At 68.9% G+C, this 57,671-nt stretch carries 48 protein-coding genes and 1 pseudogene (2 of these 49 only partly in view); 27 read left to right on the top strand and 22 right to left on the bottom strand.

Going from position 1 to position 57,671, the window contains the following annotated elements; genetic code table 11:
- Both ACWD1U_RS15975 and ACWD1U_RS15980 read left to right on the top strand, forming a co-directional pair.
- A protein-coding gene (locus tag ACWD1U_RS15975) for a trypsin-like peptidase domain-containing protein (protein ID WP_451107889.1) crosses the window boundary here: on the top strand, positions 1-832 show its 3' end. 2,588 nt of this gene lie to the left of the window's left edge; only the last 832 of its 3,420 coding nucleotides appear in the window; its start codon lies off the left edge, out of view; the stop codon is at positions 830-832.
- A 170-nt stretch (positions 833-1,002) separates the two neighbouring features.
- Complete coding sequence (locus ACWD1U_RS15980) at positions 1,003-1,956, top strand: bifunctional riboflavin kinase/FAD synthetase (protein ID WP_451107890.1); 954 nt, start codon at positions 1,003-1,005, stop codon at positions 1,954-1,956.
- Here the strand turns inward: ACWD1U_RS15980 and ACWD1U_RS15985 are convergent.
- The 8 genes from ACWD1U_RS15985 to eccE all read right to left on the bottom strand — a co-directional run bounded on the left by ACWD1U_RS15985 (position 1,953) and on the right by eccE (position 13,780).
- Positions 1,953-3,017: an oligopeptide/dipeptide ABC transporter ATP-binding protein gene (locus ACWD1U_RS15985; RefSeq protein WP_451107891.1), complete on the bottom strand. Its 1,065-nt coding sequence runs from the start codon at positions 3,015-3,017 to the stop codon at positions 1,953-1,955. The two genes, ACWD1U_RS15980 and ACWD1U_RS15985, sit on opposite strands and share 4 nt — an antisense overlap.
- Positions 3,014-4,258, bottom strand: coding sequence for an oligopeptide/dipeptide ABC transporter ATP-binding protein (locus tag ACWD1U_RS15990; RefSeq protein ID WP_451107893.1), 1,245 nt, complete (start codon positions 4,256-4,258; stop codon positions 3,014-3,016). The genes ACWD1U_RS15985 and ACWD1U_RS15990 overlap by 4 nt, the downstream gene beginning before the upstream one ends.
- Positions 4,255-5,166 carry an ABC transporter permease gene (locus ACWD1U_RS15995; protein WP_451107894.1) on the bottom strand — a complete coding sequence of 304 codons (912 nt, stop codon included), beginning with the start codon at positions 5,164-5,166 and terminating at the stop codon, positions 4,255-4,257. The genes ACWD1U_RS15990 and ACWD1U_RS15995 overlap by 4 nt, the downstream gene beginning before the upstream one ends.
- A complete protein-coding gene (locus ACWD1U_RS16000) occupies positions 5,163-6,212 on the bottom strand; it encodes an ABC transporter permease (RefSeq protein WP_451107896.1) in 1,050 nt (349 codons plus the stop codon). The genes ACWD1U_RS15995 and ACWD1U_RS16000 overlap by 4 nt, the downstream gene beginning before the upstream one ends.
- An 18-nt stretch (positions 6,213-6,230) precedes the next feature.
- Positions 6,231-8,084 carry an ABC transporter substrate-binding protein gene (locus ACWD1U_RS16005; protein ID WP_451107898.1) on the bottom strand — a complete coding sequence of 618 codons (1,854 nt, stop codon included), beginning with the start codon at positions 8,082-8,084 and terminating at the stop codon, positions 6,231-6,233.
- A 333-nt stretch (positions 8,085-8,417) separates the two neighbouring features.
- Positions 8,418-11,390, bottom strand: coding sequence for an SCO5717 family growth-regulating ATPase (locus ACWD1U_RS16010; protein WP_451107899.1), 2,973 nt, complete (start codon positions 11,388-11,390; stop codon positions 8,418-8,420).
- Between the two features lie 225 nt (positions 11,391-11,615).
- Positions 11,616-12,458, bottom strand: coding sequence for a hypothetical protein (locus ACWD1U_RS16015; RefSeq protein ID WP_451107901.1), 843 nt, complete (start codon positions 12,456-12,458; stop codon positions 11,616-11,618).
- A complete protein-coding gene (eccE, locus tag ACWD1U_RS16020) occupies positions 12,458-13,780 on the bottom strand; it encodes a type VII secretion protein EccE (RefSeq protein ID WP_451107902.1) in 1,323 nt (440 codons plus the stop codon). The genes ACWD1U_RS16015 and eccE overlap by 1 nt, the downstream gene beginning before the upstream one ends.
- A 456-nt stretch (positions 13,781-14,236) precedes the next feature.
- On the opposite strand from eccE, the gene eccB reads away from it, so the two are divergent.
- The 14 genes from eccB (at position 14,237) to ACWD1U_RS16090 (ending at position 27,537) form a co-directional block, all read left to right on the top strand.
- A complete protein-coding gene (gene eccB / locus ACWD1U_RS16025; protein ID WP_451107903.1) occupies positions 14,237-15,823 on the top strand; it encodes a type VII secretion protein EccB in 1,587 nt (528 codons plus the stop codon).
- Positions 15,824-16,037: 214 nt separating this feature from the next.
- Entirely contained in the window at positions 16,038-16,349 is a 312-nt protein-coding gene (locus tag ACWD1U_RS16030; protein WP_451107904.1) for a WXG100 family type VII secretion target, read from the top strand.
- 80 nt (positions 16,350-16,429) lie between these two features.
- A complete protein-coding gene (locus tag ACWD1U_RS16035; RefSeq protein WP_190201465.1) occupies positions 16,430-16,714 on the top strand; it encodes a WXG100 family type VII secretion target in 285 nt (94 codons plus the stop codon).
- Positions 16,715-16,924: 210 nt separating this feature from the next.
- Positions 16,925-18,283, top strand: a complete 1,359-nt coding sequence (gene mycP, locus ACWD1U_RS16040; RefSeq protein WP_451107906.1) for a type VII secretion-associated serine protease mycosin — start codon at positions 16,925-16,927, stop codon at positions 18,281-18,283.
- 56 nt (positions 18,284-18,339) lie between these two features.
- Positions 18,340-18,681, top strand: coding sequence for a hypothetical protein (locus ACWD1U_RS16045; protein WP_451107907.1), 342 nt, complete (start codon positions 18,340-18,342; stop codon positions 18,679-18,681).
- Positions 18,682-18,721: 40 nt separating this feature from the next.
- Complete coding sequence (locus tag ACWD1U_RS16050) at positions 18,722-20,173, top strand: WXG100 family type VII secretion target (RefSeq protein ID WP_451107909.1); 1,452 nt, start codon at positions 18,722-18,724, stop codon at positions 20,171-20,173.
- Positions 20,174-20,261: 88 nt separating this feature from the next.
- Entirely contained in the window at positions 20,262-21,623 is a 1,362-nt protein-coding gene (gene mycP / locus ACWD1U_RS16055; RefSeq protein ID WP_451107910.1) for a type VII secretion-associated serine protease mycosin, read from the top strand.
- A 40-nt stretch (positions 21,624-21,663) separates the two neighbouring features.
- Positions 21,664-21,984, top strand: coding sequence for a hypothetical protein (locus tag ACWD1U_RS16060; RefSeq protein ID WP_451107911.1), 321 nt, complete (start codon positions 21,664-21,666; stop codon positions 21,982-21,984).
- A 411-nt stretch (positions 21,985-22,395) separates the two neighbouring features.
- Positions 22,396-22,722 carry a hypothetical protein gene (locus ACWD1U_RS16065; RefSeq protein ID WP_451107913.1) on the top strand — a complete coding sequence of 109 codons (327 nt, stop codon included), beginning with the start codon at positions 22,396-22,398 and terminating at the stop codon, positions 22,720-22,722.
- A complete protein-coding gene (locus ACWD1U_RS16070; RefSeq protein WP_451107914.1) occupies positions 22,722-24,014 on the top strand; it encodes a putative T7SS-secreted protein in 1,293 nt (430 codons plus the stop codon). The genes ACWD1U_RS16065 and ACWD1U_RS16070 overlap by 1 nt, the downstream gene beginning before the upstream one ends.
- A 36-nt stretch (positions 24,015-24,050) precedes the next feature.
- Positions 24,051-24,752, top strand: a complete 702-nt coding sequence (locus ACWD1U_RS16075; RefSeq protein ID WP_451107916.1) for a hypothetical protein — start codon at positions 24,051-24,053, stop codon at positions 24,750-24,752.
- Positions 24,753-24,765: 13 nt separating this feature from the next.
- Entirely contained in the window at positions 24,766-25,395 is a 630-nt protein-coding gene (locus ACWD1U_RS16080) for a hypothetical protein (protein WP_451107918.1), read from the top strand.
- 155 nt (positions 25,396-25,550) lie between these two features.
- Positions 25,551-26,614 (top strand): IS630 family transposase gene (locus ACWD1U_RS16085; protein ID WP_451107920.1). Its coding sequence is split into 2 segments (ribosomal slippage): positions 25,551-25,997 and positions 26,000-26,614, totalling 1,062 coding nucleotides; the frame shifts between segments, so codons are not numbered across the junction.
- A 71-nt stretch (positions 26,615-26,685) separates the two neighbouring features.
- The gene (locus ACWD1U_RS16090) at positions 26,686-27,537 is read left to right on the top strand and encodes a maleylpyruvate isomerase family mycothiol-dependent enzyme (protein ID WP_451107922.1); all 852 of its coding nucleotides are present in this window, start codon (positions 26,686-26,688) and stop codon (positions 27,535-27,537) included.
- A gap of 80 nt (positions 27,538-27,617) precedes the next feature.
- On the opposite strand, the pseudogene ACWD1U_RS16095 reads toward ACWD1U_RS16090, so the two are convergent.
- Positions 27,618-28,537 (bottom strand): annotated as a pseudogene (locus ACWD1U_RS16095) (IS5 family transposase).
- A 101-nt stretch (positions 28,538-28,638) separates the two neighbouring features.
- Here ACWD1U_RS16095 and ACWD1U_RS16100 point away from each other — a divergent pair.
- Together ACWD1U_RS16100 and ACWD1U_RS16105 are read left to right on the top strand one after the other, a co-directional pair.
- Entirely contained in the window at positions 28,639-28,920 is a 282-nt protein-coding gene (locus tag ACWD1U_RS16100; protein ID WP_451107923.1) for a hypothetical protein, read from the top strand.
- A 362-nt stretch (positions 28,921-29,282) separates the two neighbouring features.
- Positions 29,283-29,420 (top strand): hypothetical protein, encoded by a 138-nt coding sequence (locus tag ACWD1U_RS16105; protein ID WP_451107925.1) that lies wholly within the window; start codon positions 29,283-29,285, stop codon positions 29,418-29,420.
- A gap of 102 nt (positions 29,421-29,522) precedes the next feature.
- On the opposite strand, the gene ACWD1U_RS16110 is transcribed toward ACWD1U_RS16105, so the two are convergent.
- Together ACWD1U_RS16110 and ACWD1U_RS16115 are read right to left on the bottom strand one after the other, a co-directional pair.
- Positions 29,523-30,233 carry a hypothetical protein gene (locus ACWD1U_RS16110; RefSeq protein ID WP_451107926.1) on the bottom strand — a complete coding sequence of 237 codons (711 nt, stop codon included), beginning with the start codon at positions 30,231-30,233 and terminating at the stop codon, positions 29,523-29,525.
- A gap of 521 nt (positions 30,234-30,754) precedes the next feature.
- On the bottom strand, positions 30,755-31,324 hold the full coding sequence (locus tag ACWD1U_RS16115) for a WXG100-like domain-containing protein (RefSeq protein ID WP_451107928.1): 570 nt from the start codon (positions 31,322-31,324) through the stop codon (positions 30,755-30,757).
- A 702-nt stretch (positions 31,325-32,026) separates the two neighbouring features.
- On the opposite strand from ACWD1U_RS16115, the gene ACWD1U_RS16120 reads away from it, so the two are divergent.
- Entirely contained in the window at positions 32,027-32,245 is a 219-nt protein-coding gene (locus ACWD1U_RS16120) for a hypothetical protein (protein ID WP_451107929.1), read from the top strand.
- Between the two features lie 34 nt (positions 32,246-32,279).
- On the opposite strand, the gene ACWD1U_RS16125 is transcribed toward ACWD1U_RS16120, so the two are convergent.
- Complete coding sequence (locus ACWD1U_RS16125) at positions 32,280-32,651, bottom strand: LppU/SCO3897 family protein (RefSeq protein ID WP_451107931.1); 372 nt, start codon at positions 32,649-32,651, stop codon at positions 32,280-32,282.
- 69 nt (positions 32,652-32,720) lie between these two features.
- Here ACWD1U_RS16125 and ACWD1U_RS16130 point away from each other — a divergent pair, with 69 nt between their 5' ends.
- Positions 32,721-32,873: a hypothetical protein gene (locus tag ACWD1U_RS16130; protein ID WP_451107933.1), complete on the top strand. Its 153-nt coding sequence runs from the start codon at positions 32,721-32,723 to the stop codon at positions 32,871-32,873.
- 69 nt (positions 32,874-32,942) lie between these two features.
- On the opposite strand, the gene ACWD1U_RS16135 is transcribed toward ACWD1U_RS16130, so the two are convergent.
- On the bottom strand, positions 32,943-33,656 hold the full coding sequence (locus ACWD1U_RS16135) for a hypothetical protein (protein ID WP_451107935.1): 714 nt from the start codon (positions 33,654-33,656) through the stop codon (positions 32,943-32,945).
- A gap of 65 nt (positions 33,657-33,721) precedes the next feature.
- Between ACWD1U_RS16135 and ACWD1U_RS16140 the strand changes: the two genes are divergently transcribed.
- Positions 33,722-34,150: a hypothetical protein gene (locus ACWD1U_RS16140; protein ID WP_451107937.1), complete on the top strand. Its 429-nt coding sequence runs from the start codon at positions 33,722-33,724 to the stop codon at positions 34,148-34,150.
- 34 nt (positions 34,151-34,184) lie between these two features.
- Here the strand turns inward: ACWD1U_RS16140 and ACWD1U_RS16145 are convergent, their stop codons facing one another.
- The 9 genes from ACWD1U_RS16145 to eccCa form a co-directional block, all read right to left on the bottom strand.
- Positions 34,185-34,499, bottom strand: coding sequence for a hypothetical protein (locus ACWD1U_RS16145; RefSeq protein WP_451107938.1), 315 nt, complete (start codon positions 34,497-34,499; stop codon positions 34,185-34,187).
- 59 nt (positions 34,500-34,558) lie between these two features.
- Positions 34,559-35,887: an SUKH-4 family immunity protein gene (locus tag ACWD1U_RS16150; RefSeq protein WP_451107940.1), complete on the bottom strand. Its 1,329-nt coding sequence runs from the start codon at positions 35,885-35,887 to the stop codon at positions 34,559-34,561.
- A gap of 73 nt (positions 35,888-35,960) precedes the next feature.
- Positions 35,961-37,907 carry an ATP-binding protein gene (locus tag ACWD1U_RS16155; protein WP_451107941.1) on the bottom strand — a complete coding sequence of 649 codons (1,947 nt, stop codon included), beginning with the start codon at positions 37,905-37,907 and terminating at the stop codon, positions 35,961-35,963.
- A gap of 34 nt (positions 37,908-37,941) precedes the next feature.
- The gene (locus tag ACWD1U_RS16160) at positions 37,942-38,949 is read right to left on the bottom strand and encodes a phosphoglycerate mutase family protein (protein ID WP_451107943.1); all 1,008 of its coding nucleotides are present in this window, start codon (positions 38,947-38,949) and stop codon (positions 37,942-37,944) included.
- Positions 38,950-39,164: 215 nt separating this feature from the next.
- Positions 39,165-39,998 carry a hypothetical protein gene (locus tag ACWD1U_RS16165; RefSeq protein WP_451107945.1) on the bottom strand — a complete coding sequence of 278 codons (834 nt, stop codon included), beginning with the start codon at positions 39,996-39,998 and terminating at the stop codon, positions 39,165-39,167.
- Between the two features lie 252 nt (positions 39,999-40,250).
- Positions 40,251-45,215, bottom strand: coding sequence for a toxin glutamine deamidase domain-containing protein (locus ACWD1U_RS16170; RefSeq protein ID WP_451107946.1), 4,965 nt, complete (start codon positions 45,213-45,215; stop codon positions 40,251-40,253).
- A 392-nt stretch (positions 45,216-45,607) separates the two neighbouring features.
- On the bottom strand, positions 45,608-45,925 hold the full coding sequence (locus tag ACWD1U_RS16175) for a DUF397 domain-containing protein (RefSeq protein ID WP_451107948.1): 318 nt from the start codon (positions 45,923-45,925) through the stop codon (positions 45,608-45,610).
- Between the two features lie 84 nt (positions 45,926-46,009).
- Positions 46,010-46,396 (bottom strand): hypothetical protein, encoded by a 387-nt coding sequence (locus ACWD1U_RS16180; protein WP_451107949.1) that lies wholly within the window; start codon positions 46,394-46,396, stop codon positions 46,010-46,012.
- A gap of 247 nt (positions 46,397-46,643) precedes the next feature.
- Positions 46,644-50,588, bottom strand: coding sequence for a type VII secretion protein EccCa (gene eccCa, locus ACWD1U_RS16185; RefSeq protein ID WP_451107951.1), 3,945 nt, complete (start codon positions 50,586-50,588; stop codon positions 46,644-46,646).
- Positions 50,589-50,858: 270 nt separating this feature from the next.
- Here eccCa and eccD point away from each other — a divergent pair, with 270 nt between their 5' ends.
- The 6 genes from eccD to ACWD1U_RS16215 form a co-directional block, all read left to right on the top strand.
- On the top strand, positions 50,859-52,316 hold the full coding sequence (eccD, locus tag ACWD1U_RS16190) for a type VII secretion integral membrane protein EccD (RefSeq protein ID WP_451107953.1): 1,458 nt from the start codon (positions 50,859-50,861) through the stop codon (positions 52,314-52,316).
- A gap of 208 nt (positions 52,317-52,524) precedes the next feature.
- Positions 52,525-52,812, top strand: a complete 288-nt coding sequence (rpsO, locus tag ACWD1U_RS16195; RefSeq protein WP_010042739.1) for a 30S ribosomal protein S15 — start codon at positions 52,525-52,527, stop codon at positions 52,810-52,812.
- 322 nt (positions 52,813-53,134) lie between these two features.
- Positions 53,135-55,354 carry a polyribonucleotide nucleotidyltransferase gene (locus ACWD1U_RS16200; protein ID WP_451107954.1) on the top strand — a complete coding sequence of 740 codons (2,220 nt, stop codon included), beginning with the start codon at positions 53,135-53,137 and terminating at the stop codon, positions 55,352-55,354.
- Positions 55,351-56,730: a M16 family metallopeptidase gene (locus tag ACWD1U_RS16205; protein WP_451107955.1), complete on the top strand. Its 1,380-nt coding sequence runs from the start codon at positions 55,351-55,353 to the stop codon at positions 56,728-56,730. The genes ACWD1U_RS16200 and ACWD1U_RS16205 overlap by 4 nt, the downstream gene beginning before the upstream one ends.
- Positions 56,731-56,757: 27 nt before the next feature.
- The gene (gene dapB / locus ACWD1U_RS16210) at positions 56,758-57,510 is read left to right on the top strand and encodes a 4-hydroxy-tetrahydrodipicolinate reductase (RefSeq protein ID WP_451107957.1); all 753 of its coding nucleotides are present in this window, start codon (positions 56,758-56,760) and stop codon (positions 57,508-57,510) included.
- Positions 57,511-57,523: 13 nt separating this feature from the next.
- Positions 57,524-57,671, top strand: partial view of a hypothetical protein gene (locus ACWD1U_RS16215; RefSeq protein ID WP_451107959.1) — the start only. The gene runs 308 nt beyond the window's last position; 148 of the gene's 456 nt are visible here — the first part of the coding sequence; the start codon lies at positions 57,524-57,526; the stop codon falls past the right edge of the window.

The following is a 57,671-nucleotide window of genomic DNA, read 5'->3' on the forward strand; positions in this document are numbered from 1 at the left end:
CCGTGCCCTCCTGCGCTACACGGCCCTCACCCTGCTCGCCCGCCCCGCCGACCGCGCCCAGCACGGCGGCGCACTCGCCCTCCTGGTCCAGGATCCCCACACCCGGGCCCGCTACCTCCCGCGGGCGCTGGAGTACTTCGCGGCGGGCGACCCGCAGGTCTCACCGGACGCGCTGGCCGGGGCCCTCCTGACCGACCCCGAGCCGGTCCTCGGGGCCTTCGCGGCCCGGCTGGAGCGGCCGGACGCGCAGGAGGCGCTGCGGGCCCTCGCCGACGCGTGCTCGCCCGGCCTGGCCCGGCGGGTCGCCGCGCTGGTGTGCTGGGCGGCACAGCGGCGGCCGGAACTCCCCGGGCAGGTGGCCGCTTACGCGGACCAGCGGCTCGACCGGGGACCAGGCGCCCGGCCCGTGCTCCGCCCGCTGGTCACCGGCCTCCTGGAAGGCGGTGACGTGCGGCTGCGCTGTGCCCTCACCACCGTCCTCACCCTGCCCGGCATCCCCGCCTCGCGTCCGCTGCGCCGCGAACTGCGCGACGCGCTCCTGGCCCGCGAGCACGACACCGACGTCCTGGACGCGCTGCTGCAGGCCGCCGCCCGCAACGGCGGCGACGACCTGCGCGACCTCGTCCACCGCATCGGACTGCTCCTCGTGCGCACGCCGGAGGGCGCCACCCGCTTCGACCGCGCCCTGGTCGACCTGGGACGGCACGTGCCCGGCTTCGCCGCGCGTGCGGCCGGCTGGCTGGCCGAGGCGCCCGAGGAGTGGGCGGCGCTGGTCGGGCCCAGTTCGCACCGCACGATCGAGACTCTCGCGGGCGCGGGCGTCCCGGCATGACCGGCCTCCCGGAGGCCTGGCCGCAGCACGGTGCCGTGCGCCCTGTCACAGCCCCCATGCCGATGCGGGCAGGAGGCACCCGGCATGGCACCCTTAGACCTGCGCACGAGGCAATCACGAACAACCGACCGGACACGGGTTCGACGAGCTTTCGACAAGGAGCAGGCACAGTGCAGCGCTGGCGTGGCTTGGAGGACATCCCCCAGGACTGGGGGCGCAGCGTCGTCACCATCGGCTCCTACGACGGAGTCCACCGCGGACACCAGCTGATCATCCGGCACGCCGTGGGCCGCGCCCGGGAGCTGGGCGTGCCCGCCGTCGTCGTCACCTTCGACCCGCACCCCAGCGAGGTCGTCCGGCCCGGCAGTCACCCGCCGCTGCTCGCCCCGCACCACCGCCGCGCGGAACTCATGGCCGACCTGGGCGTGGACGCGGTGCTCATCCTCCCCTTCACGACCGAGTTCTCGAAGCTGTCCCCGGCCGACTTCGTCGTCAAGGTCCTGGTCGACAAGCTGCACGCCAAGGCCGTCGTCGAGGGCCCCAACTTCCGCTTCGGCCACAAGGCCGCCGGGAACGTGGAGTTCCTGGCCACGCAGGGCAAGACCTACGACTTCGAGGTCGAGGTCGTCGACCTGTATGTGACCGGCGAGGCGGGCGGCGGCGAGCCGTTCTCCTCGACGCTGACGCGGCGACTGGTCGCCGAGGGGGACGTCCGGGGCGCGGCGGAGATCCTGGGCCGACCGCACCGGGTCGAGGGCGTCGTCGTCCGAGGCGCGCAGCGCGGGCGTGAACTGGGCTTCCCGACGGCCAACGTCGAGACGCTGCCGCACACGGCCGTCCCGGCCGACGGTGTGTACGCCGGCTGGCTGCACGCCCAGGGGGAAGTGATGCCCGCCGCGATCTCCGTGGGGACGAATCCGCAGTTCCAGGGGACCGAACGCACCGTGGAGGCGTACGCCATCGACCGGGTGGGGCTCGATCTGTACGGGCTGCACGTCGGGGTCGACTTCCTGGCGTTCGTGCGGGGGCAGGCGAAGTTCGAGACGCTGGACGCGCTGTTGGTTCAGATGGGGCAGGACGTGCAGAAGTGCAGGGAGTTGGTGGCGGCTGCGGGGGCTGCCTAGCTCTCGGCTGGGCCCTCCGCGGGTGCGTTGTGGCTTGTCGCGCAGTTCCCCGCGCCCCTGAGGGACGTCGCCCAGTGGCAAGCGACCTGTGACTCTCCGCGCCCGCTCAGCACTTCCAGGTCCTGGTGTCTGCACGCGTCCGCCACACCCGCCCGCTCCGCCTCTCCACCCGCCAGGATCTGGCAGCGGGCGTGGAAGCGGCAGCCTGACGGGACGTGAGTGGGGTCCGGGGGCTCGCCGGTGAGGACCACCGGGACCCCGGGAGCCTCCGGGAGCACGGACATGAGCGCCTGTGTGTAGGGATGCCGGGGGGCCGTGAGGACCTGCTCCACCGCGCCCGTCTCCACGATCCGGCCCAGGTACATCACGGCGACCCGGTCGGCAATGTTCCACGCCAGGCCCAGATCGTGCGTGACGACCAGCGCGGACAGGCGCAGTTCGGTGCGCAGGCGCAGCAGCAGGGCGAGGATCTCGCCGCGTACCGAGGCGTCCAGGGACGCCACCGGCTCGTCGGCCACGAGGAGTTCGGGTTCCAGGGCGAGCGCGCCGGCGATGACGACCCGCTGGCGCTGCCCGCCGGACAGTTCGTGCGGGTAGCGCAGGAAGAACCGCTCCGGGGGGCGCAGGCCGGCCCGGGACAGGGCCTCGGCGACCGCCGCGCGTTCGCCGCCGCCGAAGCCGTGGATGCGCAGGCCCTCGGCGACCGCGTCGTACACCGTGTGACGCGGGTTGAGGGAGCCGCTCGGGTCCTGGAGGACCAGCTGGACGCGCTTGCGGTAGGCCTTGAGGGACCGGCCGGAGTGGTCCAGCGGCCGGCCGTCGAAGGTGACCCGGCCCGCCGTCGGCTCGACCAGTCCGAGCAAACTGCGGGCCAGGGTCGTCTTGCCGCAGCCGGACTCGCCGACCAGCGCGACGATCTCGCCGGGGCGGATGTCGAGGTCGACGCCGTCCACCGCGCGGGCCCGGGGGCCGCCGTGCCGGCCGGGGAAGGTGACGCTCAGGCCCTGGGCGCTCAGCAGTGGGGCCGTGGTGACCTCGGGGGCCGGAGGGGATGTGGTCATGGCGTGCCGGGCCTCGCTTCCTCCAGGGTCTCGGGTTCTTCCGCCGACCGTTCGTCGAGGGGCGCGGGGCCCTGGGGTGCCTCACGGGTCTCGGGTTCCTCGGCCGACGACTCACCGCGGGCCGCCGGGCCCTGGACCGCCTCACGGGTCTCGGGTTCCTCGGCCGACCGCTCACCGCCGGCCCCAGGGCCCTGGACCGCCTTACGGGCCTCGGGTTCGGTCGGCGCACGCCCTGCACGGGCCTCAGCTTCCGTCGGCGCACGCCCTGCACGGGTCTCCGCTTCCGCCCCCGGCGGGCCGACCAGCACACACGCCGCCCGGCGCTCCGGCCCCGCCCCGCGCAGCACCGGGTCCTCCTCGGCACACGACTCCAGCGCCACCGGGCACCGGGGATGGAAGGTGCAGCCGGACGGCAGCGCGGCCGGGTCCGGTGGGTCGCCCGGCAGCCCCTGCGGCGCGAACCGGGAAGCCGGGTCGCCGATGCGCGGGAACGCGGCCGACAGGGCCCGGGCGTACGGATGCTGGGCGTCCTCGTACACCTGGGCGGCCGGCCCCTCCTCGACCACCCGGCCCGCGTACATCACCGCGAGCCGGTCACAGGTGTCCGCGAGGACCGCCAGGTCGTGACTGATCATGATCAGTCCGAGGTCCTGGCCGGCGACCAGCTGCTCGATGAGCCGCAGGATCTGGGCCTGGATCATCACGTCGAGGGCGGTGGTCGGCTCGTCGGCGATGATCAGCCGAGGGTCGCAGGCCAGGGCCATGGCGATCATGACCCGCTGGCGCTGCCCACCGGAAAGTTCATGGGGGTACGCGTCCGCGCGGGCCGCCGGCAGACCGACCTGCTCCAGCAGCTCGCCGGTCCTCCTCTTGGCCCCGGCGGCGGTCGCCTTCCGGTGCAGCAGGATCGGCTCCGCGATCTGGTCGCCGACGCGGTGCACGGCGTTGAGGGAGTGCATCGCGCCCTGGAAGACGATGGAGGCCCCGGCCCAGCGGACCGCCCGGACCCGGCCCCACTTCATGGTCAGCACATCCTCGCCGTCGAGAAGCACCTCCCCGGTGACGCGGGTGCCCGACGGCAGCAGCCGCAGCAGGGCCAGCGCCAGCGTGGACTTGCCGCAGCCGGACTCCCCGGCGAGGCCGAGCTTGTGGCCCGCCTCCAGCCGCACATCCACCCCGCGCACGGCGGCCGCCCCGCCCGCGTACGTCACGGTCAGGTTCCTGACGTCCAGCAGACTCAACGCGACACCCCCAGCCTGGGGTTGAGGACGGACTCCACGGCCCGCCCGCACAACGTGAACGCCAGCGCCACCACGGCGATGGCGATGCCCGGAGGCACCAGGTACCACCAGTCCCCGGCACTGACCGCGCCCGCCTCCCGCGCGTCCTGGAGCAGCCCGCCCCAGGACACGACCGCCGGGTCACCCAGGCCGAGGAAGGCGAGCGTCGCCTCGGCGAGGATGGCCGAGGAGATGATCAGGGTCGTCTGGGCCAGCACCAGCGGCATCACATTGGGCAGGACGTGCCGGGACATGATGTGCCGGTGGCCGCCGCCGAGCGCCCTCGCCCGCTCGATGTACGGCCGGGTCTCCACTGCCAGGGTCTGGGCGCGTACCAGCCGGGCGGTGGTGGGCCAGGTGGTGACGCCGATCGCGACGACGGTCGTGGTCAGCGAACGGGACATCACCGTCGCCAGGGCGATCGCCAGCACCAGCGTCGGCATGACCAGGAACCAGTCGGTGATCCGCATCATCACCGTCGCGTACCAGCCCCTGAAGTGCCCCGCCGTCACCCCGATCAGGGTGCCGATCGCGACCGACAGCACCGCCGCGAGCAACCCGACCAGCAGCGACACCCGCGAGCCCCAGATCACCAGGCCCAGCAGGTCCCGCCCGAACTGGTCGGTTCCGAGCGGGAACTCGGCACTCGGGCTCTGCATCGGACGCCCCGGCGCTTCGGTCACGCTGCTCACGTCGGAGCCGACGAACAGCGGTGCGAACAGCGCAAGCAGCGCGCACAGCGAGAGCGCCGTCAGGCCGTACAGCCCCGCCCGTTCGGAGCGGTACTGCCGCCAGAAGCGGGCGACGGAGGCCCGACGCCGCTGCCGGGCGAGGGCGCGCGGGCTCGGGGCCGTCTCGGTCGTCGTCATCGGGCCACCCGGGGGTCCAGCAGCGGATAGACCAGGTCGGCGAGGGTGTTCATCAGGATCACCGCGGCGGCGAACACGAAGAACAGCCCCTGCACGAGCGGCAGGTCGGGCACGCTCAGCGCCTGGTAGAACAGTCCGCCCAGGCCCGGCCAGGAGAACACCGTCTCCACCAGGATCACGCCCGCCACCGTCCGGCCGAGGTTGATGAAGATCAGCGTCACGGTCGGCAGCAGCGCGTTCGGCACGGCGTGCCGACGGCGTACGAGGTCGTCGCGCAGCCCCTTGGCCCGCGCCGTCGTCAGATAGTCGCCGCCCATCTCGTCCAGCAGCGCCGACCGGGTGACCAGCAGCGTCTGCCCGTACTCCACGGCCACCAGCGTCACCACCGGCAGCACAAGGTGGTGCGCCACGTCGACCACGTACGCGAAGCCCTCCTTGCCGCCCGACTCCATGCCACCGGTGGGGAACATCCCCGGCAGCGGGCCGATGCCCACCGACAGCACGATGATCAGCAGCAGTCCCAGCCAGAAGGACGGGATGGAGTACAGCGTCAGCGCGAGACCGGTGTTGACGCGGTCACCGAGCTTGCCGTGCCGCCATGCCGACCGGGTGCCGAGGAAGATGCCCAGCGCCGTGTAGAGGACGAACGCGGTCCCGGTCAGCAGCAGGGTGTTCGGCAGCGCCTCAGTGATCTTGTCGACGACGGGGGCGCGGAACTGGTACGACGTGCCGAAGTCGCCGGTCAGCGCCTTGCCGCAGTAGTCCGTGAACTGCCGCCACAGCGGCAGGTCGAGCCCGAACTCCTCGCGGTAGGAGGCCAGTTGCTCGGCCGACACCTGACGGCCGCCGGTCATGGTCTTCACCGGATCGCCGGGGATCAGCCGGAAGAGGAAGAAGCTGGTGACGAGCACGGCCAGCAGCGACACGGCGGCGCCCGCCACCTTGCCCGCCAGGTACCGCGGGTACGCGGAGCGCTTGCGTCCCCGCGGCCCGGCTGCCGTCCGCTGTCCGTCCTCGACCAGCGCGGGGGTCGCGTCAGCGGTCATGAGTGTCCGCTCGCCGCTCTATTCGCGTTCCTCGGCGGTGGCCCGCCGCCGCATCGCCGCGAAGGCGCCGAGCCCGGCCAGGACCGCGGCGCCCACGACGATGCCGACCACGACCCCCGTCGACGACGCGTTGTCGGAGGAACCGCCGGAATCAGCGGGCACCGCCGACCACCAGCTCCAGTAGCCGTCCTGGCCGTAGATGTTGCCCGCCTTCGCCGGCATGGTCGTGATCGACTTGATCTGGTCCGTCCGGAAGGCCTCGACCGCGTTCGGGTACGCCATGACGTTCATGTACCCGAGGTCGTACAGCCGCGACTCCATCTGCTTGACGATGTCCGCCCGTTTGGCGGGGTCGTACTCGGCCAGCTGCCGGGCGTAGAGCTCGTCGTACTTCTTGTCGCAGATGAAGTTGTCCGTCGCGCCGGTCTCCTCGGGCGTCGCGGGAAGCGCCCCGCAGGTGTGGATGGACAGCACGAAGTCCGGGTCGGGGTTGACCGACCAGCCGTCGAACGCCAGGTCGTACTTGCCCGCCAGCCAGGGGTCGGTCACGTTGTCCAGGCAGTCGAGCCGCACGCCGATGCCGAGCTTGCCCCACCACTCCTGGAGGTACTTGCCGACGGCCTTGTCGTTCGGGTCGGTGGCGTGGCACAGGACGCGGTAGGTGATGGGTCCGCCGTCCTTGCCGACGCGCCTGCCGTCACCGTTCTTCTTGTACCCCGCCTGGTCGAGCAGCTGTGCGGCCTTCGCCGGGTCGTACGCCAGCTTCTGGGTCGCCGACGGCTGCCAGAAGTAGTTCTGGAAGCGCGGCGGGATGTAGCCCTCGCCCTCGACCGCGTGGCCCTGGAAGACCTTGTCGATGATGGCCTCGCGGTCTACGGCCATGAACAGTGCGTTGCGCACCCGCTGGTCCAGCAGGGACGGGTGGCCGTCACCGAACTTCTCGCCGTTCTTCGCCTTCGCGCCCGGGTTCGTGGCGAGGGCGTAGAAGCGGCGGCCGGGGGCGTCGTTGACCTTGATGCTGTCCGCGCCCTCCAGGGACGCCGCCTGAGCGGGTGTCAGGGAAGGAGACCCGGCGACGAAGGACACCTCACCCTTGCGCAGCGCGGAGACGGCCGCGTCCTGGTCCTTGTAGTAGCGGAAGACCAGCTCGTCGAACCTGGGCGACCCCCGCCAGAAGCTCTTGTTGGCCTTGAGCCGCACGTAACTGTCGGCTTTGTAGCCGGTCAGCACGAACGGCCCGTTGCCCACCACCGGGAAACTCTTGTCGTTGTTGAACTCGGAAAAGTCCGAGACCTTCTCCCACACGTGCTTCGGCACGATCGGCACGTCGAGGGCCGTCATCGTGGCCTGCGGCTTCTTCAGCTCGATGACCAGCTTGGTGGGGCTCGGCGCCGTCACCTTCTCGAAGTTCCCGACGTAACTGCCGTTCGCGGTGGCGGCCCCGTCGTCCGTCATCATCTTGTTGAACGTCCACGCCGCGTCCTCGGCGGTGGCCCGCTCCCCGTCCGACCACGCGGAGTCGGAGCGGATCGTGTACGTCCAGGTCAGTTTGTCCGGCGACGACTCCCACTTGGTGGCCAGGCCCGGGACGGCGTGGTTGTCCTTGGGGTCGTAGTTGGTCAGGTACTCGTACATGAGCCGGTGGATGCTCGTGCTGAGCAGCCGGACCGCGAGGAACGGGCTGAGCGAGTCCACGCTCTGCGCCACCGCGACGGTCAGCACCTTCTTGCCGTCGTCGGCCGCGCGGGCCTGCCGGGGCGCCGGGTCGAGCGGGGTCGCGAGCCCGGCGGTGAGGGCGAGCGCGGCCGCCCCGGCCACGGCGACGAGCCTGAGGCCGCGGGGGAGGCCGCGTGTCTGATCGTTCGTTCCCATGGTCGGACCTCGCGTCATCGCTCGGACGGGAAGGACGGGTTGACCAGCTGTCAGTGGATGCTGAGTGTGTATCAGCGGCCGTTCCCACCCGTCAACGGCAGATTCACCCCTTGTGGCCTGCGGAAATAACGAATTGGCGAGCTTTTCGCGCCCATTGGTGGAGACCACTGATGCCCTCCTGGCCAGGGCCTGGCAACGGATTTCGCCCCGGAACGCGCCGTGGCCCGCGCCGAGTGGGAACGGCGCGGGCCGAAAAACCGGATCGGCCCCTCGAAAGGGGCCGATCGGGTGACTGTGCGAGGGCCGGCCATCTCCTCCGGCCGGCCGACGACGCTACTGCTGTGTCCAGCCGGGCGGTACGACCCCCTGCTGCGGGTCCTGGGCCGGCGGCGCCTGCTGCTGCCAGCCCTGACCCGGCCCGGGCTGCTGCGGAGGCTGCTGCCAGCCCTGACCCGGCTGGGGGGCCTCACCGGGCCGGCCGTACGGCTGCTGTGGGTACGGCTGCTGCGGGTACGGCTGCTGAGGGTGGGCGTACCCTTGCTGCGGATGCTGGAACTGCACGTTCGGGTTGCCGAAACCCTGCTGCGTGCGGGCGATGTCCTCGGCGATGAGAGCGGCGAGATCGAAGTAGGCCTCGCGGGTCTTGGGACGCATCATGTCGAGGTCCACCTCGGCGCCTGCCGCGAGGTGCTCGTCGAAGGGCACCACGACGACGCCGCGGCAGCGGGTCTCGAAGTGCGCGACGATGTCCTCCACCTTGATCATCTTGCCCGTCTCGCGGACTCCGGAGATCACGGTGACTGACCGCTGGACGAGATCCGCGAACCCGTTCGCCGACAGCCAGTCGAGCGTCGTCGAGGCGCTGCTGGCGCCGTCCACCGAGGGGGTGGAGATGATGATCAGCTGGTCGGCGAGGTCCAGGACGCCGCGCATCGCGCTGTAGAGCAGACCGGTACCCGAGTCCGTCAGGATGATCGGGTACTGCCGGCCCAGCACGTCGAGCGCACTGCGGTAGTCCTGGTCGTTGAAGGTGGTGGAGACCGCCGGGTCCACGTCGTTGGCGATGATCTCCAGCCCGGAGGGCGCCTGCGAGGTGAAGCGGCGGATGTCCATGTAGCTGTTCAGCTGCGGGATCGCCTGAACCAGGTCGCGGATGGTGGCACCCGTCTCGCGCCGGACTCGCCGGCCGAGCGTCCCGGCGTCCGGGTTGGCGTCGATCGCCAGGATCTTGTCCTGCCGCTCGCTGGCCAGCGTGGCGCCGAGAGCCATGGTCGTCGTGGTCTTGCCGACGCCGCCCTTGAGGCTGATCACCGCGATCCGGTAGCACGACATCACCGGCGTACGGATCAGCCCCAGCTTCCGCTGCCGTTCCGCTTCCTCCTTCTTGGCGCCGAACTTGAAGCGGGACGGGCCGGAAATGTTCTTGCGGGCCTTGGGCTGATTGCGCAGCAGCCGGTCGGACGTGAGCTCCACGGCGGCGTTGTAACCGAGCGGGGTGCCGGGCGCGGCCTGCTGCTGGGGGGCACCGGGCCCGCCGGGCTGCGGGCCGGGAGGGGCGGTCCAGCCCTGGTTGCCGTACGCGGAGGGCTGGGCGGCGGGCTGTTGGCCGGGCTGGTGGGGTTGTCCGGGTTGGGGGTAGCCGTAGCCGGCCTGGTCGGGGTGGGGTTGCGGCTGGGCCGGGGGCTGCTGCCCGGGCTGTTGGGGTTGCGGCTGGGCGGCGGGCTGCTGGCCGGGCTGGTGGGGTTGTCCGGGTTGGGGGTAGCCGTAGCCGGCCTGGTCGGGGTGGGGTTGCGGCTGGGCCGGGGGCTGCTGCCCGGGCTGCTGGGGTTGCGGCTGGGCGGCGGGCTGCTGGCCGGGCTGCTGGGGCTGTCCGGGCAGGGGGTAGCCGTAGCCCGCCTGCTGGGGTGGATACCCGTAACCGGCCTGACCGGGGTAGCCGTAACCGGCGGCCTCCGGCTGTGCCCCGTGGGGCTGCCCACCGTGCTGTGGTGCCGCATGCGGTGGTGCTGCCTGCGGCGGTACGCCGTACGGCGGCGCTCCGTACGGCGGTGCGCCGTGCGCTGGACCGGGCTGCGGCGCCTGCTGCGGGTGCACCGGCGCGGGCTGCCCGCCCTGCCCCGCCGGGTACGGCGGCGGCTGCGCCGGGTAGCCGGGCTGCTGGGCCGGGCCGAACTGCCCCTGCACAGGGGCCTGCTGCCCCGGCTGTGCGGGCTGCGGCGGGGCGGGAGGCCGCGGGTAGCCGTATCCGTCGGCGGGCCCGGCCTGGGCGCCGGTGGGCGGGGCGTGCTGGTCCGGCTGGCCCGCCGGTGGTACCCCCTGCGCGGGCGGGAACCCCTGCGGCAGCGGAGGGAGCCCTTGGCCGGCCTGGGGCGGCGGGGGGACCTGCCCGGCGGGCTGCTCCCCCTGAGCCACAGGCGGGTGTGCGGGAACGGCGGGCGTCGGCGCGGCCGTCTCCTCCGGCTCCGCTTCAGCCGTAGCCGACGCGGCCTCGGTGTCCGGCGGCGCGGGGGCGTCCGCGTCGGACCGGTCGTCCGCCGACTCGTCACCCTCGGCACCGGACTCGGGCCGGGCGGAGCCACCCGAACGGGTTTCGTCGCTCCGCTCCTCCGCCGGCTCCGCCTCGTCGTCGGCACCGCCGAACAGCCGCGCCGCCTCGGCGTCGGCGGCGGCATGGTCGATCTCTGCCTCCGGCTGCTCGGACACCGGCTGACGCGGGGCGGGCTGCTCGGGGGCGGGCTGTCCCGGCACGGCGGTCGCGGGGACACCCGCCGCCGGTGTGGCGGTCGGCAACGGGCCGGCCTGGGCGTCCTCCTCGACCGGGCGCAGGACCGGGAAGCCGGGCGCTGCGGGCGGCTGGGCCGGGGTGTGCTGCGGGGGAACCTGGTAACCCCCCGACGTGTCATGGCCCGGCTGCGGCGCACCGGCTCCCGTCTGCTGGAGGGAGCCGTGCCCGCCGGGCCCGGCCTGAGCCGGACCGGGCTGCGAGGACTGCGAGGGCTGAGCGGGCTGCTGCGGTACGCCTTGGGCGGGAGGCTGAGCCGGGACGGGAGCGTGCGGCGCGGAGCCCTGCGCCGCAGGGCCGCCGGGCGGGCCGGTGGGCGGGCCGACGGACTGTCCGGTCGGCGGTGGTGGGGGAGTTCGCGCGGCGTCCTGCTGTCCGCCGGCCGTGGAACCGCTCTGCGTGCTTTGGGCGTACCAGGCGGGAGTCGTGTAGACGATTTCGAACTCGCCGGTGAGATCCACCTCGTGATCGTCCCCGTCCGAGGAAGGGCTCCCGCCGTTGTACTCGGACCGATCCCTGTTCACTGCTTGCCTCCTGGTCAGCCACTGCTGCTGAGCTGGTCGTCGTCGCGGCCGGGCGGACCGAGTGGCGAGCCCCCCTGCGGCTGCGATCGTCACCGCACCACCAGAAGCGTAATCACTAGCATGGCGGGATGGAAAAGCCCCCGTGGGCGCGGACGGGAAACCCCGGTGGGGGCGGTCGGCGCAACCCGTGGGCACTGCGGGTTCGCACCCCTGCCGAAGGCGACGTCAGTCCATACGGCGGGCCGCGCCCAGCAAACCCGTCTCCGCATCGGTGGGTTCGGTCATGACGAACTTGTGGTGCTTGCGAGTGCACCACAGAGCGACGCCTTCGTGAAGGGCCGGAAGATGCTGCAGATGCTCCTGCGGGATGCCCAGGGTGTCGTGCACGACCTCGGTCTCGTGGGGCGAGATGCGCTGGATGCCCACCAGATGGGCCTGGGCCAGCCAGCGTGGCGCGTGCTCGCTGACGAACGGCAGCACCGTCACCACGGCCTGCCACGGTACCGAGGTCACGCGACCGCGCGGCGGGCGGATGCCGCAGTCCCGGAACAACACCACCGGACTCGAGACGGAGGGCCCCTGCGCCGGGACCCGTCCCACCGGATAGACCGTCACGCACTGCTGGCCACCGCCCGCCGCCTGGGCCAACTGCTGCCAGGCCTGCGGACGGCCGGTCTCCACGCCCACGCGCGCCCCCGTCGCGGCGGCGCGCAACGCCAGCACCTGGGCGAGCCACAGACCCCCCACGAGGACGACGTCGAACGGGGTGGGGCGGGACAGACCGAGCACGGCAGGCTGCGATTCCGGATCGGTGCCGATGATCACGCCGTCGTCGCCGAGCGGCATGCTCATCGCCGCGAGCTCGTCGGCGGTCACGACATGGCGGTTGCGGCGCGGCCCGCGCAACCCGAACCCCGGGCTGAAGATGCGCCGTTGCTGCTGGGGCGTCTCCGGCTGCCGGATGATCGGGATCATTCCGGTGTCCGTGGGCGAGGCCACGTGCGCGGGCGTTCGTCCGGGAGTGCGGCCCTGCTGTCCCGGGGGCATGGTCGGGGCGGGGTGGGACATCAGTACGTACCTCCGAGCGGCAGAGTGGCGAGAGCTCCAGGAACCTGCTCCCGGTCGAGACGGACGAGACCGACCTTCCCGGCACTCGCGGCCCGCTCCAACTCCCGTCCGACCTGACCCAGTTCGCTGTCACCGCGGGCGGTGACACGGATGTGCCCGGTGAGGGAGACACCCCGGTTGCCGGCCTTGCTCAGGGTCATGCTGAACGTCGTGGCGAGCACCGGCAGCGAGGTGAACCGCGTGACCAGCTCGGGCAGCGCCACACCGCCGCCGCCCAGCTGCGGCCAGCGTGAGACCCAGTACGTCGTGTGGTAGCGGTCGTCGACCCGCCAGGTCCGCACGGACTCGACCGTACGGCGCTGCGGCGCCCGCCCCTCCTGAGCGTGCTGGGCGTTGGCCCGCGGATTCACGCAGCTGGACGTCGCCAGCGCCTGCACCAGCTCGGTCTCGTCCAGGATCGTCGCCTTGAATCCTGCCCCGGCCAGCCGGCTCGCCAGCTGGTCGGCCACGCGCAACAGGGCCCGCTGCGCCCCGGGAACACCGTCACCGCGGGCCTGGACCGCCTCCGGGCACAGCTCCGGGTCGAGCTTGAGGGCGACCCAGGTGAGCCGCAGCGCGGGAGAGCCGGACTGCGCCTGGAGGGGGCCGTACGAACGCGCGGCGAGCGACTGCTGCGGCAGGTGCGGCGCGGGCGCCGGCTGCGTGTGCTGCACGACCTGCACGGAGGCGAGCCGGATCCCGTCCACCTCCAGGGCGTCCTGGATCAGCCGCAGCGGCAACTGCCGTTCGACGGCCCTCGGCCGCAGCGGCTGGTCGCCCGGCTGAACGAAGAGCACGGCGGTGAGGAAGGTCCCGTCGCCGATCATGCCGATCGAGCGGTCGTCACGGGAGACGAAGGAGTAGGTCCGCAGGGCCGGATCGCACTCCACGACCGGGGCGAGCATCGCGTCCGTCCCCGGCGGGACGGGCGTCTTGGCGTCGCGCCGGCGCTGCCTGAGGGCGCGTGTCGTCTCGTACCACTCCGGCAGCGGACGCCGGCCCCGGCGCAGCACCGCGAGGAGCAGCAGCAGCGCCGCCACGGCGCCGGCGGGGGCCAGCAGCCAGGACACTCCGGCGGCCCAGGCGACGAGCATGACCGCCGCCGCGAGTTCCACCAGGATGAGTTGCTGCAACCGCACGGGGCCCAGACCGCCGGGACGGGGCAGCGTGCGCGGCGACGCGGCGGCGGGGGAGGCCGGGGCGTTCGACGTACGTCTGCCGCTCGGCCCTCCCTGTTGCTGCGGTGCGCGGCGTCCGCGCCGAGTGCTCGTAGCGCTGGTCATCCCCCGGGACATCCCTTTCGCGAAGTATCGGCCCGCTCGTGGGGCGGAATCCTCTGTCCGGGACTCCGGCGACGGGCCAGGGGCCCGACGGCCCACGACATCCATGCGAGTGGCTCACGGTACCCGCTGCGGAAGTCGAGTCGACACAGGGGACACCGAAACCCCAGGTGGCCAGACTGTCACGGACGCTCCCGGCACGGTGGAGCGCTGTGGTGAAGCTCTGTGAAGATGCGGGGCCAGCCGCGCACCTGATGAATCGTCGCCCGGCGACGCAAGGCATAGTAGGGGCCTGCGTGGCCGACGTGACCTTCGAGCACGACGAAGCCGCGCCCACGGAGCGGTGTCGAGCTGTTGAGCTTCTGCGCTCGATCGGACACCGCACACGCCATCGATCAGCACCGCCGATCATGCGGTACGAACGCGATCGAGCAGGACACATCGGGAGACACGGGGACCATGGCAAAGCAGCGTCGGGATGAGCTCGCCGCCTACACGTTCGCTCGCAAGCGCACCGTCGCGGCGTTCCTGGCGCCGTCGCCGGGCGGCTCGGAGGAAGGCGCGCCGCGCCCGATCCGCACGGTGATGCCCAGCCTGGCGGTCGGCGTCGTCCTGGTGGTGGGCTTCATCGCCTGGGGTGTGATCAAACCGGCCGCCCCCAAGGGGTGGGACACCCCCGGCGCGTACATCATCGTCGACAGCGACTCCACGACGCGGTACGTCGTCCTCAACGACAAGACGTCGAACGGCAAGGAGACCCCGACGCTGCACCCCGTCCTCAACTACGCCTCGGCCAAGCTCCTCCTCGACAAGGGCAAGGGCAGCGTCATCGAGGTCCCGGGCAAGGAGATCGACAAGAGCGGCATTCCGCACGGCGCGACCCTCGGTATCCCGTACGCCCCCGACCGCCTGCCCTCCAAGGCCGACGCGGAGAAGGCGAAGACCTGGGCGGTGTGCGAGCGTCCGGCGCCGGGATCGGAAGGCGCCATCGACCGTGCCGTCTTCGTCCTCGACGCCGACGACGCCAAGTCGCTCGACAACGCGGGGAAGGTCGACCCCGGCAAGGCCCTGTATGTCGTCGACACCAAGACCTCGCAGGAGTTCCTGGTCGACGGCAAGGGCAACCGCTTCCTGCTGGGCGGCGAGTCGGGCCTCGAACCCACCGCCATGGCGCAGCTGCGCGCAGCCGTCATCGGCAGCACCGCGAAGCCGCAGCCGGTGAGCCCGGAGTGGCTGCGCACCCTGAACGACGGCGGGGCCATCAGCTTCCCGGCGATTCCCTCCGCCGGGAAGGCGACCTCGGTCCAGGGGCTCCCCGCCGAGGCGAGCACCGTGGGACAGGTGCTCCAGGCGGACGACGCGCAGGGCAAGCAGTACTACGTCGTGCTCGAGGACAAGGTCGCCCTCGTCTCGCCCTTCGTCGCCGCCCTGATCGAGGCGTCGCCCTCCGCCGGGTCGGCGTCCGGCGACGCCGTCAAGGTCCCCACCGGGACCATCATCGAAGCCAACGGCGGCCAGCCGGACAGCTTCTACGCGGACAAGGGCTGGCCCCAGACCGTCCCGCGGCAGGCCAACCCCGCGGCCACGGCGACCGGTGAGGCCCGTACCACCTCGTGCAGCGTCTACAACGGCACCATCGGCGGGGACAACAAGCCGCGACTCGCCGCCTGGGCGGGAACGACGTACCCCAAGAAGGTCATCGCCGACTCGCTGAACGCCTACGTCTCGTCCGGCTCGGGGCTCCTCTTCCAGGAGATCACCGGTGCGGCCGGGGGTGGCGGCGCGATGTATCTGCTGACGGACACGGGCCTGCGGTACTCGCTGCCGTCGAGCAACGACAGCGCGGCGGAGGAAAGCGGCAGCGGCTCGTCCCCGTCGGACGGGGCCGAGGGGTCGCAGGGAGCGAGCGAGACGGACAAGGCGCGCACGCGGCTGGGTTACGAGGACGTCTCCAACGCGCCGGTGGTGCCGCAGACTTGGGCGACCTTCATCCCCAAGGGGCCCACTCTGGACACCGGCAGCGCGGCACAGCCGCAGAGCCAGTGACGGTCAACAGGCCGGAGAGCAGGCGCACTTGACAGCAGGCGGCGCCTGGATCACAAGATGATCGCTCAAGTGTGTGAGCTCTGTGACTGATTGGCCTTGTCTGTGGATGAGTGACGGGCTGGCGATAGAGTGTTTGCAGCGCTCAGGCGTGCGAAGCTTCTCCGGGAATCGGTACGAGTTCCCGGATCAACGACGACATGGGGGAAGGTTCATCATGGCCGGCCAGTTCCGGGTAACAGAGGACGAACTCACCAAGCTTTCCGGTGACATCAACACCGTGAACGGTCAGCTGCAGGGCGAGATCCGCCGCCTCAACGGAGTGATCGAGCAGATCGCCGGCGGCTGGCAGGGCCAGGCGGCCAAGTCCTACCACCAGCTGCAGGAGCGCTGGAACGCGGACGCGAAGAAGATGAGCGACATCCTCAACGACATCAAGGAAGCCGTGGACTCCACGCGGAGCAACTACTCCGCGTCGGAAGAGCAGCAGAACGCCGAGATCAGCAAGATCATGTCCGACTTCGGCTGATCGAGCCGTTCCGGTCTGCAGTTCTTCGGCTTTACCCGATTTCCACGACTTCCTTCGCTTCTTCCTGAAAGGGAACGACGATGTCGATTCTCGTCAATTACGCAACCATCACCAACGCGTCCTCGGACGTGCGCACGACCGCCGGTCGCATCAAGCAGCAGCTCGACGACCTCGAGGCCGCGGTCAAGCGCGTCGCCGCCACCTGGGAAGGCGAGGCGCAGGAGGGCTACCAGCGCAAGCAGCGTGAGTGGGACAAGACCGCTGCCGACCTGCACCAGACTCTGCTGAAGATCTCGACGGCGCTGCAGAGCGCGGCCGACAACTACCAGGCCACTGAGAAGAGCAACGCCCAGACCTGGGGCTGAGCCCGTCGGCGACCCGAGGGACATGACATGAAGAGAATCGGCCCAGCCGACGCCATGGCGTCCGCTGGGCCGACCTCTGCTTCGGGGTCGTACACGGCTTCCGTGGAACCGCACACAGCAAAACCGGCAAGCCATCACAGGCTTCGCTGCATCCGTCACACCTACATGACCCAGCTTCGAAGGAAGCAAGGAAGCCCTGGGGGCCTGAACATGGGGGGCCTGAACGTGGTGGGCCACACAGCCCGTTCGCGCAGCCGCAACAGTGGAATTCGCGCACTGCAGCGGGTCTTCGGCGTGCTCGCGGCGACCGGGATCTGTTTCGCGTCGGCGCCGCCGGCATTCGCCGACCCGGCGGCGGCCACCCGCCTCGCCGACTCCGCCGCCCCTGGCTCCGGCAGCCCCAGTAGCCCCGGCGGCTCCGGCGGCTCGAACTTCGGCCTTTCGGCCAGCACGGAATGCGTCTTCGGCGGCGACGTCATCAAGTCCACGCCGTGGTCACTCCAGCGAATCCTCCTGGACCAGCTGTGGGAACAGGCGACGGGCAGAAACGTCACGGTCGCGGTGATCGACACGGGCGTCGACGACTCCAACCCCCAACTCCGCGGCGCCATGGCCTCAGGCAGCAAGTCCTACGTCGACGGCTCCGGCACCGAGGACATCGAAGGCCACGGCACCCGGGTCGCGGGCATCATCGCCGCCCGACCGCTCAAGGGCACGGGCTTCGTGGGCATCGCACCGGACGCCAAGATCCTCTCCCTCCGCTACTCGGGCGGGGAGGGGGAGAAGCAGGGCGACTCGGGGACCATGTCCCAGGCGATCCGCGCCGCAGTCGCTGCGGGCGCGAAAATCATCAACATCTCCTCGGACACCGCCGACAAGGAAGACAACGAGGGCCTGCGGCGGGCCGTGGCCAACGCGGTGAACGCGGGCGCCCTGATCGTGGCGGCCGCCGGCAACGACGGAGCCGACGGCAAGTCCGCCGACACCTACCCGGCCTCCTACCCGGGCGTCCTGGCGGTCGCGGCCTCCGACCGCAACGACGAACGCGCCTTCTTCTCGCAGGCCGGCGACTTCGTCGACGTCGCGGCCCCTGGCGTCGGCATGGTGTCCACCGTCCCCCAGGGCGGCCAGTGCACCGCCGACGGCACGAGCTTCGCGGCCCCGTACGTCGCGGGCGTCGCGGCCCTCCTGAAGGAGAAACACCCGGACTGGAAGGCGTCTCAGATCGCCACCCGCATCGAGGAGACTGCTCAGCGTCCGGGCCGCGGGCCCAACCGGTTCATCGGGTGGGGGGTCGTGGATCCGGTTGCTGCGTTGTCGGACGACTCCACGCCGGGGACTTCCCCGAAGCCGGATCCGCCGGCGACCGTGCGGTCCGGCGAGGTCGTCCCCATGGCGGTGACGATGGGCGAGAGCGAGGCGGAGCGGGAACGCCGCATCGCCGTCTACGTGTTGGGCACGGGGCTGGCTCTGGCGCTTGTGGTTGCGGGGAGTGGGGTGGCTGTGCGGGACTGGCGTAGTCAGCGGAGTGAACGGGCCGGGCGGTCAGTCAGCCGACGTGGGCGATGACTTGGGCACCTAGTGGGTGCTGACGACTTGAAACACAGGGGAGAGGACAACGGGGTATGAGTAACGGGATGCGGGTTGATCTGAGCGCGCTGGATGAGGTCATCAGGCGCCTTTGGAAGCTGCTGGACGACATGGATGAGGCGGGGCAGACGTCGAGGTATCGCACGGATATTTCGGCGAAGGCGTTTGGTGCGGAAGGCACCTTCCAAGAGGCGTCTGAGCTTTCCCTGGCTTACAAGGAAACGAAAGGTGACCTCGAAGGCGCCATCGCGTCGCTACACGGACTGATCACCAGGTTCGGCAAGAGCACCTCCAAGGTCAAGGACAAGTACACCGAGCAGGAATACGCGAACAGGCAGCAGATGGGCGGCGGCTCGGGAACTAAGTCATTCGAGTAAGTGCCCCGATCGACAATCACTGACTGAGGGAGGGTTCGCCATGGGTGATGGTAAAGAGACACAGAAGCCGCCGGTGCTTGATCAGGGAATGTGCTATTCGGGACGCCCTGAGACGAAGACGGATTTCATCGAGTTTCCGCTGGTGAAGCTCAAAGCGATGCTCGCTGGCGCGGATCCGGATTTGCTCATGACCACGAGTGAGAACTGGGGAAAGGTCCACGACATCCTCGTCGGCGGTAAGGGCGACAGCCTTGGGATCGCCGGTGCGCTCGACAAGGCGGTCAAGGAGGTTCTGGAGCACTGGGGAGGGGAAGCAGCAACGGCCTTTTCGAAAGAGGCCGCCAAGATCTCGACCAGCATCCGGAACGCGGCTTGGCATGCTGATCTCAACAGGTCACAGATGGCTGACGCGAGTACGCAGTTGCGGATCGCCAAGACTGAAGTGGATGGCCTTCAGGAACCCGGCGCCTTGGAAAAGGGCCTTGATAACCTGAGCGAGATTACAACCGACGGATCCAACGCCAACGCGGCACTTGCGAAAGGGGACAAGAGTGCCGCGCAAATCGCGGACGAATATGAGAGTGATATAGGTTCCAGCAGGTACGTGCAGTTGAAGGCCGTCGGGGCGATGGAGACTCTCGGGGTCAACTATATGCGTGTCACGCGGAACCTGAAGAACAATAAGCTCCGAGAGAGTAACGATGGCCACATCAAAGACCCGAACCGTGAAGTGGAGTACCCGCCACCTGTCGTCTCACCCGGTGCGGGTGCGTCCCGTCCAAGTGGTTCGACATCGGGTAACAAGCCGTGGAGTGCAGGCCGAACCACCGGCATCAAGCCAGCCCCCTCGGTGCCTCGTAATCCGGGTATCACGGGTGGCTCGCAGCTCCCCACAGCCAAGACGAAGGTGGACAGCATTTCCCCTGGTCTGACAGGGACTGGCCCGAACACGGGCGTTGGTGTACCCGGCGGCGGCGGCGGTGGCATCGGCACCGGCGGAGCGCAGGGCCCGGGCGTTGTGGCTCCTGGCGGAGGAACTGGAGTCGGGCGCGGCGCTGCTGGACGCGGCGGCATCGGAGTTGCGGGCGGTCGCGGCGGCCTGGCTGGTGGCGGCGCGGCAGCCAGCCGCGGAGCTGCTGGCCGAGCAGGTATGGGCGGCATGGGTGGCGCCGGAGCTGGCGCAGCTGGCCGAGGCAGTGCGGGCGCCGGCGGTCGTGGAGCCCTCGCCAAGTCCCGCGGTGGTGTGGTCGGCGCAGCCAAGGATGTCACGGGCAAGGGCGCCGGCGGCGGTGCGGGCTTGCACGGCAGTCGCGGTGGAACGCAGCGCGGCGCCATGGCCGGTGGAATGGCTGGCGGCATGGGTGGTCGTAACGGTCGACGGTCCGAGGACGAGAACAGCCGGGGCGACCGTCCCGACTACTTGGTCGAGGACGAAGAGACCTGGATCTCGGAAGAAGACCGGAACCGCAACGTACCGCGGACCATCGAGTAGGCGCATGAAGCGAGCCGCACGGAGAGCGTGCGGCTCGCCCGTATGAAGGCTGGCGGTACCAGCCGTTGTTGAGTGAGGAGCAAGGAACATGGGTGCCAAGCGAGTCTGGTCCACGACGGGTGTTGTGGCGTTGACAGGAGCCTTGCTCCTCACTTCAGCACCGACTGCCTCGGCCGATTACGTTCGGGACCAGCAGTGGGTCCTGGATGCCTACAAGATGGACGCAACTTGGGCGTTGACTCAGGGTGAGGGAGTCACTGTTGCCGTCGTCGATTCAGGTGTCGATGGCAGCCACCCTGATCTGACTGGTCAAATCCTCCAAGGGAAAGACTTTACCGGAGGGGGAAATGCTCAGGAGGATGTGGCCGGGCATGGCACCGGCATGGCGAGCTTGATTGCTGGCCATGGCCATGGCGCGGGAAACGATGCGGGCATGGTGGGGCTCGCGCCAAAAGCAAAAATCCTTCCGCTGCGCGTTCTTCAGAACAAGAATGATGATTTCGAGGACGACACTTGGGCCGAGGCTGTGCGATATGCCGTGGACCACGGCGCGAAGGTCATCAATCTTTCTCTCAGCGGAGGAGGAGGCAGTAGGACTTTCCCTAGTGGCCGCGAGGCAATCGCGTATGCCCAAGCACACGACGTCGTAGTTGTTGCGGCTGCGGGTAACGATGGAGGGCTCACCGTTGATGAGCCAGCAGCCCTGCCGGGTGTGGTCTCTGTCGGCGCCGTAGATGATGAAGGGAACCTCTGGGAGAAATCTAACACTGGAGAGGGGCTGACCCTCGTTGCTCCAGGCGTTGAGATCGTCACTGCAAACAACAATCGATCCGACGGATATAGCTTGAGCACCGGAACTTCGGACGCCACGGCTTATGTTTCCGCTACGGCAGCGCTTGTCCGGGCCAAGTACCCTGACCTTACCGCAGGCCAGGTAATCAACCGCCTCATCAAGTCAGCTTCATTCCTTCACCACAAGGGATTGAAGGCTCCTGATGACGAATACGGCTACGGCATCCTCCGCCCCAACAAGGCGCTCACGATGGACATCCCCAAGGGCCCCAAGGAAGGCCCCTTGGGGCAACTCCCGTCCAGCACAGAGTCAAAGACCGGCAGCGCCACCGAAGGCAACGAAGACGGCTCAACTCAGGCCAAGGAGCAGGACTCTTCAAGCCGCCTGCCCATCCCTCTCATCATCGGCGGCATCGCAGCGGTAGTAGTGATGGGCGGCATCATCTTCGCGGTAATCCGAAGCCGCCGCAACGGAGGCAACGGCCGCGGCCCCGGCTCCGGCGGCGGAACCCATCCTCACGGCACGGGCTACCCGCCCCAGCCCTCGGCGGGCTACCAGCCGTACCCCAATACAGCCCACACCTACCCCGAGCCTCCCGGACAGGCTCCGCAGCACCCCAATCCCTACGCCCAGCAGCCCCCGCACCAAGGGCAGTAGGGGTCCCCTCGGAGAGCCTGTGAACTCGGAACTACCGGGCATGGATTCCCAATCCGCTGCCGATGAGATGACGGCGCGTACAGCGAGCCACTTCACCACCATCTCGCTGGGCTTGCAACCCTCACCCCCCCTGGCTGCTCTTTGTTATGTCGATCACCTCCGCACGATTTTGTGGCTGGCGCTGCTCAATCTGATCGGCAGGCATGTGGGTCTCTTGGTCATGGCGCGTGGGCACCGCGATGGCATTCGCGGTCTGAAAGGGTGGTGGGCAGGGATTCATGCCGCGACCTTGCTGCTCTGTCTCGTCGTAGCCGAGATTCTGCAGTGGCTAGAAGCTAAGAATGAGAAGGGATCCTGTTAATGGGCGTCGTTGTCCTTGTGGTTGGCATTATGGGTCTCGGAGCCGTAATTGGCACCGTCGTCGTCTTCGTTGTGCTGCGTAGCCGCCGCAACTCCGGAAAACGCGGCCCTGTCAGTCCTACTTGTCCGCCGCAAACGGGCTCCCCGCCTCATCCAGCGATGTATCCGACCGCTCAGCAGCCGTACCCCACGGCAGCTCCCAACCAGGGATACCTTGCGAATCCGTACATTCAGCAACCGCCGCACCAGGGCCGGTAGGTGTCCGCTTGGTTCGGGGTGGGGCGACTAAGCTCCGAACGTGCCCCGGCAACTGCCTCTCGCATCAATCTGAGCAGTGAGTTCGTGTGATATGTCGCTAACTTTCGCGAACTCACCCTTGTCCTCGTTCGATATTCAAGGAGACCACTTCTTCATGGGGGAGCACTTCAAGACGGATGTAGATCAGCTGGGGCAATTCCTCAAGACCCTTGAGGGATGCGTCAGGGATCTGAATGAGGCGCGGGCCGCTCTGGCTCACGTCCGTGCCGACCAGATCGGGACCAAGCGTCTCGACGAGGCATGCGACGGCTTTCAGGAGCGCTGGAAGTACGGATCAGAACAAACTCAGAGGATGGTCGAGGCTGTCAGCGAGGGCGTGAAGTCCAACAAGAAGGGCTACGAAGAGATCGAGGAAGCCTTGGAGAAGGCCTTCAAGGACATGGCGGATCAGGCCACCTCAGGTGGAGGGGGCTCGAAGTAATGGCAGCGAACCCCTACCCCAATCTTGGCTGGAACCCCGTACCCGGCATACCCGGTGAAGTCAACACGTTGAAACAGAAGGTGATTTCGGCTGCCACCGCGCTCCGCAGCTGTCACACACAGCTCGAGAAGCTGATCGGTGAGAGCAGCTACTGGGAGGGCGACGCGGCGAAGGCGTTCCGAGAAGCCATCGACGGTGAGCTGCCGACCTACATCAAGAACGCTGCCCGTTCCTTGGAAAAGGCGGCGGCGCAACTGGACACCTGGGACGGCTGCCTGACGTCCAACCGGGACTTGGCGAGGAAGTACGACGATGCCGCTGCCGAGAAGAAGTCCGCGATCGCGTCAGCCAAGGACCGTCGCGCCCAGGCCGAGAAGCACCCGGACTTGAGGCTCGCCGGCCAGCAGTTTCCCACGCAGCAAGAGGCCGATGCGGCAACTGAGCGACTGCGGGCGGCCGAGCGCAGCCTCAACGAAGCGACCCTCGCGCTGAATAAAGCCAATGGCGAGTACGAAAACGTTATGGCGAAAGCTCGGGAGTTGGAGACCACCCACGCGGACAACGCGGAGACGGTCGCCAAGTCTCTCGACGACGCTACGGACAAGCTGGCACCGAAGGAACCTGGCTGGCTGAGTAAGGCCGTCGATGCCATCTGGGACGGAATCAAGGCAACTGGTGAGTTTCTGTGGAAACATGCGGGGACCATTGGTGCCATTGCTGGTCTGCTTGCGCTCTTCCCCACGCCGCTTGCGCCGCTGTTCGCGGGCGTAGCCTTGGTGGCAAGTGCGGCTTCCATGACCAAGAACTTCGCCGACCCTGAATTCAGGGACGCGTTTCTGCCTTGGGGAGGCAAGTTTGGGTGGAACATGGACACTTTCGAAGCTTACGCCTCCTTCGGTTCTGACGCGCTCGGCATGATTCCCGGCGGAACAGCGCTCGGCACGGCAGGACGGGAAATTGCCGACGGCCTACGGATGGCCGATAGCATGGGCGTCGCAGTGAAGAATACCGAAAAAGTGACCGAGTTCGCCCGAGAGTTCGGTCATGTCTTCAAAACTTCCACCAAAGGTGATGTGGACGACGCCTGGGCAGCGGCCTCCGGCAGCGCCACCGGCTCTGCCAAATTGATGGCTAATATTAGTGCCAACGGCCTCAATGTCGTGGCAAATTCCGTGTCCTCACTCGAAGACGAGGGAGTGCTGCCTGAGGAAGGTAGCGCCCACAATGCAGCAGAGGTCACCAAGGCTGGCGCCGGCCTCTACGGCCTTGCCGGAATGCTGAAACTCGTATGACGCGCACCGCCACAGACCTCGAAAGGCAGATCGCCAGTGACTGAGCTCACGACAGAGTCAGCGAGCGAGCCGGAGCCAGGCTTCTGGTACGCGATACCGCACGGCTACCTGCAGTTGGATCTTAACCCCCCGGTGGAGCAGACCGAAGCGCTGGTCCGGCAGGTGCTGAACCTGCCGAACGAGATGCGTGACCGTGCGGAAGAAGTCCTGCGGTTTTACGCTGGCGTCGTTACTTCGCTGAATGCGAATCGAGTTCAAGCTTGCTTGATCGGGACGCATCCGGACGACGGCGGTGGGCTCGCGTTCTCCGTGCTCACCGTCTCGACGGTCCCGGTGTCCGGAGTCAACGCCAAGCTGGTGATTGCCAGCCTTGCAGGTACCGCTGCCGATAACCGCGACGAAGGTATGCGCCCCCTGGAGTTGCCGTGCGGTACGGGCTTCCTGGCAGAGAAAAAGCTTGTCACCATCGCACCGGGCCTGCCGCCTGAGGGAAGTGATACTCCTCCGCGAAGGCAGGTCTGGCAGGGGACGGTCGCACTAACCGGAACCGGCACCCCCGATATCATCATGCTCCAGCTGGTGACATCATCCGTAGAGCTCGCCGACAACTACAGGAACATCCTGCTCGGCGTCGCGCACACGGTGACATTCACCGATCCTTCGCTGCCCGCAGCGGGGGGCAGCGTGGAACCCGAGCCGGGCACCGTGGATGCCATGGTGCGCAGCGACTTCGGGTGAGGAAGGAGAACTGATGACGGGCCCCATGGAGGAACCCGATGTCGAGCAGATACTGAAGCACAACAGGCGCGCATGGGCGAGGCACGTCACAGGACGTATCGCTCTCAGCTTGACCATGATCGCATCGTCGTTCGTACTGCATGCAGCGGGAGTTCCGGACTCCTTCTTTATGGTGCTCCCTGTCGCTGCCGGGCTTTTCGTCCTGCTATTTCTGCTCCTGCGGACTAGGCACGGGCGACGCCTCGCCGCGTGCGAGAGAGTGCTGCGCACCTACCCCCTTGAATACCGCACGCGGGTGGACAAGAAGAGCGAGCACTGGCGGCTGCTCGGCACTGTGTTCACTGTCAAGGTCTCCACTCGTGGTCAGCACGGCGCACCGCTGATGCGGGCGATCAACGCGTCAACAGTTCGTCGTTGGCCCAAGGGTGCCGAAGACGGCGGTGCTTGGGTCGCCGGTGATCTTCCGTTTGGGGGAGTCTTGATCGTCCCTGGTACCGGCGACATGCTGTTCATGCAGCCATCGGACTGGCAAAAGTTCGCCGACGAGCGTGAGAAGGCCGACACCTCGCGCATCGAGCGGGCGCAGCAGGCCGGGCTCACCAAGCTGGTGGAGAAGGAACCGAACATGACCTACGCGTACTAGGGTCTGTCTTCAGTTGTGATCAATGGGCTTCGTAAGAGGCCGCTGATCCAGATCGTCGCTGCTCGGAGATGGAGTCCGGCGAGGTACTGAACTTGATCGGGTGATGTCGGGGCGTTCTCCTGACGCCTCTGCGGTGGTCAGGTAGCTGTGGGCTTGTGAGATATGCGCAGGGCGGCGGGCTGACCGACGCCGGGAGGGCAGCGCGGGAGCGGGTCCGGCTGCAGGCCGTGGACCGCTTCGAGCGCGGGGAGAAGAACCAGAAGGTCGCCGCCGTACTGCGGGTGAGCGAGCGGTCCGTGGAGCGGTGGCGCCGGTCCTGGCGCGAATGCGGCGCGGCCGGTGTCGCCTCCAAGGGATCACCCGGACGACCTCAGCTCAGCGATGCTCAAGTGGCGAGGCTTGAGAGCGAGTTGGAGCGTGGGCCGTTGGCACATGGCTGGGCGGATCAGCGGTGGACACTGGCCCGGGTGAAGTCGCTGATCGGTCGCATGTTCCACGTCTCGTACACGCTCCAAGGCACGTGGCGGCTGCTGAGGCGGCACGGCTGGTCGTGGCAGCAGCCCGCCCGCCGGGCCATTGAACGCGATGACACGGCGGTCGAGTTGTGGAAGAAGGACGTCTGGCCGCGGGTAAAAGCACCGCGGCGGCGCTCGGTGCCTGGATCGTCTTCCAGGACGAGGCCGGGCAGTCGCTGACGCCGCCGCGCTCCAGGAGCTGGGGTCGCCGGGGCTGCACGCCCGTGGTGCGGGTACGCGGAAGGGGATCGGGCCGGGTGTCGATGGCAGGGATGGTCTGCTACCAGCCGGGCCGGCGCTCGCGGATGTTCTACGCGGTACGCGAGTACCGGGGCCGCGTGGGGCAGCCGAAGGGCTTCGGCTGGCGGGACCTGCGCGACCTGGTCGTGCGGGCCCGTATCCAGCTCGGCGGGCCCATCGTGCTCGTCTGGGACAACGTGCGTCTCCATCTCACTGCCGGGATGCGGGAATTCATCGCTGCTAACGCCACCTGGCTCACCGTCTTCCAGTTGCCCGCCTACGCACCCGACCTGAACCCGCAGGAGGGCATTTGGTCGCTGGTCAAACGCGACCTCGGCAACCTCGCCGCAGCCGACCTCGCACAGATCACCCGGGCTGTGAAGCGCAGACTCAAGCAGATCCAGTACCGGCCCGACCTGGTCGACGGCTGTCTGGCCGGCACTGGCCTGATGATGGGCGGCTGACCGACATGCCCCGCGTGCAGTGAGAGGGTATTCGATGGCAGACTCCGCCTCCCGGCTGACAGGCTTTGGCCATGAGTCTCCGGCCCAACGGCGTATCCGACCCCTCTTGGCTGGGCAAGCCGATTGACGCTCGCCCGCTGTTCGGGCCAGAGCTGGCGTCGCTCCTCGACGTGCTACGCGGTCTGCGGCGCAATGAGTGGAGCAGGGCTGCGGTCCCGGGCTGGACCGTGCAGGATCTTGCCGCCCACATCCTCGGCGACTACCACGGCCGTCTCGGCTGGAGCGCGGAGAGCCACCAGCGCGCCAGGGCGGCCGGAGAAGCGCTGGAAGCGTTCATCCACCGAGTCAACCAGGAATGGATCGACCTCCACGCCGATCACAGCCCCACCGAGCTCATCGAGGCCCTGGAACTGGCCGGGGCCCAGGTCACCCGTCAATTTAAGGGCACCGACCTCCATGCAACGGGCCTGGGAGTGTCCTGGGCAGGGGCCGACCCGGCGCCCAAGTGGCTGGACGTCGCTCGGGAGTTCACCGAGTACTGGACCCACCGCCAGCAGATCCGCCACGCCACCGGCCAGGACACCGACCCGGAGCCCAACGCTCTGTCCACGGTCCTGGACACATTCATGAGGGCATTGCCCCACACGCTGCGTGACACGCCCGCACCCGCCGGGACACAACTCCAGGTGGTCATCGATGAGCCAGCCATCGGTACCTGGACCGTGACCGCCGCCGCGGACCGCTGGTCACTGGCCGAAGCACCCAGCGGCCGGCCGACCGCATCAGTACGGCTGGACCCAGAGACCGCATGGCGACTCTGCACCCGCAGCATCGATCCCAGCACTGCCCTCGCCCGGGCCCGCATCAGCGGAGACCGCCAGATTGCCGAAGCCGCCTGCCAGATCGTGTCCATCGTCTACTGATGGACGCTGCGCGTTGAGGTCCATCGCCCTGGTGTGACGGCAGCTCTCACAGATGGCAGACCGACATCACGCATTCAAGTTCAGTAGCTCTCGGGTGTTTTGTCGTAGCGGGTGGCGATGCCGCGCCAGTCCTTCATCCGGTTGATGGCCCGTTCGACGGTGTTGCGGTCGCGGTAGAGGTCGGTGTCGTGGGTGACCGGCCTGCCGCCCTGGCTGCCTTTCCTTCGGCGGTTGGCGGCCTGGTCCTGTTTCTCCGGGATGACTGCCTTGATGCGGCGTTTACGCAGGTGGGCGCGGTTGGCGCGGGAGGAGTAGGCCTTATCGCCGGCGACGGCGGCAGGCCGCGTGCGGGGACGACCCACGGGCAGGCGGACCCGCACCTTGCCCAGGACCGGAATGAACTGGGGGCTGTCGGCAGCTTGCCCGGCGGTCAGGAGAAGCGCCATCGGCCGGCAGCGCCGGTCGGCGGCCAGGTGGATCTTGCTGGTCAGCCCGCCGCGGGACCGCCCGAGCAGGGCGGCCTTCAGTCGGGCTCGCCGTCGGCGGCGGATACGTCGGCGTTCGAAGCGGGCCGGGTCGCTTTCGCCGTCCTGTCCGCCTTGTTCCTCGGACGCTCCCCCTTTTGCGAGGCCGCCTCCTCGAGTGCGGCCAGGGTCTCCTCGCTGACCCGCATGCCGACCGCGTCGTGATGAGCCCGCGTGGTGGTGGAGTCCACGCTGACCAGGGACATTTCGATCTCGTCCCTGCGAGCGGCTTCGGCGATCTCCTCTTCCAGCAGGGCCTGGAAGAGCCCGGCGTCCCGCCACCGCATGAAGCGGTTGTAGACCGTCTGCCAGGCGCCGAACCGCTCAGGCATCTCACGCCACTGGCTGCCGGTGCGGAACCGCCAGATCACCCCCTCGAACTGCTCACGCAGCCGTTCGGGGTACGGGCCGAATCTGCCGACGGGCAGGAACGGCCCGATGAACTCCCACTCACTGTCGTTAAGCGCACGCGTCACACCACAGTCCTATCGGACCGGCACCCCACCCCGAGCTTGATCGCAACTGAAGACAGTCCCTAGCCCGCGCCGTACTGCCCCGGACCAAGAACAGCACGGCCGTGATGTTGCAGATCACCGACCGCCGTATCCAGATCGCGTACGTGTCCCGTGCGCGGTCCTTCACCGGTACGCCCGGGTCGGCCGAGGTGGGGTGGGCCACGGACCTTCGCAACGTGACCTGGATCCGGGACCGTAGCGACGTGGCGGGCGGCGACCATGAGATCGGCTTCATCGACGGTTCGTGGTGCTCGGTCCACTTCGGGGGCCAGGGCTGGAGCCGGATCTCGGAAGCGTTCCCGCTCCGGCTGAGCCACCTCGATCCGGTACCGCCGCTGAGATGAGTGGCCAGGCGCGAGCCGGCCGTCAGTGAATTAGCCCGGAACCGGTTCGATCGGTTCCGGGCGAATTCGTTGTGTCCGGTGCCGGTGCCGGTGCTGGTGCTGGTGCTGGTGCGGTGCCGTCGGCGACGGTCCGGGCGACTTCAAGGGGTCGCATGCGGGAGATGACAAACCGCGAACTGACGGCTGAGGGAACGTGTGGGTGAAGTACTGCACCATATGCACTTCACAGTGTTCGCCTCGATCCAGGCCGACTCCAGCGGAAACCAGGTCTCGTCCGATCGCTCCCCGCTAAATGATCATGACGGCAAATGGTCCGCCTGTCAGAGTTCAACAGGTGGGGCTTATTACGTGCTGCGTGCTGGGTGCTGCCGCTGATCGCCACGTATCTGGGGGTCGGGGGCAAGAGCGAGATCCGCGCGGGGATGGCCGCGTCCGGGCTCGCCCTCGCTCTCGCCACGTTGCCGTTGACGTTCGTGCTGGCGTCGCTGGAGGGCGCGTAGCGCGAAGGGCGCGCCTGCAGTCCGGGGCGACCGGGCACCGGGCCGACCGGCGCCAGGCCGACCGGGCATCGAGGGGTGGCCCGGGTCGGCCTCACTGAGGTGTCACGCCTGGCGGCGCCTGCTGCCGACGAGGTACGCGAGGCCCCAGGCGGCGGCCGCGGCGAGCAGCAGGCCGAGCGGGGAGAACCAGTCGACTCCGCCTTCCGTCTCGTTGTTCCACCATGCCTTGGCCGGGAGGAAGGGGTCCACTTCCATCATGTTGCCGATGGCCGCGGGCGCTTGGCTCTCCGCGATGATCAGCGGCAGGGCGTTGGTGAAGCCGAAGAAGGCCCCGGCCGCGGCGATCACGGCACCGCTGACGTGGGCGCCGGTGCTGCGATGACCCACCAGACCGACCAGGCAGCCGACGAGCGCCCCGTTCACCAGCGCGTGGACCAGGTACATGGTGTTGGCCCGGGTGACCGTCAGGTCCTTGTACGTGGCCAGGATGAGGCCGCTGTAGAGCAGCGAGACGACGACCGACGCACAGAACCCCAGGAACACTGCGCCCACCGGGTGTCCGCTCACGTTCGGCCGCTGACCGTAGGGCGCCTGGAAGGGCGGGGCCGGCTGTATCTGGTACATCGGTTGGCCCGGCTGCACGGGTTGCCCCTGGAAGGGGGGCAGTCCGGGATGCGTCGGAGGCTGCCCGGGGACCGGCGCCGGGCCGAAGCTCGGTGCCTGCTGCGGCGGGGCCGGCTGCATGTAGGGGTTGTTGGGGTCCTGCGGGGGCTGCTGCGGCGGCGGGGGCGGCTGGAACGGCGGCTGGCTCATCGGATCCCCACGGAGTGAACAGGTAAGAACAGCAAGTTATCAGTGAGACCGGGGTAGGGCCGTCGGGGGCGGAGCGGGCGGAGCGGGCGGTGTGAACCTTCGCAGCGCCCTCGACCCCGCGGCGGCGGCCGGGCGCGGTATCCCATGCCCTCGCATCACGGCACGTCACATGGCGCGATCATTCCACCGGGTGCAGCGTGAAGACGGCCGCGAGGGACCGGTCCCTGGAGCCGACCGTCCCGGTGCTGTGCAGCGTAGGCCGCAGACAGGTCCACGCTCGTGGTGGCGGCGGCGGTCGCGGCAAGGCCCGTCGTCGTACGCGACACCCTCGGCACGCCGTCCGAGGTGCACGAACCCTCCGGGTACGACGCCCCCGCCCAGCCCTGCTTCACCGCCCACGGCTCGTCGAAAGCCCTCGCGATGCCGAAGTACTGGTCGAACCGTCCGAGGCGGACTTGGGCGGATTGGCGCAGGGTGCCCATCACGAAGTCGCGCACGGGCCCCGCGTCAAGTACAGGAGGTTAGTGGTAGATCGTCACGGTGTCGCGGGCCGAGAGCGAGGTGAGTCTCTGCAGCCCTCGTACCCGGCCGGCGGCGGTGCCGCGTCGCTCGGACTGAGGCGGCCGACCATGCGCGTGATGACCGCCGAACCGCCGTTCGCCGACAAGTGGTTGGCCGACTGATCCTTGCTGCTGAGCAGCATCGGCTCCAGCAGGGCCCGGTCGAAGGCGGGCACGGCGTTGCCGGGGTCCTGGTTCCACAGGAAGCCAGCGCCGGCAGCAGCTTGACGACGGAGGCTGACACGCGCTGCGGAGGTAACCGTCCTGGCCGCCTCCGCCGTCGAACTTCTCGCACGTCTTGGTGAACTTGTCGATCGACTCGCCGGCATTGTGAGCCGTCACCGTGCGGGCGCTGTCGTTGGCCTTGGTGTGGAGCTCGGTGGCCTGCTCGCCGAACTGCCGCCACATGACGGCGCAGTCTCTGAGCTTGTCCTCGTTCGACGTCGGCCACTTGTAGCCCAGCATCTGGAGAACCCACTCGAGCTCGTCCGGCAACATCATCGCCGCCACAGCAGAAAGCGCGCCCGTCACCCATAGCGGCCGTACACCCCCCCACCCTTCAAGGGCAATCACAAAGGAGTACAGCCGTCCGCAAAGTTTACGGATCCACCAGGAGGCAACTTCAAGGGCGGTTGTCACAAATCCGCTGCAGGCCACCACCGTTGTCCTAAGTGACGGGGGTACGAGACCGCTTCACGGCCCCGAGTCCGCTCCTTGTGTCCCTTCACGTCAGGTCGCCCGATGTGCCCCTCCGCGCGCTCGGACTCGCCGAGCCAGATGTGCGGGACGTACTGCCGGACCGCCGTGACCACCTGCTCCCGGCAACCGGAGGGGAAGGGGACGCGGTAGCGCAGGCGGGGCAGGTCGGGATGCAGCGGCTCCTCGTCGGACGGCACCGATGACACCGACGGCGCCCATCGCGATGAGGGCGACGGAGCAGGGGAGCCCGACCATGGCACCGCGGCGGCCGGTCCGTATGACCGTGGCGTCCGGCGCGGGGGAGGGCGTGTGCGAAGCCGACATGGTGCGTGAGCCTACCGAATTGACCTACGCTGCCTCGTCATGACGACGCACGGCGGGGAACAGGTACAGGTACAGATGCAGGTGCGAGGCGGCGAGGGCGACCCGGCCGGGCCCGGTGTGGACGAACTCAGGACGAGTTTCCGAGGGCAATCGGACCCTGGGTTCGCGAGACAGCGGTCGCAGCAGGCGCGGAGCGCCCGCGGTGGCCTCATGGCCGCGGGCGGGCTGGTGGCGCTGGTCTGCCTCGTCGCGCTCGTGGGGCGTCTCGGCAGCGGTACACAGGCGGGCGTGGGGACCGTGATGTACGGCCTGGCTCTGGTCCTCGCCGGTACGAGCGTGGAGTTGGCCCGCCGCACGCGCACCCGCTGGGCCATGATGGCGATCATCTTCGCGGCGGCGGGTGCGTCACTGGCGGACGCGCTGCCGTGACCGGCTCTCGCAGAGTGTGCCGAAGGGTTCTCGGTCAGCGTGCCGAAGGCAGGGTCAGACCTTGGTGAAGCAGTACGTGTGGCGGGACCGGTGGCCTGCTGTTGCGGTACCGGATGCCGTAGTCGCACTCCGACCCGCATTCCCGGTACTTGCCGGGAATCCACTCGGCCAGCTTGTACTCGGCCTCGGCGGAGTCACAGGCGACGACCGTCGGCACCGGCTCGCCGTCGGGGTCCGCGACCTTGACGCAGTCGCCGATCTCCGGTTCGTGCTTCTTGTCCTCCTCGGCCGCAGCGGACGCCGAAGCCTCAGCCTTCGCCTTGCCCCCAATGGGGCTGGTGTCGTGGTCCCACACCCAGTAGCCCACGGCACCGAACACCGCCGGGACGACTACGGCGGACTTCACGGTTCGCAACGCCCCGCCCGACTGCGGCCGCTGCGGTCCACGCGGCTGCTGCGGGTGTCCGTAAGGAGCGTGAGGAGCCTGTGGCTGCTGCGGATACCCGTACGGCCCCTGCGGCTGCTGCTGTGGATGTCCGTACGGGTGCTGTGGCTGCCCGTACGGCGATTGGTTCTGGTGCTGCGGTGGAGGCGTCGACATGCCCTGGGAGACCCCGTGGTTGAGTGAACGAACCGAGTCCGACACAGAGTTGACCGACGCAGGCTACCTTCCGACACCCACCGGGTGATCAACGGGTCACACGAAGTAGCTCACCAGGAACGACACCCCGGCACCGACGAGCCCCACCCCGATCATCCCGATCACGACAGCTCGCGTCGCTCCTCGCCCCGCCGCCTCCCACGCTCCGTCGAACGAGATACGGCTCCTGCCGAACGGAGCGAACCCGGTGGCGAGGCAGAACACACCGAGGCCCGTGAGAACCCACCCCCCGAAGAAGGCGGCGAACCAGCGCCAGGCCCGGCCCGTGCCGGCCTGGAGGTAGTCGCCCTCCGCCGCACCGTTCCCCGTCGGCGGCGACGTCTGCTGCACCGCCAACTCCGTGCCCGACGCGTACCATCGCCGGACCCGCACCGCGGCGCCCGCGTCCGTGCGCCGGCCGTCCTCGGAGACGAAGGTGCCCTCGCAACGCACGGGGCGACGGTTCTTACGGCTGCTGCGCGAGGCGTTGTTCGGGTAGTTCACCTCGCACCGCTTCACGGTCAGTGTGCCGTGCGTGCCCGCCCACCCCGCCGCGTACGCCCCCTCGTACGCACCCCAGCCGCTCAGCACGAGGCCCCCGAGCAGGAAGACCAGGCCGCCCGCGCGCCCGAGGCGGCCGAAGGCACTGCCGACGAGACCTGCGAGGAAACGGTCGAATCCGCTTCCCGTGCCTTGCGCCTGAGCCACGACGATGCCGTCCTTCTGCTGCGGGTCCTTCTCGGTGGTGCCTGTCCGGGCGGGGGCCAGCATGGCATTTGTAAGCGACGGGGGATACTGCGGGTCCGGAAGGACAAGGAGCAGCGAGGAGAGGCGACATGACCAGGCGACCGGGGAACTCACCGAACCCGCACGGCGCTTCGCCGGAGCGCGGCGTACTGGACGAGGCACTGGAACCGGAGCAGATACGTTCTCTGAACTCCGCCCTGCGCAAGCTGTCCGAGACCGAGGGTGTCAGCAAGGACCTTCAGGAGGCGGCCAAGAGGATGCTCTCCGGCCGCCTCCCCCTCCGCGACGCCCTGGACGACCCCGCGGTCGCCCGTGCCCTGGGCGGAGGCCTGGCGTCCCTGCGCGGCGAGTGGGAGTCGCTGTCGGAGGAGGAGCGCGACCAGATCAGGCACGGAGAGGCACCGGCGAGCGGAGACGCCTCCTCCGGGCAGTCCGGGCCCAGCAGCTCCAAGGACGAGTCCTCGCAGTCCGGGAAAAAGGACCAGGGGCGCCACAGCGGCGGATTCTCGCTGTACTGATGACGGACAACCGATCACGCGCTCGACGTGGGAGTCACGACTGGTGCTGCTTGCGGTACAGCGCGATAGCCGTCTCACTCGGGTAGTTGGGGACGGTGACGGTCTCGCCGGTTTCCTTCGAGACGACGATCTTGCTGCCGCCGGGCGGAGCGGGCTGGGGCCGTCCCGCGGCGTCCGTGACGGGCGGGAACACCGCGTACACCAGGTAGCCGATGTCGAACTCCTCGACGCGCAGCTCGGCAGGGGTGCCGTCCGACAGCTTGGGCTCCGCGTACCGGCTGCGCACGATGGCGAGGGCCTGCTCGGGACTGGTCGGCGGTGCGGGGTCAAGCGGGTTGCCCGAGGTCACGAGGTGCTCTCCTTGTTGTCGGGTATGAGGATCTCTCGATCGGGATCTTCCAGGTCTGGTCAGAACAGCCCGTGCCACATCTGCTCGACGATGAGCGACCACCAGGTGTCCGCGTTGCCCAGCGCGGACGCGTCGATGGCCACCAACTGCTCCTGCAGCGCCGCCACTTCTCCGCCCGCGGCGACCGGGTCCAGGCCCTGCATCCGCTGCCGTACCGCCGCGATCAGGGCCAGGGAACGGGCGAACGCGGCGGCCGAGACATTCACGTACCGAGCCTCGGCCGTGACCGGGTCCACCGCCCAGACCGCGCCCAGGCCGTCCGGCTGCCCGGAACCCGGCTGGCACTGCACCGCTACGACCGCCACCCCGTCGAAGCCGATCCGCACCAGATACGACAGGGCGCCGATCTTCTCCTCGCCGGCCGGGCTCCGCCGCTCGCGCAGATTCGTGGCGACGTCGGTGAACAGGCCGCCGACCGGAGGGGCGTCGGGCCGGTCGGCGGTGAAGAAGAGGGGGAGGTCGGCGGGGAGCCCCGCCCACGTGAGCGTCGCCTTGGTGGCCTCCGGCAGCGGGCTGTCGGCGATGTCGTCGGCGTTGTAGCGGCGTACGCCGTCCTGGCCGAAGACCTCGACGAGATGGCGGCCGAGGGCCACGTCCAGCATCGGCTCCGCGGGCGTCACCTGCGCGGGAACCGGAACCCGGTGCGGGCGGGGCGGCGGCTGCTGCCCGGCCATCCGGTGCATCGTCTCGACTTGCTCGACCAGCGCCGCGATGCCCTCCGCGCGTGCCTCGGGGCGGGTCCCATAGGTCTGTGAGCACGAGAGCTGGGCGGTGCGAAAGGCGTTGAGGAGTTCGGCCGTGTAACCGCCGGGGAGCAGACTGGGACGCAGATCGGTGTGGATGGCCACGATGTTGTCGACGGGGACGTTCATCCGCTGCAGCTCGGCCCACGCCTGGTACTCGGCGGGGGGCAGGCCAGGAGCGGAGGTACGGAAGAGGGTGGTCTCCTCGCCGTTCGCCGGGTCGATGTACGTGAAGACGGCGGTGTTGCCGGGACCGGTGACCGGACGGGCACCTTCCGGCGTTCCCGCGCCGTGCGCCGCGCCGCCGTGCTGCTGCCGGTACATCTGCACGACCTCGTCGACCGGTACCGACGGCCAGACCGTCAGCTCGCCGGTACGGCGGTCCACGACCCCGCACGCGTTGCCGATCTCGGCGGGAGGCCGACGTTCCCCGGTGAACGGGTCGCGCTCGGGCTCCGCGGCAGCCGCCCACACGACCCAGCCCAGGTCGAACTCCCGCATCCGGACCTCGCGCCGCGGCTCCGCCGAGCCTTCCGGGTTGAGCCAACGGTCGGCGATGGCGAGGGCCTGCTCCTGGCTGGTCACGGGAAGGCTCCTTCGGAGTGATCGGTCGAGGGAGGGCGGAGGTCGAGAGGGTGGAAAAGAACGTGCGGCCTGTCTACGAGGCTATCGCCGGGGCCACCCGGCGGATGCGGAGGGCCTTCGCCCCGCGTTCGGTCGCGACGACCAGGATGCCGTCGGGGGAGAGGTCGGCGGAGGTGAACGGGATGTCGGAGACCAGTGCGGCCACGACCTCATCGCTCGCGCGGACCCAGATACGAAGGTAGTCGGCGCCGCGGCTCAGCCCCAGAGGGGCGGCATCGCGCTCCTCCTCGGACGGGCGCAGGATCTGCCCGAGGTCCGGGTCCGCAAGGTCGTCATCCGGAGCTACCAGGCCATGAACGAGCACGGCGGATTCGCCCCCCTCGCTCGTCGGGCGCGCGCCCGGAGTGCCCGGGGGCACCACGAGCACCGCCACGGGCGCCCCAGGCCCCTCGGCGCTGGGAAGGCTGCCGACCGTCACTTCGCTGATGCCGGCGACGGGCAGGCTCCACAAGGTCTGCCAGGGCAGCTCGAAGCCGAGTTGGTGCAGGGCGTTGGCATACTCGGGCAGTCCGTCCTCGACGAACGCCGTCTCCAGCAGAGCGGCACGCCACGGCGCGGAGACCTCGTTACGGGTCAGCAGGGGTGCAGTCCGCAGATAGGTACGGGCCGGTGCGCCCAGCTCCTCCACGGGGACGGCCTCGATGGCGGCGCGCAGTGGCACTGGGTCGGCGTGGACGAACAGCCCCGGGTCCGTCAGGAGTTGAGGCAGGAGGCCCGCCGCCAGCGTGTGGCCGGCGATGTGGTCGCGTACGTACGGGTCGGCCTTGCTCCAGTCCTGCTCCGGCACGGCCTCCAGCAGAGCCATGGCGATCTGCGTCTGAGCGGCGCGGACGTTCGGCAGGCCGGCCCGGATCGCGTCGCCTATGGCGGGGTGCAGGAGGCGCAGCAGCGTCTGACCGCTGTTCTCGTCTTCTCCGTCTCGACCCGCGTCCGCCGTCCGTTCCACGGGCTGCAGGAAGGGGGCGACGAGCGGCATACCGTCCGCGATGGCCTGGCTCATGTCCTGCCCGGCGACCGCGCTCACCAGCCGTGCCCACAGACGGGCGGGCATGCCGTCGGTCTCGGCGAGGGCGAGGGGGGCCAGCATCAGCCGTAGCGTCCGCGGGTCGGCGCCGAGCCGTCCGGCGTGCAGATCGAGTGCTTCGCCGACAGAGGTCGGCAACCGGCCCTCGTCGGTCGGGTCGACGCCCTCCGGGGCGATGAGGATGCTCTGGACGGCCAGTTGTACGACGAGCGGGCTGGTGCCCGCACGGCGCCCGATGGCCGCTGCGAGGGCGTGCCGGACCTCCGGATCCACGGTGAAGGGCAAGTCCGCTCCCGCGAACGAAGGTGTCAGCGCCGCTTGCGCGTGCCTCACCAGGCCTTCGGGATCGGCCCACTGGGGCTCGTCGAGATCGATGATCTGCACGGCGCCTGCCGGAAGGCCCTCGGCCAGCTCCGTGACGAGATGCCGCGGCAGCTCCGCCACCAGGCGGACCGATTCGAGGGCGGCGAGCGGTTTGAGTACGTGGCGTATTAGGTGGGACGGCTCGTCCGTGTGCCGGACCGGACCCGCCTGGTCCACATCCAGAACCACCAGTGACACGGGCTCGCCGATGGCGGCGAGCTCCGCGTAGACGTCCTCGCTGCGGGCCACGGCCAGGTCGTGGTGATCGGCGAGGGCCCAGAGGAACTGCTGGGCTGTCAGTCCGCGCGCATTCGTCGCGGCGGGTGCGGGCAGCTCGGGAGGCACGCAGGACGGGTCGAGCCGATCGAGATCCAGTTGCTTGCGGGATTCGGCATCGCAGAGCATCAGAAACCCGGTGAGCAAACGCGAACGCCCACTGCCGGAGTCTCCGGTCAGCGCGACTACACGGGGCGCCCCCGGCCACGCCATGCGCCAGGCCGCGAGCGCACGCAGGGCGTTGGTGCGGCCGCCTATGTGGGGGTGTGGCGCGTAGCCGTCGGTTGAATCGGTCATCGATTTCTGTCCTCCGCAGGCGCGGACGTGGGCCTCAGATGGGCAGGGCGCCCTTGAAGCGGGAGTTCGGTACGTCGGGGTGGGTGGTGGCGAGCCAACCATGGCCGTGGGTACCGGAGGCGGGCATGCGGCCCGGTTCGACGGAGATGAGGTCGGCTGCCGTGCGAGCGTACGGAACGCCCTCGGCGTATTCCTCGGCCTCGTCCTCGTCGGCGTCTTCCCGGTACTCCACCTCGAACGGCAGGGGTTCTCCCTGGAACTGCGGGTGGTCGTAACTGCCGAAGCTCCGCACCCCGTGGCCCTCGCGGGCGACGTACCAGTTCTCAGCGGAGTTGTAGGGGTCGACGACGTAGAAGTGGGCCTCACCGCATCGCTCGCTGAGTTTGTCGGCCAGCGTGAAGCCGTCGAGCTGGTCGATGAACGAATCTCCCCACAGCAGGCGCCAGTTCTGGATCGGCAATTCCTCGAGCCAGGTCTCGAACGCCGGTGTGATGAACACCCGGTACGTGGTCCGTGTCTTGCCCTGTGAGTCCTGGAACTCGAGGGAGTCGGTGGCCTGGGTGGCGGCGGCCACGCCCATGACGGTGGTGGCGGGCCGAAGGTCGTGCAGGCCGAGAGCGGCTACGGCGTCGTCGAGCCGGTCGGCTGGGAAGGCCAGCCAGCGGCCGGCCTCCGACGGGAGCCTCACCGGGCGTTCGTCCATGAGCTTGATCCGCACGAGGCGTTCCACGGCACGCCGGTCACCCTCATCCAGGTTCTCGGCGCCCTCCAGGTCTACCAGGGCTTTCAGGGCATTGCTGCGCAGAGGCCCAGGGCCCTGTCGTCGGATCTCCCGCAGGCGTGGCAATGCCTCTTCGCCCAGCCTCTGCAGGACGGTCTCGGCACTCCGTTTCAGCCGTGACGCCCCGCCCTCTGCGACATGGGGCAGCAGATGGTCGACCACCTGTGCGCCGAGGGCGACCAGACGGTCCTCGGCGGCCTGCCACACGCTCCGACCATCGTCACAGAGGTCCCGAACAAGAGCGTTGATGCTGTCTGACACGGTGCACAGCCTAGTTCTGGTGTACCGAGATGAGTAAGGGCGTCGATGAACGGCAACTGCGGGTGCTCGGTCAGCCCTGAATGTCGGCGCGGAGCTTTTTCCAAGTTCTTTGCTGGGCGGTGATGTGCCGATGAATTCGGCTTTGATAACGTCTTCCTTATATGAGTCGAGGTCCTTTGGATGTCGATCGGTTCAGGCCATGGGTGGTGCGGGCTTCAGATGGGCAGGGCGCCCTTGAAGCGGGAGTTGGGCGCGTCGGGGTGGGTGGTGGCGAGCCAGCCGTGGCCGTGGGTGTACTTGGCGAGTTGGGGGCCGGGGTGGACCGATAGGTTGTCGGCTACCTTGAACGCGTCGGGAACGCCTTCGGCATAGGCCTCGGCCTCGTCCTCGTCCTCGTCCGCGTTCTCCATGTACCAGGTCTCGAAGGGCAATGGTTCCCCTTCGAACTGCGGGTAGGCGTGGGTGCCGTAGCTGCGCACCGTGTGGCCGTCGCGGGCGACGCACCAGTTCTCGGCGGAGTTGTATGGGTCAAGGACGTAGAAGTGACCTTCACCGCATCGCTTGCTGAGCTCATTGGCCAATGTGAAGCCGTCGAGTTCATCCAAGAAGGAATTACCCCACAGCATGCGCCAGTTCTTGATCTGTCCCTCGGCGCGCCAGTTCTCGAATTCTGGGGTGATAAAGACCCGGTAGGCCCTCTGGGACTCACCCCGGGAATCCTGGAAGTCCAGCGAGTCGGTGGCTCGGGTGGCTGCGGCCACGCCCATGATGGTGGTGGCGGGCCGAAGGTCGTGCAGGCCGAGAGCGGCTACGGCATCGTCGAGCCGGTCAGCGGGGAAGGCCAGCCAGCGGCCGGCTTCAGCGGGGGTCTCCACGGGGAGCTCGTCCATGATCTTGATCCGCACGAGGCGTTCCACGCCACTTTGGTCAACCTCGTCGAGCGCGTCAGCGCCACCCAGGTTGACCAGGATCTCGAGGGCATTGGTGCGCAGCCGGCCGGGCCCCTCACGCCGGATCTCACGGAGGCGTGGGAGCGCCTCGTCACCCATGCGTTCAATGATGGACTGGACGTCACGCCTGGGACTCGTCGGGCCTCGGTCGAGGGTGTAGGGCAGGAGACGGTCGATACCCGTAGGCCCTAGTGCGACCAGGGCGTCCCTGGCCGCAGTACGAACGGCGCGGTCCCTGGCCGAGAGGTCTCGTACGAGGGCGTCAATGGTTTCTGGCATGGGGGACAGCCTAGTTCTGGTCCATTGGAGCGGTCGGGGTGTACCCCGGAGCGGGATCTGACTTGTGTGCCGTCACTTCTTCAGCCCGGGGAGGATCGCGTCCCAGGTGTTCCTGAGGGCATCGATGTGTCGATCGAACTCAGCGGTGATGGCTTGCTCTTTCGTGGTCCTGGCCTCCTTGCGCTCGACATCAAACTCCTTAGTGATGGACTTTATGAGTGCCCCGCCTGACTTGCCTTCGAGTCTGTTCAAGGCCCTCGCGAGTCGCTTCTCATCGTCTTTGTAGTGCTCGCTCCAGTACTCTGTCATGTGTTCCTTGATTTTGTCGTCCGGCATGCCTGCGAGTTTCCCGAGAAATTCGTCCCTGCCCTTCAGCATCTGCTTGCGTATTGCAACCCCTACAGGGTCGTCCCGGTAGGTCGTGCTGTAATGAATTGGTACGCCTTTGAAGCGGTCGTCCAGGAGAACTTTTGAGCACTTCATGTGTCCCTCACCCAGCCCGCACGGTTCGCGCTCGGTATAGAGCCCGAGCGGTGTGTACTTAGTACCCTCCGGGTCCACACGTTTGAGCCATTCGAGCAGGTGCCGCTCCGAGTGACGTGGTTGAACGCCTGGCAATTTTTGATTGGCAGGAACCGATGAGTCCACGACATATGTGGTTTCGTGGTCCGGTGGCGGGCCCTGAACTTCGAGGACCGCGAAGTTCTTGCCGCTGAAATCTGGTCCGTTGCGCCTGACTTTTCCTGCCTCGTCGGAGGGTAGCTTGTTGAGAGCTGCCTTCTTGAAGAGCTGGTTGACCGCCATGCGGTGCAGTCGTACACCGAGTGACTCCTTGGAAATCTTGGCGCCCCGGTCGGGGGTCTTCGGAGCTGGGTCGCCCTCGTTCTCGCCTCGATAAGGGCGGCTGACTCGCTCTGGGTTGGCGCCCACGCTGTGTTCCTTGTGGAAGGACATGCTGAGCCGGGCGAGCGAAGCTACGACCGCCTGCTGTTCTCCCCTCGAGAGCCGGTCGAACCCTTCCAGCTGCTGGCTGAGATGGGACCTGGAGAAGCTTCGTGGGCCGTCCCCGTTGGGGTGTGGACCGTCTCCGGACGTCGCCCGCAGCACGTTCGTGAGTTCGCCCGACTCCGCCCACCGGTTGAGGCTGTGGTGAACCCGGTCCAGTTCCACCCGGTGGACGCCTCGATGCTGACGCAGTTCGTTCTGAAGCGTGTCGGGCTGGATGCCGTATTCCTTGGAACCCTTGGATTCCGGCCCCTCGTGCGTGCGTGAGGTGTCGCTGTCCGGGCCGTCCTCGGTGACACGGCGGCTCTCGTCGGACGTGTTGCTCTCACCACGGTCGTGAGGTTCGGTGTAAGGCTTGTCGCCCTCGTCATTCGGGGTGGTATCGGAGGCCCCCGGGGACTCCGGCCTTACCGGGTGATCCGTCCTTGTGGTCGGCTGCTCGGCCTCCCCGTCGGGAGTGCGGCCATCGTCGTCGGGGCGCGTGGCCTCATTCGGGGACGGGCCGTTGCCCTCGCCCTCGGGCCGACCGGTCTGGCTCTGAGACCCGTCCCTCCTAGGGTCCGGTGTCGTGTTCCGGTCGGTTGTGGACGGCGGGGTGGGATCCGTGGTGTCCGATGCCTCCGGGGCCGGCGAGGTCGCCGGCTCGGTCGAGTCGCTTCCCGCGGCGGGGGCGTCGTCCTGCGGAGTGGCGCCCGGCGTGTCGCTAGGCGGGGCCTGAGTGCTCTCAGGTTGTTGTTTGTTCTCAGAGCTCTCCGGAGAGGACTGCTCGTCGTTCTGGTTCTGCGACTCGCCGTTGTGACCCTCGGAGTCCTTGTCGTCTGCCTGGCTGGTGTCGATGGGGTTGCGGTCGGCGTCCAGCGGAATGTGCCAGACGTGTGCGGCCTTGTCGAGGTGGAGGGGCTTGTCGCTGACCTCGCCGCTCTGGGTGTCGATCCAGACGATCTTGCCGTTGTGGTTGACGACGTTGAAGGCGTGACCGCCTCCGCCGGGCCAGTCGACCTGGACGATGGCCGCTGAGCCGGGGCCGGCCTGCTGGAGGGTGGAGGCGATGGTGTTGGCGGTGTCGGGGTCGCCGCCGGGCCCGGCGTAGGTGTGGGCGGCGCCGGTCCAGCGGATCTGGTTGTCGTTCGCGTTGTCCTCGGGGGTGAACGGGTTGTGCTTGCCGTTCTCGTCGAGGTCGACGGTTCGGGGAGCCGAGACCTGGGGGTTTCCGTACCAGGTCTCCAGGAACGAGCGGGAGCAGTCGGCGCAGTTGTTGCTGCGGCCGGGGACCGTGTTGCCGCCGTCGTTCTGGAGCTGGGCCCAGGGGCTGAAGGGGTCGGGGAAGCGCTGCGGGGTGCCGTCCTCGTTGTGCGGGACAGCGTCGACCAGTGCCTGCTGATCGGCGGGGTCGGGCTGGGACAGGCCTCCCGGGGCGTGGTCCAGGTCGGCGCGGATGTCGTCCAGGCTGTCCTGCTGGGGGTGGTTCTGGTTGCTGGAGCCGTTGGGCGTGGCCTGGGGCGAACCTGGGTGCTGAGGCGTGCCAGGGTCCGCGTGGGACGGTGACTGCGCGGAAGCCGGGGTCGTGACGACCGTGTGGATGGGGACCGCCGTCACCTGCTCCTGGTGCTGCCGGTCCCGGTCGGGCGGCCCGTTCTCCGGCTTGTGGGGCTGCGCGGCCGGCTGCTGCGGTGTGGGGTCGTTCGGGCTCGGGTTCGGCGGGGTGTTGGGCGTGTTGCCGGCGGGCTGGTGAGGCCGCGGCGGGGTGGAGCCGGTGCCGGCGCTCGGCTGACTCGGGTTGCTTGGTGTCGGCGGCGTGCCCGGCGAGTGAGAGCGGCCGAGCTGAGCTGACGGGCTCTGAGCGCTGCTGCTCGAGGTCGAGGCTCGGTCAGTGCCGTTGTTGGAGGAGGTGGAAGGCGTGTCCGTCGGGGTGCTGGTGGACGCGGACGGAGTCCTGGAGGGCGACGACTGGGCCGCGTGCTGGTTCGGAGTGGTCTGACTCGGGTTCTGGCCGGGCGTACGGGCGCCGGTCGGGTCCGCGGAGTTACGTGGCGGAGTGCGGTCGCCGGGCGTGGTGCTGGCACTGTCCCGGTTCGGGGTGCGGTCGCCTGGCGTCGTGGTGGCGCCGTCTCGCGGAGAGTTCCGTTCGCCCGGCGACCTGCCCGGAGTGTCCCGAGGTGGCGTGCGGTCTCCCGGCGTGGTGCCCGGAGTGTTCTGGCTCGGTATTCGACTGTCCGCCGTAGCGGAGGTCCGGCCGTCGGATCCGGGTGTTCGTGGATCCGGCGTCTGCGACGGCGTCGAGGACGGCGCTGTCCGTGGCGTGGTCGAGGGTGTGGTGGGGATCGGTGTCGAGGCAGGCCCCGTTCCCGTGGCGGACGCCGTGGTGCCCGGCGTCGTGGCGGAAGGATTCCGCGCCGGACCGGCGTTGGAGGCGCTCGGGCTCGTAACGGTAGAAGCGGCGGAAGCGGCAGCGGACGGCGTGCCGGGCGCGGGGACGGAAGGATTCCTCGCCTGGCCGGAATTGGGATTCGGGCTCGTCGCCGACGAGGTGCCGCCGGAGGCGCTCGGGCCGTGGTGCGTGCTCGGAGTCGCGCCCCCTGTCGAGGGCGCCGTTGGCGACGTCGGCATCGCCGAGCCGCCGTCCGAACGGCCGCCGGTGCCGGCGGGTGACGAGTCGGCCGTCGTCGGCGTGGGCGCCGCGTTGGACTGCGTGGGTGTAGTCGCCGCCAGCCCGTCGATCTGGGTGCCGATCGAACCGCCCCCGGGCGAGGACGACGCACCGCCGGACGACGCGGACGTGGGCGCGGACTGCGCGGTCGGGGACGACAGGCCCGACACGGGGGAGCCGCCGCCGGAGTGCGAGGGCCCGGACGTACTCGGGGTGCCGGCAGAACCGTTGGAGTCCGCACCACCAGGTGAGGTTCCGCCGGGGGAGGGGTCGTCGAAGTCCGACAGGGACGGCCCAGCAGAGGGCGCCGGCCTCGAGTACGGGGTGTCCGAGGAGGACGGGATCCTGTCATCGGATCCGGGACCGGAGTCGACGTTGGGGGCGGAACCCACGTTCGGGGCACCGATGTCGTTGCCGCCGGTGTCGGCGGATATGCCGCTGCCTATGTTGACGCCGGGGCCGTTGCCGTTGCTCGTACGCGTCGACGTGGATGAGTCCGACCCGGACGAACCCGAGTCAGTGGACGACGAGTTGGGGGACGAGGAGGAGTCGGACGACGAGGAGTTGGAGCTCCCCGCCCCGGAGTCGCCGCTGCCGGCACCCTCCCCGCCCGACAACCCCGACGGCCCGTCATACCCGTCGATACGGCTGTCGATCGCGTCCCGAGTCCGGCTGCCGGCCTTGTGCCCCAGGCTGTCACGGACGCCTTCGGCGAACGTCTGCGGGCTCTGCCTGAGCGCGTCGAGGCCTGCCTCGCCACCGGCTTTCATGGTGGCGCCCACGTCGTAGCCCTCCTGGGCGCCGAAGCCGACGTTCACCGTCTGCCGGACGAGGTCGCTGATCATCGCCTCGACCGCGGAGATCGCGGGCTCCTTCATCGTCTCGATGAGCGCCTCGATCATGGCTTGTTTGAGCTCGTCGAGAATGCGCCGGACGATCACGCGGGCGGCCTGGGTGGCGCCCATTCCCGCTGCCGAGGACAGACCGAAGGTGAAGGGTGCGGCGGCAGCGGCGGCGGCGATCTGGATGGCCAGGGCGATCAGCTGGGCGATCACCGCCCACTTGGCGAACTCGACCAGGTAGGCGCAGGACTCCAGGACGTTCGCGATGAGGAAGGCGGCCTCGGCGGCGCTGCGGAGGTAACCGTCCTGGCCGCCTCCGCCGTCGAACTTCTCGTACGTCTTGGTGAACTTGTCGATCGACTCGCCGGCGTTGTGTGCCGTCACCGTGCGGGCGCTGTCGTTGGCCTTGGTGTGGAGCTCGGTGACCTTCTCGCCGAACTCCCGCCACATGACGGCGCAGTCTCTGAGCTTGTCCTCGTTGGCCGTCGGCCACTTGTAGCCCAGCATCTGGAGAACCCATTCGAGTTCGTCCGGCAGCATCATCGCCACAGCAGCAAAGCCCCCCCGGTCAGCCGAACACGGCCGTACCACTCCCTCACCTGTCGCGGGAGACCACACACAGGTACAGCCGTGCCCACAGCTTACGGAGTCACCGGCAGGCAACTTCAGAGGGTTGCTGTCACAAATTCGTTGCAGGGCCGGACTGTTGGACCGAGCGTGGCTGACCCGTCACAGACGTCGTGTCACCGCGTACGGTTCCTGGTCCGCTCCCTGTGTCCTCTCACGCCGGGTCGGCCGGTATGGCACTCCGTCTGCTCGGACTCACCGACCAGATGTACGGGACGCCGATATCTCGACCGTCTGCCGCGAGAGCAGCCGCCGCCCGCTGCTGCGAACGGCGGCCGGAAAGTCCCCTCGTACGACGAGGAGCAGACCTACTCGGCCGCCACACCCCCGTTGTGCGGCGCCGGCTGCAGGTCGAACTCCCCGTCCCGCGCGCCCAGTACGAACGCCCGCCACTCCGCCTCGGTGTACCGCAGCACGGTGTCGGGATCCAGAGAGGACCGCATGGCCACCGCGCCCTCGGGCAGGTACGCGATCTCGACGCGCTCCTCTTCCTGCTCGGTGCCCGGCGCGCAGTGCCACTCGACGCCCGAGATGTCGAGGGCGTACAGCTCGTCCCGCTCCCGCGCCTTGCGCGCCTTGATGTCCTCGGCCTGAGTTCCGACCTCGTTGTTCTGTGCCTCGGTCATACTGCTGGGCCTCTTCCTGACGTGCGACCGACGTGTGTGTCTCACCCTACTTGTCGTGAGAGGCCCCCACATGTCCCTCGCGGATCACAGGCTCTGGTGCGGTCGCAACCTGGCGTGCGGGGCACTGGAGGGTACGTGCACCTGGCCGTCGTACTCGGCCATCGTCTCCTTCCAGATGCCGTCCTGCTCGGCCTCGTTCAGCTCGTGTGCCACACCCATCTTGGTGAACGCGACGCCTATCCCGGCCAAGCGTTCCGCCAGGCTGCCCATCGACTCGTACATGCCGTCGCGCAGGCCCTCGTAGACGACTCCGAACTTCTCGCCGATGTCGTCGTCGCCCCACGGCGGGGTGTCACCCTTCTCGAGGGCGGTCAGGTGGGTCTGGAGCTGGGTCACGGCCTTGGCGAAGTCCACCCCGACGTTGAACATGTGAAAGCCCTCGGTCTTGAGAACCTGAGGATCGGAGTCCATGTAGTCCGACGACACAACTGCCCCCCGTGGCTTGCCTTTTCCGTCGCAACCAACTTTAACGGCGTCACCCGGACGAGACCCAGTCCGCACGCGCATACGAGACCGGGTCTGTTTGCACGCACGAGACCGGGTCTGTTTGCACACACGAGACCGGGTCTGTTTGCACGCACACACGAGACCGAGCCCCCGGAACAGGCAAGAGGGGCGGCGCCCACCCGGGCACCGCCCCTCCGCGTCAACCGACCCCTCAGTACCGGTTCGGCAGCCACCCCGTCTGTACCAGCTGCCCACCACGTCGGCGCGTATGGAAATACCCACGCCCCGGCGGCAGTTGCGTCGCCGTGATGTTGCCGAGCAGCGCGCCCTCCGACCGGTCGCCGGAGAGCACGACGCCCTGGGCACCGAGCTCGCGCATCCGCTGCATGACCGGCTCGTACAGCGACCGGCTCGCACCGCCCGAGGCACGCGCGATGATGATGCGCAGGCCGATGTCCCGGGCGAACGGCAGATACTCCAGGAGCGGGGCCAGCGGGTTCACGCCCGTCGCCACCAGGTCGTAGTCGTCGACGATGACGAACGCGTCCGGGCTGCTGTACCAGCTGCGGTTGCGCAGCTGCTCCGGTGTGACGTCCGGGCCCGGCATACGGCGGTTCATCGAGCCGGCCAGGCCCTCCAGCGTCTCCGTCAGGGCGGGCGCCGACGCGCAGTACCGCGACAGGTGCGAGTCGGGCACGCCCTCCAGGTGGGCGCGACGGTAGTCACCCATGACGATCTTCGCCTGGTCCGGCGTGTACCGCTCGGTGATCTGCTTGACCAGGAGCCTGAGCAGAGCGGACTTGCCGGACTCGCTCTCACCGAACACGATGAACAGCGGGTCGGTCTCGAAGTCGACGAACACCGGCGACAGCGAGGACTCGTCGATGCCGATGGCGACGCCGCGGTCCGGGTGCTCGAAGCCCTTGGGCAGCCGGTCCGACGGCAGCATCGTGGGCAGCAGGCGCACGACCGGGGCGTGGTTGCCCTGCCAGTTGTCGTTGATGCCGCGGATGAGGATCGAGCTCGCCTCGGAAAGGTCTTCCGTCTCCGAGGAGCCGTCGACCCGGGGCAGCGCCGCCATGAAGTGCAGCTTCTCCTGGGTCAGACCACGGCCCGGCACGGTGGCCGGGACGTTCTGCGCGACCTTGCGGTCGATCTCGGACTCCGTCGGGTCACCGAGCCGGAGCTCGATGCGGTTCTGGAGCATGTCCTTGAGCGCGGGCCGAACTTCGGTGTAGCGGCTCGCGGTCAGGATCACGTGCACGCCGAAGCCGAGGCCACGCGTGGCGATCTCGGTGACGGTGGACTCGAGCATCTCGTAGTCCGTCTTGAAGGTGGCCCAGCCGTCGATGACGAGGAAGACGTCACCCCACGGCTGGTCCGGAAGCCGGCCCGCGTTGCGGCGCTGACGGTATGTCTGGATCGAGTCGACGTTGTGGGTACGAAAGTACTCCTCACGCGTGTTGAGGATGCCCTCGACCTCGCTGACCGTGCGGCGCACCTTCTCGGCGTCCAGACGGTTCGCGACCCCGCCGACATGGGCCAGCTCCTCCATCGCGATGAGACCGCCACCGCCGAAGTCCAGGCAGTAGAACTGCACTTCGGACGGTGTGTGAGTGAGCGCGAACGACGAGATGAGCGAGCGCAGCAGCGTCGACTTGCCGGACTGCGGGCCACCGACGAACAGGCCGTGACCCGCACCGCCGGAGAAGTCCCGGTACAGCACGTCACGCCGCTGCTCGAACGGCTTGTCCACCAGGCCGACCGGCACATTGAGCCGGCCGAGCGCCGTGTAGTCGGGCGCCGTGAGACCGCGGTCCGGGGTGACGGCGAGCTGTGGGAGCAGCTGCTCCAGCGAGGGCGCCTCGTCCAGCGGGGGCAGCCACACCTGGTGAGCGGGCGGACCCTGGTTCACCATCCGGCTGACGAGGACGTCGAGGACGGTGTCGGCGAGCGCGTCGTCCACCCGGTTGTCGGGCTCCGGCTCCTCCACCACCGGCTGCGGAGGCAGCGCCACGTGCTCCGCCGAGAACAACGCGGGCCGCAGCTGCGTCGAGCGGCTCACCCGCGACGGGCCCTCGCCGTGGTACGGCCCCGACACGTACGCGGCCTTGAAGCGAACCATGGTGTCGGTGTCGTAGCGCAGATAACCGGAACCGGGGATCGACGGCAGGTGGTAGGCGTCCGGGACGCCGATCGCCGTACGGGACTCGGCGGCCGAGAACGTCCGCAGACCGATGCGGTACGACAGATAGGTGTCCAGGCCGCGCAGCTTGCCCTCTTCCAGACGCTGCGAGGCCAGCAGCAGGTGAATGCCCAGGGACCGGCCGATACGGCCGATCTGAATGAACATGTCGATGAAGTCCGGCTTGGCCGTCAGGAGTTCGGAGAACTCGTCGAGCACGATGACCAGCGAGGCCATCGGCTCCAGCGCGGCGCCCGCAGCCCGGGCCTTCTCGTAGTCGTGCAGGTTGGCGTAGTTGCCCGCCGAGCGCAGCAGCTCCTGACGGCGCTGCGTCTCACCCATGATGGAGTCGCGCATACGGTCGACGAGGGTGAGGTCGTCCGCGAGGTTGGTGATGACTGCCGCGGTGTGCGGCATGTCCGCCATGCCGGCGAAGGTCGCGCCACCCTTGAAGTCCGCGAGGATGAAGTTCAGCGTCTCCGAGGAGTGCGTCACCGCGAGACCGAGCACCAGTGTGCGCAGTACCTCGGACTTGCCGGAACCGGTGGCGCCGACGCACAGGCCGTGCGGGCCCATACCTTCCTGCGAGGCCTCCTTGAGGTCCAGCATGACCGGCTCGCCGCTCTCGCCGACACCGATCGGCACCCGCAGCCGCTCGTGCAGCGTCCGCGGACGCCAGGTGCGCGAGACGTCGACGGTGCCCGCGTCGCCGATGCCCATCAGATCCGTGAAGTCCAGGTTGGACAGGAGGGGTTCGCCCTCCTCCGCGGAGCCGACCCGGAAGGGGGCGAGCTGCCGCGCCAGAGACTCGGCCTGCGCCGCGTTCAGCACGTCCGGCTTGCCGGAGTACGCGGACTCATGGCCGACGAACAGCCGCATCCGGTCCCGCTTCGCGTAGATCGTCAGACCGGCACGCAGCTCCTCCTCCAGTTCGCCGGGGGCGATCTCGAGGAAGGTGACGCCCTGGAGCCCTTCGGAACTGGCGAGTTCGGAGTCCGGCGGCACCGTGCCGCCGTCCAGCACCACGATCAGGTGAGGCCGGTCGTAGACGGGATTGGCCTCACGGTTCCAGCGGGGCCTGTCGTCCAGCTGGTCAGCCAGCGCCTCCTCCAGCTCGCCGAGGTCGTCGAACAGGAGCCGGGTCGAACCCGCTCCGTCCTTGGCCTTCGGGTGCTGGCTGTGCGGCAGCCACTTGATCCAGTCCCAGTCCGCTGTCGCCGAGGGGTGCGCCACCACGGCGATCATCAGGTCCTCGGGCGAGTGCAGCGTCGCCAGTTGGGACAGGCAGGCACGGGCATTGCCGTCAACCGTGTCGGTGTCTCCGCACACCGTCACGTGGTAGAAAGCGCGCAACGAGACGGAGACGGGCAGGTCGGACAGACTGCCGTGCGCGTCGAGGAACGCCTTCATGGCCGCCGCGGTCAGCGGCTCCAGCTCGTCCTTCGGGGCCGTCTCCGGCGCGACGAGTGGAGTGTTCAGCTGCTGGACGCCTCGGCCGATCCGCACGGACGCGAAGTCCGCGTCGGTCGGACGCCGTTCCCACAGCCGCTTGCTGTCGGCCGCCACCGCCCACAGCTGCTCCGGGTCGGGGTGCTGGAAGAGCTGGCTCTGCCGCTGCAGCTCAGCGGTCTTGTGTACGTCCTTGCGGACCTGCTCGAGATAGCGGAAGTAGTCACGCCGGTCCTGGGCCATCCCGGCCCCGCCGCCCTGCCGGGACTTGGCGAACTGGGCGATGGCCATGGCGAGGGTCGAGGCCAGCATCAGCCCGCCGACGACCCTCATGTAGGAGGGCAGGTTGGGCATGAAGAAAAAGCCGACGGAACCCAGCATGCCCATCATGGGCAGCAGGTTCATCAGCATGCTCTCGTCGCCCTCACGCGGGATCTCGGGCGGCGTCTCGAGTTTGACCTCGCCGTCCGGGACCACCGGGGGCACTATCCGCGGTGGCCGTTTGATGATGACGACGCTCACCGATGCACTCATCCTTCGCGATTGATACGTCCTGGCACCGACGCCCCCGTGTACCGCGACGTGTTCCCGTCCGCGTAGGCGTCGTCCGCGTAGGCGTCGATCCTACTGATGCGCCCAGTGCCCGGGAGAGCCAGGAGGATGGAGATGCGGAGGGGGTACGGAGAGGATTGAGGGAGGCAGCCCCTGCGCCTTGCGCGGCAACGGATAAGGTGGCGCTTCGCGTCGTACGAGCGGCGCGAAGCAGCCTTGTCTAGCAGGGGGAAACACCAGGTGAGCACGGGGACTTCGACAGGTTTCTGCCGAATCACCATCGCAGCGCCGGACAGCCGTGTCGATGTCGCGCTGCCGGAGGACCTGCCGATCCAGGACCTCTTTCCTGAGATCATCAGACTCTCGGGCCTGGTCCAGTCGGACACCAGCCCCGCCGGCTACCACCTCGTGAGCCGTGAGGGCCAAGTGCTCGACGCGAGCCGTTCGTTGCTCGAGCACCGGGTCAGGGACGGTGACGTGCTGCTGCTGCGAACCTTCGCCGACTCCCTGCCGCCCGCCGTTCACGACGACGTGGTGGACGCGATCGCCGCCGCGGTCAAGCAGGACATCCGCAGCTGGAACGACAACCTGATGCGGGTGGCCGGTCTCGTCTCGGGTGCGCTGCTGCTGGTCATGCTCGGTTTCGTCTTCTGGTTCGCGGATCCGGTCCGGCACGACATGAACGGCCTCCAGGGAATCCTCGCCGGAGTGACCGCACTCGCCCTGACGGCACTCGCCGGTGTACGGGCCCGGGTGTACGAGGATCGCGGCTCCGCCGTCGCGCTCGGCGTCTCGGCGCTGCCGCACGCGCTCATCGCCGGCTCGGGCGTCATCCCCCAGGACGCGGGTGAAGGGCCCGGGAAGCTCCAGTTCCTCGTCGGCTGCGTCGCCGTCCTGCTGTTCTCCGTCGTCCTGATCATGCTGCTGCCGCAGGGCGACGCTCCCTTCGTGGCCGCCGCGCTGGCCTCCGCGATCGGCACCCTGGCCGTGTTCTGCGGGGTGCTCACCGAGGCCGCGCCGCGCGAGATCGCCGCCGGTACCGCGGTCGTCGCCCTGGCGGTCGTCGGCTTCCTGCCCGGCTGGTCGGCCCGCTTCGCCAAGCTCCCGATCGGCTTCCGCAACCCCGAGGACCTGGCCCGCGCCCGCCGCGAGGGCCACGAGGGCGACATGGAGGCCGTCGACGTCCAGCGCATCGTCGCCCAGACCAGCCGGGGCCACGAGCTGCTGCTCGGCCTGGTGGGCGGCTGCGCCGTCGTCATCATCGGCGCGGGCGGCGCGGTGCTCGGCTTCAGCGACAACGGCTGGGCCCAGCTGCTGGCCCTGTGCACCGGCCTCGCCGCGATGCTGCGGGCCCGCCTGTTCCGCTACACCGCCCAGGTCACGTGCCTGTTCGTCGCCGGTGTCGTCACACTGGGCCTGCTGGTCCTCGGCCTCGCGATCTCGCCGCCCGCCGACATCGTCCTGGAGCTGCTCCAGGGCAATTCCGGGCCGGTCGACGTACGCAGCCTGTGGCTCGGCGCCTCGGTCGGGGCCGGCGTGCTGCTGCTGATCGCGATCGCCCTGATCGTGCCCCAGAAGGGGCTCTCCCCCTTCTGGGGCCGCATGCTGGACCTCGCGGACTCGATGGTGCTGCTGTCGCTGGTGCCGATCTGCCTGGCGGTCCTCGACGTCTACGCGAAGGTCCGCGGCGGCGTCTGACCTCCCGGCCGCCGGACGCAGGTACCCGGCGGACATCCCGACATGTGCGGGCTGGTAGCCTGTGTGACGGCCGTTTGTGTACGCACCCCCGGAGCCCACCGCTCTGGAGGCCGCGCCCAGCGGATCCCCGCCTTCCGAGTCACGGAAGCTCCCCCGAGAAGCAGACCGGGGGCACTCGGTGGCCATTTACAGACCATGAGGAGTACGCGTGTCGCTCGACGCCGCTACGAAGAAGCAGATCATGTCCGAGTTCGGTACCAAGGAGGGTGACACCGGCTCCCCCGAGGTCCAGGTCGCTCTGCTGTCGCGTCGGATCTCCGACCTGACCGAGCACCTCAAGACCCACAAGCACGACCACCACTCCCGCCGTGGCCTGCTGATCCTCGTGGGTCAGCGTCGCCGCCTTCTCCAGTACCTGGCGAAGAAGGACATCCAGCGCTTCCGTGCGCTGGTCGACCGCCTCGGCATCCGCCGCGGTGCGGCGGGCGCCAAGTAAGACGCCGTGAGGGGAGCGGTTCCCGGCAGGAAAGGGGACCGCTCCCTTTGCTGTACGTGCGGGGTGTCACCACTGCTTTGTAGTGTGGTAGCACAACGCAAGACGCGACACAGCGTGATACGTCCTACCTGAGATGGGTACGGCGTATCACGTACGACGAACGAGGAGAAGCGCACCTAGCCGCCGCCGGTCCTCGGTAGTGGCCCCCGGGGCGAACCCCGGGTGCTTCGATCGAAGACCGGCCCGCACAGCACGGCGCGCTTCTCCGCAACCGTCCCCCTTCCACACGGGCAGGCGGGACGAGGACGAGGAGAAAACGCTAGTGGAGAACGAGACCCACTACGCCGAGGCCGTCATCGACAACGGCGCCTTCGGCACCCGCACCATCCGCTTCGAGACGGGCCGCCTGGCCAAGCAGGCCGCCGGCTCCGCCGTGGCGTACCTGGACGACGACACCATGGTGCTGTCGGCCACCACCGCCTCCAAGAACCCCAAGGACCAGCTCGACTTCTTCCCCCTGACGGTGGACGTCGAGGAGCGGATGTACGCCGCCGGCAAGATCCCCGGCAGCTTCTTCCGCCGCGAGGGCCGTCCCTCCGAGGACGCGATCCTCACCTGCCGCCTGATCGACCGCCCGCTGCGCCCGTCCTTCAAGAAGGGCCTGCGCAACGAGATCCAGGTCGTGGCGACGATCATGGCGCTCAACCCCGATCACCTGTACGACGTCGTCGCGATCAACGCGGCCTCCGCGTCCACGCAGCTGGCCGGCCTGCCCTTCTCCGGTCCGATCGGCGGCGTCCGCGTCGCGCTGATCAACAACCAGTGGGTGGCCTTCCCGACGCACACCGAGCTCGAGGACGCCGTCTTCGACATGGTCGTCGCGGGCCGCACCCTGGAGGACGGCGACGTCGCGATCATGATGGTCGAGGCCGAGGCCACCGAGAAGACCATCCAGCTGGTCAAGGGCGGCGCCGAGGCGCCGACCGAGGAGGTCGTCGCCGCCGGTCTGGAGGCCGCGAAGCCCTTCATCAAGGTGCTCTGCAAGGCCCAGGCCGACCTCGCCGCGAAGGCCGCCAAGCCGACCGGTGAGTTCCCGATCTTCCTGGACTACCAGGACGACGTGCTGGAGGCGCTGACCGCCGCCGTCAAGCCCGAGCTCGCCCAGGCGCTCACCATCGCCGGCAAGCAGGAGCGCGAGGCCGAGCTGGACCGCGTCAAGCAGCTCGCCGCCGAGAAGCTCCTGCCGGAGTTCGAGGGCCGCGAGAAGGAGATCTCCGCCGCGTACCGCTCGCTGACCAAGACCCTGGTCCGTGAGCGCGTCATCAAGGAGAAGAAGCGCATCGACGGCCGCGGTGTCACCGACATCCGCACCCTGGCCGCCGAGGTCGAGGCCATCCCGCGGGTCCACGGTTCCGCCGTGTTCGAGCGTGGCGAGACCCAGATCCTGGGCGTCACCACGCTGAACATGCTCCGCATGGAGCAGCAGCTGGACACGCTGTCGCCGGTGACGCGCAAGCGCTACATGCACAACTACAACTTCCCGCCGTATTCCACCGGCGAGACCGGCCGAGTCGGCTCCCCGAAGCGCCGCGAGATCGGCCACGGCGCCCTCGCCGAGCGTGCCCTGGTGCCGGTCCTGCCGACCCGCGAGGAGTTCCCCTACGCGATCCGCCAGGTCTCCGAGGCGCTGAGCTCGAACGGCTCGACCTCCATGGGCTCGGTCTGCGCCTCCACCATGTCGCTGCTGAACGCCGGTGTGCCGCTGAAGGCCCCCGTCGCCGGTATCGCCATGGGCCTGATCTCCCAGGAGATCGAGGGCGAGACGCACTACGTCACCCTCACCGACATCCTCGGTGCGGAGGACGCCTTCGGCGACATGGACTTCAAGGTCGCCGGTACCAAGGAGTTCGTGACCGCCCTCCAGCTCGACACCAAGCTGGACGGCATCCCGGCCTCCGTCCTGGCCGCCGCTCTCAAGCAGGCCCGTGACGCCCGCCTCCACATCCTCGACGTGATGATGGAAGCGATCGACACGCCGGACGAGATGTCCCCGAACGCCCCGCGGATCATCACCGTCAAGATCCCCGTGGACAAGATCGGCGAGGTCATCGGCCCCAAGGGCAAGATGATCAACCAGATCCAGGAGGACACGGGCGCCGAGATCACGATCGAGGACGACGGCACGATCTACATCGGCGCCGCCGACGGTCCCGCCGCCGAGGCCGCCCGCGCCACGATCAACGGCATCGCCAACCCGACGATGCCCGAGGTCGGCGAGCGCTACCTCGGTACGGTCGTGAAGACGACGACCTTCGGCGCGTTCGTCTCCCTGCTGCCCGGCAAGGACGGTCTGCTGCACATCTCGCAGATCCGCAAGCTGGCCGGCGGCAAGCGCGTGGAGAACGTGGAGGACGTGCTCGGCGTGGGCTCCAAGGTCCAGGTCGAGATCGCCGAGATCGACTCCCGCGGCAAGCTCTCCCTGATCCCCGTGATCGAGGGCGAGGACAGCTCGGACGAGAAGAAGGACGACGCCGACCAGTGACGTCCCGTGGCTCCCAGGCGACGGCCCGCACCTCTTCGGAGGCGCGGGCCGTCGCCCGTACCCAAACCCTCATCAAGGGCGAGAACGGCATCGGTACGGTCCGCAAGACCACCCTCCCCGGTGGCCTGCGCATCGTCACCGAGACCCTGCCCTCGGTCCGCTCCGCGACCTTCGGCATCTGGGCGCACGTCGGCTCCCGCGACGAGACCCCGGCGCTGAACGGCGCCACCCACTACCTGGAGCATCTGCTCTTCAAGGGCACGAACCGCAGGTCCGCCCTGGACATCTCCTCCGCCCTCGACGCGGTCGGCGGCGAGATGAACGCGTTCACGGCGAAGGAGTACACGTGCTACTACGCGCGCGTGCTCGACACCGACCTGCCGCTCGCCATCGACGTCGTCTGCGACATGCTGACCGGCTCGCTCATCCTCGAGGAGGACGTCGACGTCGAGCGCGGCGCCATCCTCGAAGAGATCGCCATGACCGAGGACGACCCCGGCGACTGCGTGCACGACCTGTTCGCGCACACGATGTTCGGCGACAACCCCCTCGGCCGCCCGGTCCTCGGCACGGTCGACACGGTCAACGCCCTCACCGCCGACCGCATCCGCCGCTTCTACAAGAAGCACTACGACCCGACCCACCTGGTCGTAGCCTGCGCCGGCAACATCGACCACGCCAAGGTCGTCCGGCAGGTCCGGGCCGCCTTCGAGAAGGCCGGTGCCTTCAAGGACGTCGCCGCCGAGCCCGTCGCCCCGCGCAGCGGCACACGCGCCCTGCGCACCGCGGGCCGCGTCGAACTGGTCGACCGCAGGACCGAGCAGGCGCACGTCGTGCTCGGCATGCCGGGCCTGTCCCGCACGGACGAGCGGCGCTGGGCCCTGGGCGTGCTGAACACCGCCCTGGGGGGTGGCATGTCGTCGCGCCTCTTCCAGGAGGTGCGCGAGAAGCGCGGCCTGGCCTACAGCGTGTACTCGTACACCTCGGGCTTCGCCGACTGCGGCCTGTTCGGCGTGTACGCGGGCTGCAGGCCGTCGCAGGTCCACGACGTGCTGAAGATCTGCCGCGACGAACTCGACCACGTCGCCGAGCACGGCCTCTCGGACGACGAGATAGGGCGTGCGATCGGCCAGCTCCAGGGGTCCACGGTCCTCGGTCTGGAGGACACCGGCGCGCTGATGAACCGTATCGGCAAGAGCGAGCTGTGCTGGGGTGAGCAGATGTCCGTGGACGACATGCTGTCCCGGATGGCGTCGGTCACCCCGGACGACGTCCGCGCGGTCGCCCGCGAGATCCTGGGACGGCGGCCCTCCCTGTCGGTCATCGGCCCGCTGAAGGACAAACAGGCGGCCCGCCTGCACGACGCCGTCGCCTGACAATCCCCTGGTGAAGGAAGCACAAGAATGAGCAAGCTGCGCGTGGCGGTCCTCGGCGCCAAGGGCCGGATCGGCTCGGAAGCCGTCCGGGCCGTCGAAGCCGCCGAGGACATGGAACTGGTCGCCGCCCTCGGCCGCGGCGACAAGCTGGAGACGCTCACCGAAGCCGGCGCGCAGGTCGCGGTCGAGCTGACCACCCCGGACTCGGTCATGGCCAACCTCGACTTCTGCGTCGGGCACGGCATCCACGCGGTCGTCGGCACCACCGGCTGGACCGACGAGCGCCTCGCGCAGTTGGAGGGCCGGCTCGCCCAGTCCCCCAGGACGGGCGTGCTCATCGCGCCCAACTTCTCCATCGGGGCCGTCCTCACCATGAAGTTCGCGCAGATGGCCGCCCCGTACTTCGAGTCCGTCGAGGTCGTCGAACTGCACCACCCGAACAAGGTGGACGCCCCCTCCGGCACCGCCACGCGCACCGCCCAGCTCATCGCCGAGGCCCGCCGCGCCGCCGGCACCGCCCCGGCGCCGGACGCCACGGCCAGCGCCCTGGACGGCGCCCGCGGCGCCGACGTCGACGGTGTCCCGGTCCACGCCGTCCGGCTGCGCGGCCTGCTCGCCCACCAGGAGGTCCTGCTGGGCGCCGAGGGCGAGACCCTCACGGTCCGGCACGACTCGCTCCACCACAGCAGCTTCATGCCGGGCATCCTGCTCGGCACCCGCCGCGTGGTGAGCACCCCGGGCCTGACCTTCGGCCTGGAACACTTCCTGGACCTGAGCTGAGCTGCTGACCGTCATGCGCGCGAAGCTCACCTACGCCCTCACGGCCGCCGTCCTGGTCGTCTACTTCGTCCTGGTCGGCAGCCGCGGTGTGCTGCTCATCCAGACCGGCACGCTCCTCACCGTCACCTTCGGCGTCGCGGTGCTGATCCTGCCGGTCATCG

It is taken from the genome of Streptomyces sp. NPDC002788, from assembly GCF_053592115.1.

Excerpts from the sequence above, each read along its gene's own strand:
- ACWD1U_RS15985 (WP_451107891.1), bottom strand. The coding sequence starts at position 3,017 with ATGACCACATCCCCTCCGGCCCCCGAGGTCACCACGGCCCCACTGCTG.
- ACWD1U_RS15995 (WP_451107894.1), bottom strand. The coding sequence starts at position 5,166 with ATGACGACGACCGAGACGGCCCCGAGCCCGCGCGCCCTCGCCCGGCAG.
- ACWD1U_RS16000 (WP_451107896.1), bottom strand. The coding sequence starts at position 6,212 with ATGACCGCTGACGCGACCCCCGCGCTGGTCGAGGACGGACAGCGGACG.
- ACWD1U_RS16005 (WP_451107898.1), bottom strand. The coding sequence starts at position 8,084 with ATGGGAACGAACGATCAGACACGCGGCCTCCCCCGCGGCCTCAGGCTC.
- ACWD1U_RS16015 (WP_451107901.1), bottom strand. The coding sequence starts at position 12,458 with ATGTCCCACCCCGCCCCGACCATGCCCCCGGGACAGCAGGGCCGCACT.
- eccE (WP_451107902.1), bottom strand. The coding sequence starts at position 13,780 with ATGACCAGCGCTACGAGCACTCGGCGCGGACGCCGCGCACCGCAGCAA.
- eccB (WP_451107903.1), top strand. The coding sequence starts at position 14,237 with ATGGCAAAGCAGCGTCGGGATGAGCTCGCCGCCTACACGTTCGCTCGC.
- ACWD1U_RS16030 (WP_451107904.1), top strand. The coding sequence starts at position 16,038 with ATGGCCGGCCAGTTCCGGGTAACAGAGGACGAACTCACCAAGCTTTCC.
- ACWD1U_RS16035 (WP_190201465.1), top strand. The coding sequence starts at position 16,430 with ATGTCGATTCTCGTCAATTACGCAACCATCACCAACGCGTCCTCGGAC.
- mycP (WP_451107906.1), top strand. The coding sequence starts at position 16,925 with ATGGGGGGCCTGAACGTGGTGGGCCACACAGCCCGTTCGCGCAGCCGC.
- ACWD1U_RS16045 (WP_451107907.1), top strand. The coding sequence starts at position 18,340 with ATGAGTAACGGGATGCGGGTTGATCTGAGCGCGCTGGATGAGGTCATC.
- ACWD1U_RS16050 (WP_451107909.1), top strand. The coding sequence starts at position 18,722 with ATGGGTGATGGTAAAGAGACACAGAAGCCGCCGGTGCTTGATCAGGGA.
- mycP (WP_451107910.1), top strand. The coding sequence starts at position 20,262 with ATGGGTGCCAAGCGAGTCTGGTCCACGACGGGTGTTGTGGCGTTGACA.
- ACWD1U_RS16060 (WP_451107911.1), top strand. The coding sequence starts at position 21,664 with ATGGATTCCCAATCCGCTGCCGATGAGATGACGGCGCGTACAGCGAGC.
- ACWD1U_RS16065 (WP_451107913.1), top strand. The coding sequence starts at position 22,396 with ATGGGGGAGCACTTCAAGACGGATGTAGATCAGCTGGGGCAATTCCTC.
- ACWD1U_RS16070 (WP_451107914.1), top strand. The coding sequence starts at position 22,722 with ATGGCAGCGAACCCCTACCCCAATCTTGGCTGGAACCCCGTACCCGGC.
- ACWD1U_RS16080 (WP_451107918.1), top strand. The coding sequence starts at position 24,766 with ATGACGGGCCCCATGGAGGAACCCGATGTCGAGCAGATACTGAAGCAC.
- ACWD1U_RS16090 (WP_451107922.1), top strand. The coding sequence starts at position 26,686 with ATGAGTCTCCGGCCCAACGGCGTATCCGACCCCTCTTGGCTGGGCAAG.
- ACWD1U_RS16110 (WP_451107926.1), bottom strand. The coding sequence starts at position 30,233 with ATGAGCCAGCCGCCGTTCCAGCCGCCCCCGCCGCCGCAGCAGCCCCCG.
- ACWD1U_RS16120 (WP_451107929.1), top strand. The coding sequence starts at position 32,027 with ATGGCCGCGGGCGGGCTGGTGGCGCTGGTCTGCCTCGTCGCGCTCGTG.
- ACWD1U_RS16135 (WP_451107935.1), bottom strand. The coding sequence starts at position 33,656 with ATGCTGGCCCCCGCCCGGACAGGCACCACCGAGAAGGACCCGCAGCAG.
- ACWD1U_RS16140 (WP_451107937.1), top strand. The coding sequence starts at position 33,722 with ATGACCAGGCGACCGGGGAACTCACCGAACCCGCACGGCGCTTCGCCG.
- ACWD1U_RS16155 (WP_451107941.1), bottom strand. The coding sequence starts at position 37,907 with ATGACCGATTCAACCGACGGCTACGCGCCACACCCCCACATAGGCGGC.
- ACWD1U_RS16165 (WP_451107945.1), bottom strand. The coding sequence starts at position 39,998 with ATGGGTGACGAGGCGCTCCCACGCCTCCGTGAGATCCGGCGTGAGGGG.
- ACWD1U_RS16170 (WP_451107946.1), bottom strand. The coding sequence starts at position 45,215 with ATGATGCTGCCGGACGAACTCGAATGGGTTCTCCAGATGCTGGGCTAC.
- ACWD1U_RS16175 (WP_451107948.1), bottom strand. The coding sequence starts at position 45,925 with ATGACCGAGGCACAGAACAACGAGGTCGGAACTCAGGCCGAGGACATC.
- ACWD1U_RS16180 (WP_451107949.1), bottom strand. The coding sequence starts at position 46,396 with ATGGACTCCGATCCTCAGGTTCTCAAGACCGAGGGCTTTCACATGTTC.
- dapB (WP_451107957.1), top strand. The coding sequence starts at position 56,758 with ATGAGCAAGCTGCGCGTGGCGGTCCTCGGCGCCAAGGGCCGGATCGGC.